Genomic DNA, 56,623 nt, shown 5'->3' on the forward strand with positions numbered 1-56,623 from the left:
CCGGTGCAACCGCTGGACGTGCTGGCCCAGCAGCTCGTGGCGGAAATCGCCTGCCAGGAATGGGACGAAGACGCGCTGTACGCGCTGGTGCGCGGCGCCCATCCCTACCGTGAACTGCCGCGCGAGCAGTTCGACGCCATCGTGCGCATGCTCGCCGAGGGCTTCAGCACCCGCCGCGGCCCTCGCGCGGCCTACATCCACCGCGACGCGGTGCACCGGCAATTGCGGGCGCGGCGCAATGCGCGGCTGACCGCGGTCACTTCCGGCGGCACCATTCCCGACACCGCCGATTACCTGGTGGTGCTGGAACCGCAATCGACCATCGTCGGCTCGGTCAACGAGGATTTCGCGGTCGAGAGCCTGGCCGGCGACGTGTTTCAGCTGGGCAACACCAGCTACCGCATCCAGCGTGTGGAACGGGACCGGCTGCGTGTGGAGGACGCGCACGGCGCGCCGCCGAGCATTCCGTTCTGGCTGGGCGAGGCGCCCGGGCGCAGCGACGAGCTGTCCTCCGGCGTGGCGCGGCTGCGCGAGGAGGTGGCCAACCTGCTCGATGCCGGCGGGCTGCCCGCGGTGATGGAGTGGCTGCGTACCACGCTGGCGATGAACGAGGCGGCCGCGCAACAGCTCGCCGACTACCTGCACCGCGCCAAGGCCGCGCTCGGCGTGCTGCCGACCCAGCACACGATCGTGTTCGAGCGCTTCTTCGACGAAGCCGGCGGCACCCAACTGGTGATCCACACGCCGTTCGGCAGCCGCATCAACCGCGCCTGGGGTTTGGCGTTGCGCAAGCGCTTCTGCCGCCAGTTCAACTTCGAACTGCAGGCGGCGGCGACCGAAGATGCCATCGTGCTGTCGCTCTCGACCAGCCACAGCTTTCCGCTGGAGGAAGTGTCCCGCTACCTGCATTCGAATTCCGCCGAGCACGTGCTGGTGCAGGCGCTGCTGGACGCGCCGCTGTTTCCCGCACGCTGGCGCTGGAACGCAGTGACCGCGCTGGCGCTGCCGCGCTACACCGGCGGCAAGAAGACGCCGCCGCAGATCCAGCGGATGAAGAGCGAGGACCTGCTCGCCACCGTGTTCCCCGATCAGGTCGCCTGCCTGGAGAACATCGTCGGCGAGCGCGAGATTCCCGACCACCCACTGGTCAACCAGACCCTGCACGACTGCCTGCGCGAAGCGATGGATGTCGACGGTCTGCTGCGCATCCTGCGCGGTTTCGAGACGGGCGCGATCACGGTGGTCGCGCGCGACCTCACCGGCCCCAGTCCGCTCGCCTCGGAAGTGCTCACCGCCGCGCCCTACGCCTACCTCGACGATGCGCCACTGGAAGAGCGCCGTACCCAGGCGGTGCAGAACCGGCGCTGGAATGCCGAGGACGCCGACGACCTGGGCCGGCTCGACCCGGAGGCGATCGCCGCCGTGCGCGAGGAGGCCTGGCCGCAGGTGCGCAGCGGCGACGAGATGCACGAGGCGCTGACGTTGCTGGGCTTTGTCACGGACAGCGAGGTACGCGACAACACCGGCTGGCAGGAACGTCTGGAGGCGCTCGCCAGGCACCACCGCGCGACGCGCCTGGTGCTTGCTCCCTCTCCCCCGGCTTCCATCAAAGATGGGGGACAGGGCTGGGGTGAGGGGCCGCGCTTGCCGGGAACCACCCAAGAGCAAACTGCAAGCGGAAGGGCCGGGGATGTGTGGGTCGCGGCCGAAGTGTTGCCGCTGTGGCATGCCGTGCATGCGAACGCCACGGCACACCCGCCCATCGGCGTCCCACCCGACTACGCGGCCCAATGCTGGAGCCGCGACGACGCCTTGCTCGAACTGGTCCGCCGCCGCCTTGGCGGCCTCGGCCCCGTCAGCGTCGATACGCTCGCCGCCTCGCTCGCCGTCGCAGCGGACGATATCGATCCGGTGTTGCTGCGGCTGCAGTCCGAAGGCTACGTCATGCAGGGCCGCTTCACCCCGGACGCGCCCGCCATCGAATGGTGCGAACGCCACCTGCTCGCGCGCATCCATCGCTACACCATCGGCCGCCTGCGCCGCGAGATCGAACCGGTCAGCCGCCGCGACCTGCTCCGCTTCTTCGCCGACTGGCAGCACCTGTCGCCCGACACGCGGCTGGAGGGTCCCGATGGCCTGATCGCTGCGCTGCATCAGCTGGAGGGCTTCGAGGCCGCCGCAGGTGCGTGGGAATCCGAAGTGCTGCCCGCGCGCGTGGGCGATTACACCAGCCGCTGGCTGGACGAGCTGTGCCGCGCCGGCCGCTTCGGCTGGAACCGCCTGCGCGCCGGCGGCGGCAGCGCGGGACCCGTTCGCGCCACGCCGATCGTGTTGCTGCCGCGCCGGCAGATGGCCGTCTGGACGTCCATGGCGTCGGACGGACAGGCGCAGGAGGCCCTGCTCTCCTCGCGCGCGCAGGCCGTGGCCGATGCGCTGGCCGCGCACGGCGCTCTGTTCTTCGACGAGCTGCTCGATGCCACGCGCCTGCTGCGTACCGAACTGGAGAACGCGCTGGGCGAACTCGTCGCCGCCGGGCGCGTCAGCGCGGACAGTTTCGCCGGCCTGCGCGCGCTGCTGCTGCCCGCGGCCAAGCGCGATTCTCGACCGCACCGGCGTGCGCGGCGCCATGCTCTGAGCGAGATCGAGGATGCCGGGCGATGGTCGCTGGCGCGCCCTGTCCTTCTCCCCGCCGGGGGGAAGGTGGCCCCGAAGGGGTCGGATGAGGGGTCGGTGCTTGCGGGGAATCAACCTAGCGCTGGCTCTGGGTTGGGCCAAGGCAAGAGCGACCCCTCACCCCAACCCTCTCCCCGGAGGGGAGAGGGAGCAGAAGATGCGGAGCACATCGCACGCGTGCTGCTTCGCCGCTATGGCGTGGTGTTCTGGAAGCTGCTCGAGCGCGAGGCCCCGTGGCTGCCCTCCTGGCGCGAGCTGCTGCGCGTGTACCACCGGCTGGAGGCTCGCGGCGAGATCCGCGGCGGACGCTTCGTGGAAGGACTGGTCGGCGAGCAATTTGCCTTGCCCGAGGCGATCGGCGCCTTGCGCGCGGTGCGCCAGCGACCGCCTTCACAGCAGCTGGTGTGCGTGAGCGGTAGCGACCCGCTCAACCTGGTCGGCACGGTGCTGACCGGCGACAAGCTGCCCGCGCTTGCCGGCACCCGCGTGCTGTACGAAGACGGCGTGCCGGTGGCGGCGCTGGTGGCGAACAAGCCGCAATTCCTGCAGGACGCCGACGGCGCCACCCAGCAACGCTGGCGCAACGCGCTGCTGCGCCGAGCCGGCAGCGAGGCGCATGGGATCGGCCTGGCGGTGTGAGGAAGGTGGGCTGAGGCCCAACCTACAAGTCACGGCGGCGCGTAGGGTGGGCTTCAGCCCACTACCCATCCGCCTCAGGTGCTGATATCGGCGATGTGGATCAGCAGCCCGTCATGCACACGGAACTCGCTGCGCCCGTCCAGCGCGATCGCCTGGCCGGCGCGCGCGCCGTTGGGCAGGTCCAGCGCGAACACGCCCTCGAAAGCGATCGCCACCTCGGCCACGCCGTCGCGTTCGGCATACGCCGTCACCGTCTGCCGTCGCCGCGCGAACAGCGGCAGCGTGCTCTGCGCCAACCGGCGGAACTCCTCGATGCCATGCGTACTGACCGTGGTGACGCCCGCGGTGATGTTCTCGAAAGTGACCTGCGGATGCAGCGTCGCCAGCATGCCTTGCACGTCCAGGCGGTTGTAGGCGTCGATATAGCGTTCGATCAAATGGCGCATGGGACTTGGTCTGCATCGAGGGCGCCGGGAGCATAGCGCGACCGCGGTGATGGCAGGCTCGCGCAAGGGCGGCAGGGCGTCGCCGGCCCGTGCGGTCCTGCGAAAAGCGGCATGATGCTCAGCCGCGCGCGAGCAGGGCGATCGCCAGCACGGCCAGCGCCAGGGCCACCAGGTTGAGCCGCGACAGCCGCTCGCGGAACACCAGCAGGCCCGCCAGCGCGCCGAGCGCCACCACGCCCAGGTTCATGCCGGCGAACACCAGCGCGGGACGCCCGGGCAAAGCCTGGTGCGCGCGCAGGTAGAACAGGATGTTGCCGAAGTTGAGCAGGCCCAGCAGCAGGCCGGCCGCCAGGCTGCGTCCGCCCAGGCGCACCTGGCCGCTTGCCAGCCGCCAGCCCTGCAGCACCAGCGACACCAGCAGCGCCATCACGAACATCGCCAGCAAGGCCGCGCCCAGCGGTACGCCGGCCTGGGCGACGCGCTTGAACAGCACGTCGATCACGCCAAAGCCGACGAACACCAGTAGCGGATAGACCCACCGGCCCGCGCCGTGCAATCGTTCGCCCGCATGGTGCGAGGATCGCCACACCAGGCCCAGCAATGCCGCGAAGCCGGCGGCGATGCCCCAGACCTTGGTGACGCTCAGCGGTTCGCCGAACAGGACGAATGCCGCCAGCAGCGAGATCAGCAGCGACAGCCGCTGGGCCACCTCGGAACGCACGATGCCGGCGTGGCGTACCGAACCGGCCAGCGCCAGGAAAATGGTCGGCAGCAGCAACCCCAGGCCGAGCAGCGCCGGCCACGCCGCAGTGGCTTGCCGCAACGCGGCGGGTGCCGGCGCGAACACCAGCGCGCTCGCGGCAGCGGCGATCACGTAGTTCCAGGCGATCGCCTGGCCCACGTCGACGTCGAGCCGGCGGGCCAGCTTGAGCAGCACCGAGACCAGCACGCTGCATAGCGCGGCGGCCAGGAGGAAGGGCATGGTCGTGATCCAGGGCAAAGCGCAAAGGATAGCGGCACGCGCAAGGCTGGCCGCGCCCGCCCGGGAACGGCGCCCTCAGGTGCGGGGCAAGGATGCCGCGGCTCGCGCCAGTTGCTCGATCCCGGCCCAGTCGCCCGCGGCGAGCTTGTCCGCCGGTGTGAGCCACGAGCCGCCCACGCACAGCACGTTGGGCAGGGCGAGGAACTCGCCGGCGCTGGCGGCGCTGATGCCGCCGGTGGGGCAGAAGCGCAGTTGTGGCAGCGGGCCGCTCCAGGCGGCGAGCAGCCTGGCTCCGCCGGCGGGCACGGCCGGAAAGAATTTCAGGTGGCGATAGCCGCGCTCGAGCAATGCCATTGCTTCGCTGGCGGTGGCCGCACCGGGAAGCAACGGCAACGCGATGTCCTCGGCCGCGTCGAGCAATCGCGCGGTCGCGCCCGGCGATACCGCGAAGCGCGCACCGGCTTCGTGCGCCGCGCGCAGGTCAGCTTCGCAAAGCACTGTCCCCACGCCGACCACCGCGCCCTCGACCTCGGCGGCAATCGCACGTACCGCCTCCAGCGCCACGGCGGTGCGCAGGGTGACCTCGATCGCGGGCACGCCGCCGGCGACCAGCGCGCGCGCCATCGGCACCGCGGCGTGCGCGTCCTCGATCACCACCACCGGAATTACCGGCGCCAGGCGCAGGATGCCGGCAAGTTCGTTCTGGCGGGCGTCCGACGTCATGCAATCTCCCATGTCGCGTCTGTTTTTTGTAGGAGCCCACTTGTGGGCGATGCTCTTGTCCCGGTGCATCGCCCACAACGGGCTCCGCACGATAACCGGTGGTTTACAGCACGCCGGCGCCAAGATCGGCGTTCATGGCGTTGCTGCGAAACAGTGCGAACAGATCGCGGCCGGTACCGTCCTGATGGGCCGCCTGGTTGCCGGCGGCCGGCGCACGGGTGGCGAATTCGGTGGCGTCGACCAGGACGTCCAGACGTCCGTTCGCGGTATCCAGCCGGACCATGTCACCGTCGCGCACGCGCGCCAGCGGACCGCCGGAGACCGCCTCGGGCGTCACGTGGATCGCCGCCGGCACGCGTCCGGAGGCACCGGACATGCGTCCGTCGGTCACCAGCGCGATGCGGTGGCCGCGATCCTGCAGCAGGGCGAGCGTGGGCGTCAGCTTGTGCAGTTCCGGCATGCCGATCGCCTGCGGGCCCTGGAAGCGCACCACCGCGACGAAGTCGCGATCCAGTTCGCCGCGATCGAACGCCTCGCGCACCGCGTCCTGATCGTCGAAGACGATCGCCGGCGCCTCCACGACCTGCCGATCCTCCGGCACCGCCGACACCTTGATCACGGCCCGCCCCAGGTTGCCGTCGAGCAGGCGCAGGCCACCGTCGGGACGGAACGGTTCGCCGGCGCGGCGCAGCACGCCGCGGTTGCCGCTTTCCTTCGTTACCGGCGACCAGCCGAGCCTGCCCGCCACATCGAGCTCGGGTATCTGCGTGTAGAGGGCCAATCCCTTCCCGGCCACCGTCTGCACATCGGCGTGCAGCAGGCCGGCGTCCAGCAGCTGATCGATCAGGAAGGCCATGCCGCCGGCATGGTGGAACTGGTTCACGTCGGCATAGCCGTTGGGATAAACCCGTGCCAGCAGCGGCACCACCGACGAGAGCGCGTCGAAATCGTCCCAGCTGAGCACGATGCCGGCGGCGCGGGCCATGGCCACCAGGTGCATCAGGTGGTTGGTCGAACCGCCGGTGGCGTGCAGGCCGACCACGCCGTTGACCACCGCGCGCTCGTCGACCACATGGCCCAGCGGCACGCACGCGGCCGGCGCGGCGTTGGCGATGACCGTCTGGACCGCCGCGCGGGTGAGCGCATCGCGCAGCGGCGTGTCCGGCGCCACGAAGCTCGCGCCCGGCAGTTGCAGGCCCATGATCTCCATCAGCATCTGGTTGGAGTTGGCGGTGCCGTAGAAGGTGCAGGTACCGGGGCTGTGGTACGAAGCGGCTTCCGCTTCGAGCAGTTCGGCGCGGCTGGCCTTGCCCTCGGCAAAGGCCTGGCGCACCTTGGATTTCTGTTCGTTGGGGATGCCGCTGGGCATCGGGCCGGAGGGCACGAAGGCGCCGGGCAGGTGGCCGAAGCTGAGCGCGCCGATCAGCAGGCCGGGCACGATCTTGTCGCAGATGCCCAGGTACAGCGCGCCGTCGAACATGTCGTGCGAGAGCGACACGGCGGTGGCCATGGCGATCACGTCGCGCGAGAACAGCGACAGCTCCATGCCGGCGCGGCCCTGGGTGATGCCGTCGCACATCGCCGGCACGCCGCCGGCGACCTGCGCGGTGGCACCGAGCTCGCGTGCGAGGTCGCGGATCAACGCCGGATAGCGCTCGTAAGGGCGGTGCGCCGAGAGCATGTCGTTGTAGGCGGTGACGATGCCCAGGTTGGCCGCGCGGCCCTCGCGCAACGCCGCCTTGTCCGGCGCGCTGCAGCCGGCGAAACCGTGCGCGAGGTTGCCGCAGGACAATTGCGCGCGGTGCGGACCATCGCCACCGACGGCCGCGTCGATGCGCGCCAGGTAGGCCGCGCGGCTTTGCCGGCTGCGCTCGATGATGCGCGCGGTGACTTCGGCGACGACGGGATGCAGCGAACTCATGGCAGGGAACTCCGGGGAAATGCCGGTCGACGCGAACGCAGCCCGGCGGTCGACAACGAATCTAGGGACACCAGTACACCGCCAGCGGCACCGGCGAGCGCTCCAGCACCGCGCGCACCGGGTAGTGCGCGGCGTCGCCCCCGCCCAGGCGGGCCTGGGCGAGCACATCGCGCTTGGCCTCGCCCTCGATGTGCAGGAACAGGTGGCGGGTCTCGAGCAGGGTGGACAGGGTCAGCGTGATGCGGGGTTCGCCGGCACCGGGCGCACGCATCGGCACCGCGCCGTTGGGCAAATTCAGGTCCAGGGCCGCCTCGAGCTGGTCGCCGCCGGGGAAGAACGAAGCGGTGTGGCCGTCCAGACCCATGCCCAACACCACCGCGTCGAACGGCAACGGCAACGCATGCACGCGCCGGCCAGCCTCGGGCTGCCCTTCCTCCGGTGTGGCATCGCCGGTGTACAGCGGCACGAAACGGGCGGCTGCCGCGGCGTTCTGCAGCAGGTGTTCGCGCACGAGCCGCGCATTGGAGCGTGGATCATCGCCGTCCACCCAGCGCTCGTCGACCAGGGTCACCTGCACCCTGGACCAGTCCAGCGTCGCCTGCGACAGCAGGTCGAAAAACTGCAGTGGCGTGCGGCCGCCGGAAACGGCCAGCAGCGCGAAATCGCGTTCGACGAGGCCGGCGCGCAGGCGATCGGCGACGCGCTCGGCCAGCGCCACGGCGAGCGCGCGGCCGTCGGTGAAGTTGTGGATGGATACGTTGAGCGAAGGGGTCATGGGCGCAGGGGGCAAAAAAAGGTCCGACTACTGTGGAAAGCGCAATGCCGGTACCGGGTGAAAACACCTGGTTATTCGCTGTCCTCGTTCCAGGTGCGGCCGTCGCGCTCGATCAACGCCACCGCCGCGCTCGGCCCCCAGCTGCCGGCCGCGTAGGGACGCGGCGGCTCGCCGGCGGCGCTCCAGGCGGCCAGGATCGGGTCGATCCAGCGCCAGGCGGCCTCGACCTCGTCGCGGCGCATGAACAGCGTGGGATTGCCGCGCACCACGTCCAGCAGCAGCCGCTCGTAGGCATCGGGCTGCTGCACGCCGAAGGCCTCCACGAAGCTCATGTCCAGCGGCACGTGGCGCAGGCGCAGGCCACCCGGGCCCGGGTGCTTGATGGTCAGCCACAGCTTGACGCCTTCGTCCGGCTGCAGCCTGAGCACCAGACGGTTGTGCGCCAGCGGGCCGGCGGAGGCATCGAAGATCGAATGCGGCACCGACTTGAACGCCACCACGATCTCGGACAACCGGTTGGCCAGCCGCTTGCCGGTGCGCAGGTAGAACGGCACGCCGGCCCAGCGCCAATTGGCGATCTCGGCCTTCAGCGCCACGAAGGTCTCGGTGCCGGACTGGCCGTCGTCCAGTTCGTCCAGGTAACCCGGCACGCGCTCACCGTCGATCGCGCCAGCCTTGTACTGGCCGCGCACGGTCAACTGCGCGACGTTGCGCATGTCGATCGCCTTGAGCGCATGCAGCACCTTGAGCTTCTCGTCACGCACGGCGTCCGGCGAGAGCGAGGCCGGTGGCTCCATCGCCACCATGCACAGCAGCTGCAGCATGTGGTTCTGCACCATGTCCCGCAGCGCGCCGGCGCGGTCGTAGTAGCCGGCGCGGCGGCCCAGGCCCAGTGTCTCGGCCACGGTGATCTGCACATGGTCGATGTGGCCGGCGTTCCACAGCGGCTCAAACAGGGCGTTGCCGAAGCGCAGCGCCAGCAGGTTCTGCACCGTCTCCTTGCCCAGGTAGTGATCGATGCGGAAGGTCTGCGCCTCGGAGAACACGCGCCCGACCGCCTCGATGATGCACATGGCGCTGGCCAGGTCGCGCCCGATCGGCTTCTCCAGCACCACGCGCGCATTGGGCCCGTTGAGGTCGTGCGTACCGAGCCGGTTGCAGATGTCGACGAACAGCTCCGGCGAGGTGGAGAGGTAGAACACGCGGATGTGGTCGGGCTGATCGTCGACCAGTGCCTTGAATGCGTCCCAGCCTTCGTCCTTGCGGGCATCCAGCGGCAGGTAGCGCAGCAGCGGCAGAAATGCGTCGATGTGCTCGGTCGTGCCGCCGCCGTCGGCGAGCACGTCGCGGGCCAGGTCGCGGTAGCCGGCATCGTCCAGGCCCTCGCGCGCCACGCCGATGATCCGGCTGGCCGCGGGCACCTGCCCGTCCACGAAACGATGGAACAGCGCCGGCAGCAGCTTGCGCAGGGCCAGGTCGCCGGTACCGCCGAAAATCACCAGGTCGAACGGGTCGACGGGCGGGGGGGAAGCCGTCACGGTTCACCTCGATTGCGTTTGGGACAGACGGAATGGACCATCCCGTCTCGGCGCCAAGGATGGTACCAGTGAAATACCAGATTACGCAGCCATGCGTCGATGGGATGCATACGTTTTCATAGCTGCTTGCTGCAAATGGTGTGAGATTGGTATTGTTTCGGCATGGAAACCGCGCTCGCCGCCGAATATCGCCGCCTCTGCGAAAGCTCCGAGACGCGCCAACCACTGGCCTACCTGCGGCTGCGCCGGGCGATCCGCACCGTGGTCGAGCATCGCGACATCGAACCGGGCCAGGCGCTGCCCAGCGAGCGCGACCTGTCGCAGGCGCTGGGCCTGTCGCGGGTCACCGTGCGCAAGGCCATCGCCGGGCTGGTCGAGGAAGGCCTGCTGACCCAGCGCCACGGCGCCGGCACCTTCGTGGCCGAACGCATCGTCAAGCCGATGTCGCGGCTGACCAGTTTCACCGAGGACCTGCGCGCGCGCGGGCTCAACCCGCGCTCGGAATTCTTCGAGCGCGGCATCGGCGAGGTGACCCCGGAAGAATCGATGGCGCTCAACCTTTCGCCGGGCGTGGCGGTGGTGCGCCTGCACCGCGTGCGCTACGCCGGCGACGAGCCGGTGGCGATCGAGCGCAGCGTGGTGCCGGCGAGCATTCTGCCCGACCCCCTGTTGGTGCACGATTCGCTCTACGAGGCGCTGGAGCAGCGAGACTGCCGTCCCTGCCGCGCGCTGCAGCGCCTGCGCGCGGTGTCCCTGAGCGCCCAGCACGCGCGCCTGCTGCACGTGGCCACCGGCAGTGCCGGCCTGAGCATCGAACGACGCAGCTTCCTGGACGACGGGCGCGTGGTGGAATTCACCAGCTCCTGGTACCGCGGCGACATCTACGATTTCGTGGCGGAGCTGCATACCGACTGAGGGCGCGCCGTACCAGGATCGGCCGGCAGGTGGCAGCACGGACGCGGATCGCCCTGCGGCAGCCGCGCGACCGATTACTTGCCTAGGCCCGCGATGGCGAGATGGCGATCGAGCGCCGCTTGCAGTTCCGTCAGGTGCTCGGCGTAGTTGCGCCATTGCCCTAGCGCGCGGGTGTGGATCGGCGCCCGCACCTGCACGCTGCTGGGCGTGAGAACCGGTGCAGCGTTGTGTTCGGGAGACAGGCAGCCTGTTTCGAAATCCAGCCCGCAATAGTCGAGCACCCGACGCAGCGTCGCTTCGGGCTCCTGCACCAAGGCAGCGTAGGAAACATCCAGCATGGGTTGCGGCAAGGTGGCGCGCCAATGGTCCGCCTGGCGGGCGTACTGGGCGTAGTAATGGGCCATCGCATCGATCTGGTAGCTGTAGGCCGAGATGCTGCCGAACATGGCCTTGAGGTTGGAAAAGCAGACATCCATCGGATCCCGCACCAGATGCAGGATGGGCGCGTGCGGCAACGCGCGCCGGATGAACGGGACCATCTGGATGTTGGAAGGCAGCTTGTCGATGTAGTGGGACCGCCCTTGCGCGCGCCACTGGGTCTGCTTGAGATAGCGTGCCCCCAAGGTCGCGAAGTCGATGTCCCGGCTACGCTCGATCGCCTTCAGCAGCCCTTGGGTGCCTGTCGGGGGAATTTCGGTCGCGCTGAGCAACTGGCGCCGGAAGTCGTTGATCTCGCCTGCGGACACCACGCGCGAGTGGCTGGAAAGCATGCGATCGAGCAACGTGGTGCCTGATCGCGGCAGGCCGACGATGAAGATGGGGGTGGGACCTTTGTGGGAAGGACCCATGCCCGGGTTTCCCCTCCCGTCGGGCGCCGACGCGCCGGTGAGTGCGGCAGTGAGTGCTGCCTCGCTGGGCGCGTCATAGGGGTTGAGCGCGTGCATCAACGCATTGCTGCGCGCCAGGGCCGACCATGCTTCCTCGTAGCGCCCGAGGTCGTCGAGTTCCTTGAACAAGGCGGACTCGAACTCGGCGCGGACCAGGTTGTCTGCCGGATGGCTGGTGCCCTGGGGGATCCGTTCCAGCTGCTGATGCAGGAAATCGAGGTCATGGGTTGCTGCAGTCTGCTTGCGCAGGTTCGCCAGCGCCATGGCGGCGCCCCCGAATAACGGCCAGCGGCGCAGGCAGGTCTCGAGCGCTTCCTGTGCGGCAGCCAGCTCGCCGCTGTACTGCAACAGCACGGCGTGCTGGAAATGGTCGTCCGGCGTATCGGCCCCTGCTGCGATCGCTCGCTCCATCAGGGATTTCGATTCTGCGACTTCGCCAAACATCTTCCGCAGGCCCGCTTGCGCCGAGAGCACATCGGCAGGCAAGCCGGGGATGGTGGCGAGCCGGTCCAGGCAGGTGCGCGCCGCCAGGGTTTCGCCACTGTTGTAGAGGGCGCGCACCAGCTCAAGGATCCGTCCGGCCTCATCGAGCGGCATCTTTGCGACTTGCAGCAACTGGCTCGTCGAAGCCCGCAACTGCCCCCGCCTGAACATCACGTCCGCCAGCTCCATTCGAGCGGACGCATCGTTCGGTTCAAGCTGCACGAGAGATTCCAGCGTCGCCTGCGCGGCGGCCAGCTGCTGCGTGTCGATGTAATGCCGGGCGCGGCGGCGCCGGCGGCATTCAGCCGTCGAAGAGTCTGGTGTGTTCATGAGTCATGTCATCCGGCGTGTTCATCCGGAAAGATCCTCCCGACCGGCAGAAGGATCATCCCCGCCATAAGCTTCGCGCACGCCTGGCGCACGCATCGCTGACCAGTCTGATCGAATATGGCCTGCACTTCCAGTTGGAAAGATGGGCCGGGCCGGGTGTCTTTCGCCTCTGGTCGCGGCGACATGGGATCGCTGACGGACCCAGTCGGAACCGCCACTGTCGACAGGCCCGGCCTCATGTAGCCCGCCCTCAAAGGCCGCCGCGGCCGGGTCGCGTGATGTGCAGCGTGGCGCATGACGAAGAAAAAAAAGCGCCACCCCTGCGGGTGGCGCTTCCTGTGACTCTCACGAGTCGCTACCGCTACTTTGCCTATCAGTAGTCGTAGGACACCGACAGACGCATGTAACGCGGATCCTGGAAGTACAGAGCCTCGTGGTACGTGTTGCTGATGGTGCTACCGGACCGCGGATACAGATGCGGTTCGGTCTGCAGCACGGTCTGCTTGTCGAACACGTTGAACACGTCAAGCTTGAACGCCAGCTTGTGCTCGGCGAAGGCCGGACGGTAAGCCAGGCTCAGGTCGACGCGGGTCTGCCAGGGGTTGGTACCCGCCGAGCCCGGGGGCGACGGCACGCCACGGCACCAGTGGTAATCGGTACCGTAGGCACCGCCCGGATTGGTCTGCTCGGGACCGAACCAGCCCAGGCACGATTCGGGCGCGCCCGACTGCACCAGCGCCGTGCCGGCCACCAGCCATTCCGGCGTCACCTGCCAGGCACCATAGGCCTTCAGCTGGTGCTTGCGGTGGTTGGCCAGATAGCCACGGGAGCTGCTCATCAGCTCGACGTAATCCCAGTCCTCGGTGACCGAGACGTCGGTCTGGCCGATGTCCGAGCGCACCTGGCCCTCGGCGTTGCCCCAGCTGCGCGCGTAGGTGTAGCTGACGCGACCCATCCAGGTGCCGTTGAACGGATGCTCCAGGTACAGGTCCAGCGCATAGTAGTCACGCTGCACCTTGGGCGTACCACCGAAGTCCGCCGCCGTCATCGGCACGATGACCGAATCGGTGCCGTCAACCGAGTTGACCTTGATGTTGGAGGTCAGGTTCGGATTGACGATGCGGCACCCGGGCGTATCCCACAGCCACTGGTCGGTGTTGTAGCCCATGGAGGCCATCTTGTCGCGCACGCGGACCGGATCGCACTCGTCGTCGATCACGGTGCCGACCGTGCGGTAGGTGCCCTTGGCGCCATACACCCAGTCCGCACCCAGCGTCTTGTCGAAGCCCAGGATGTATTCGTCCTGGTACTGCGGCTTGAGGTTGGTGGAGGTGACCGTCTTCGGGTCAGGCGGAATGCCGAACTCGTTGTTTGCCGACACCGGGCCCGGGGCTGCACCGCCATCGGCGCCGCGCACCGGTACCAGACCGGTCGGAATGCCGTTCGCATCGATGCCGGTATAGGTGAAGTATTCACCGGTATTGATGGAACCGGAGGCCGCGCGCTCGCCGGTAGCCTGCGGAATGGCCAGGTAATAGCGGCCGGCGCTGCCGTAGAGCTTGAGCGACGAATCGCCGTTGACGTCCCAGCTGAAGCCCAGACGCGGCTCCCACTGGTCCTTCTGGACCACGAACTGGTTGCCCTGGGCGTTGCTGTTGGTGAAGTCGTCGTTGCGCAGGCCCAGCTGCAGCAGCAGGTTGGGGGTGATCTGCCACTTGTCCTGCACGTACCACGCGCGCTGCGAGGCGGACATGCTGGTGACGGTGGTGAAGATGTTCCGCTGCACGTAGTAGCCGTCACCGCCCGGCGCGCCCACGTTCAGAACCGTGTTGATGTCGTCACCCGGCTTCGTGCGGTTGTAGATCCAGACATAGCCCGGACCCGAGCGCGTCCTGCCCTGGTTGTCGGCGGTGTAATCGAGGTTGTCGATACCGACCTGCAACAGGTGGTCGCCCAGGCGATAGTCGAAGTCGACACGCAGGCCCTTGGAGGACTGCTTCGATTCGGGCGAACTGATCGTGGCGACGTTCTGGGCGTTGACGATGCCCTGGCCGCCGTTGAGCGCCGGGTTCTGCAGGTCGGAGCCGGAGATGAACGGCAGGTCGCTGGGGTTGGGCACCAGCGTCGGGTTCTTCACCTCGGTCTTGCCGTACAGGATGCTCAGCGTGGCCGCATCGCTCAAGTAGCTGGTGTACTGGAAGATGTCGGTCTTGTTCTCGTAGTCCAGGTAGCTCAGGTCGCCGGTCTTTGCGATGTCGGTCGCCGTGTCGCTATCGAACGAATACGACTCGCCGTAACCGTTCTTGGAGTTCTGCTGCAGCCGGGTGTACTCGAGGATGTTGCTGTCGTTGATGTTCCAGTCGATCTTGCCGTACCAGCGCAGGTCACGATTGGTGTAGTAATCGTCACGCTGGTTCTCGGCATACTGGACGCTGCGGCCCTTGGTCTTGGTCTGGTCGACCGACACGAAGGCGAACAGCTTGTCCTTGACCAGCGGGCCACCGGCGTAGACCGAATAGGTAGTGCTCCACTGCTTGTTCTCTTCGCGATAGCGGTGCAGGTCGCCAGGGGACTTGGTCACGTCCTCGAAGCTCTCGCCCGGCTGCAGCTGGACGTCGGGGTAATAGACGTTGCGCAGATCCGATTCCATGGAACGCGGGGCCCAGGTCACCTGGCCGCCGAAATGCCATTCGTTGGTGCCGCGCTTGCCGATCTGGCTGAGCACGCCGCCGTCGGAGCGACCGTATTTGGCGTCATAGCCGCCGACGATGGTCTGCTGCTGGTCGATCGAGCCGTACGGCAGCTGGTACGCCGCACCGGTGTAGTTGTACAGCGAGGTGGTGTTGAAACCGTTGACGTAGTAGGCGTTCTCGGTGGCGCCGGCGCCGGCAAACGTGATGACCGGGCCGGTCACCGAGTTGCCGAAGTAGCCGCTGCCCTGGACGACGCCCGGGGCCAGCAATGCGATCGCCTCGGCGCTGCGTGCGAGCGGCAGCTGGGCCAGCTGGGCCGCGGTCACGGTCATCGAAGAGGCGGCGGAGCTCACGTCGATCGACGGCAGCGCGCTGGCATTGACCTGCACGGTGGCCAGTTCCGTGGCGAAGTCGACCTCGGTGCCGGCACCGGCGGCAATGGTCACGTTGTTGCGCGAAGTGACGGTCTCGCCATCCTTGCTGAGGGTGACCGTGTAGGTGCCGACCGGCAGGTTGGCGGAGAAGCGACCATTCTCATTGGCCGTTACCGTGCGGCTGACGCCGCCGGCGCTGGTCATGGTGACCGATTCGCCCGCGGGTGCGGTACCGAAGATGGAACCATTGGTGGCCTGGCCGTAGGCGAAGCCCGAAAAGCCCAGGCCGATAGCCACGGCCATCACCAGGGCGTTGCGGCGAGGTTGCGCCCCGCGCGGAATAAAGCGCTTGTTCATCAAGTGATCTCCCCAGATCGACTCGCAGACGAGTCATGTAAAAAGCCACGCGGCCGACACAAAGCCCGGCTCGCTGGAAAACCCACGAATAACGCTTTCCTGTTGCACCCGATACGGTAATTACCGCTCTTTGGCCTCGCCCCAGCGTTCGTTCGTTTGTTGCATTCACCAACCTAAGACGGTGAATTGCTGACGGAACGTAGCGCCGAGCGTAACTTCGTGTCAACTTTTTTTTAGCAATTTCCTCTCGGCTCAGTAACCGGCCTGGAGTATGGGAATCGCTTTCCCTACTATGGGATCGTTTCGGGTGTTCCCTGCAGGCATAGGCCGGCACGGAATGAAACGGGAAGCCGGTGCGTGGTGCCATGCACCACAAGGCCGGCGCTGCCCCCGCAACGGTAAGCGAGTCGAACGGACGGCCCACGCCACTGTGCCAGTGCATGGGAAGGCGCCGCCCCGGCAGGCCCCAGGCCTGCGCCCGCGAGTCCGGAGACCGGCCCGAAGCGTTGCCTGGTGGACCTGCGGTGGGCGGGGCGGACCTCGTGCGGCCCCGCGCCTGCCCGTCGTTCCTTCTGTTCCCGCTGATCGGCCAGCCTATCCATCGCTCGGGCCGTGCGTGGGCGCGCGGCCGAAGGAACACCGTACCTATGAAGAAGACCCTGTTCGCTGCCGCCCTGTGCGGCTGCTCGTTCGTTGCCGCGGCGGCCGACGCCACCGACCCGGCCGCGCTTTCGCCGGTGGTGGTCACCGCCACGCGCACCGCCATCACCGTGGACGACGCGCTGTCGTCGGTCAGCGTGATCACCCGCGCGGACATCGACCGGCTGCAGCCGGTGTCGCTGATCGACCTGCTGCAGAACCTGCCCGGGGTGAGCTTCGCCCAGGCCGGCGGGCTGGGCCAGCAGAGTTCGCTGTTCCTGCGCGGCACCAATTCCTCGCACACGTTGCTGCTGATCGACGGCGTCCGCGTGGGCACGGTCAGCGCCGGCATCCCGGCGTTCGACCAGTTGCCGCTGGACCAGATCGAGCGGATCGAAGTGGTGCGCGGGCCGCGTTCCAGCCTGTATGGCGCGGACGCGATCGGCGGAGTGATCCAGATCTTCACCCGGCACGGGCCGCGCAACGGCGGCCTGGCGCCCTCGCTGCGCCTGGGCACCGGCAGCCGTGGCTATGCCGACGGCCAGCTGGGCCTGGCCGGCGGCGACAAGCACGCCTGGTACAACCTCAGCGTGGGTGGCCAGTACACCCGCGGCATCAACGCCTGCCGGGTCGGCGCGGCGGCCGCGTTCGCCGGTTGCTTCGCGGACGAGCCCGATGCCGATGCCTACCGCAACTACAACGCACTGGCCAACCTCGGCTACCGCTGGGATGGCGGCACCGAACTGGCGGGCACCTGGTTGCGCAGCGACAGCCGCGTGGAGTTCGACGGCGCCCCGTACGGCAACCAGCACCACAACCGGCAACAGGTGGCCGGCGCACGATTGGGTTTCGCACCGCGGCCGGGCTGGACGGTGACGCTCGCCGCCGGACAGAGCCTGGACGAGCAAACCACCTACAACGACGGCGTGTTCGTGCGGTACGGCAATTCGCGCCGCGACCAGGCCTCGTGGCAGAACGACCTGAGCCTGGCCGACGATCAGCTGCTCACGCTCGGCATCGACTGGCAGCACGAGCACCTGTCCAGCGACACCGGCTATCTGGCCGACGACCGTGGCGACACCAGCGGCTACGCGCAGTACCAGGGCAGCTTCGGCCGGCATGAGCTGCAGCTTTCCGTGCGCCACGACGACAACCAGCAGTTCGGCGGCCATACCACCGGCGCGGCCGCCTGGGGTTACGCGTTCGACCACGGCCTGCGGCTGTCGGCAAGCTGGGGCAGCGCCTTCCATGCGCCGACCTTCAACGACCTGTACTACCCCTACGGCAGCGGCAACCCCGAGCTCGAGCCCGAAACCTCGCGCAGCGCTGAGCTCGGCCTGTCGCAGCGGCTGGACAACGGGCACTGGGCGCTCAACGCCTACCAGACCCGCATCGACCAGTTGATCTCGCTGGACGCCAACTATTTTCCGCGCAACATCAGCCGCGCGCGCATCCGCGCGCTGGAAGCGCAGTTCGGCACCCGGCTTGGCGATTGGCGGCTGGAAAGCTGGCTGACCCTGCAGCGCCCGGTCAACCGCGACGGCGGCGCCAACGAGGGCCACCTGCTGCCGCGCCGTCCGGAGCGCACCGCGCGGATCGAGCTGGATCGCCAGTTCGGCGCGTTCGGCGTGGGCGCCACGGTGCTGGCCGCCGGCGGACGCTACGACGACCTGGCCAACCTGCGCCGGCTGGGTGGCTACGCCACCACCGACCTGCGCGCCAGCTATGCCTTCGCGCCGGGCTGGCAGGTGCAGGCGCGGCTGGCCAACGCGTTCGACCGCCGCTACGAGACGGTGTACTACTTCAACCAGCCTGGACGCAGCTGGTACCTGACGGTGCGCTACACGGCCGCCGACTGACCGGACCCTGTAGGAGCCCACTTGTGGGCTCCTACATGAAGGCGGCGACCGCGGGATCATGCCCTGCCTTTCGGCAGGGGCCGGACTTCAGGCACATCCGCGGGCGCAACGCCCAAGGCATAACGTGGGCATGACTTCGCCCACCTTCTGGCCCACGAACCGGGCCCCGCCCGCGCGTTACGCTAGACGCCCCGGTCCGGCGCTTGCCTGGCCCCCCCGCCGCGGTATGGACGCCCCGTGAATATCTTTGCTCCGCTGATCCGACGCCCTATCGGCACTTCGCTGCTGGCCGTGGGCCTGACCCTGGCCGGCTTCTGGGCCTACCTGCTGCTGGGCGTGGCGGCGCTGCCGTCGCTGGACTTCCCCGGCGTGTACGTGGTTGCCAGCCAGCCGGGCGCCAGCGCGCAAACCATGGCCAGCACCGTGCTGGCGCCGCTGGAGCGGCACCTGGGGCGCATACCCGGCGTCGACGAGATGTACGGCAATGCCACCGAGGGCCAGGCCTCGGTATCGGTGCGCTTTACCTTCGACCGCACCGCCGACAGCGCCGCGCGCGACGTGCAGGCGGCGATCAACGCGGCCGCGGCGGACCTGCCGCCGGGCATGCCCAGTCCGCCGCAGTACTTCAAATTCGATACCTCGCAGATCCCCATCCTGTTCATCACGCTGACCTCCTCGGGGCTGCCGCAGGACCAGCTGTTCGACCTCACCGACACCCTGCTCAAGCCGGCCGTGGCGCAGATCCCCGGCGTGGCGCAGGTGCAGGTGTTCGGCGGCACGCCGCACGCGGTGCGCATCGAACTGGACAACGACGCGCTGGCCGCCAAGGGCCTGACCGCCAACGACGTGGCCAACGCGCTGCGCGCGGCCAACGTCACCTCGCCGCAGGGCACGCTCAGCAACGGCCGCACGCAGATGACGGTCACCGCCAGCGACGGCCTGCACACGCCGGACGAGTTCGCCCGGCTGCTGATCGCCATGAAGCGTGGCGTGCCGGTGCGCCTGTCCGACGTGGCGCACGTCTACGGCGGCCAGGAGGACAAGTACCAGGCGGCCTGGTTCAGCACTCCGCAGGCCAATGCGCGCACGGTCGGCATGCAGATCACCAAACGGCCCGAAGCCAACGCGGTGGCTACCGTGGAGGCGATCCGCGCCAAGCTGCCGGCGTTGCGCGCGACGTTGCCCGCCAACGTGCACGTGAACGCGGTGTTCGACCTCACCCAGACCACCAAGTCGGCACTGCACGAGGTGGAGGTGGCACTGCTGATCTCGATCGTGATGGTGGTGCTGGTGATGCTGGTGTTCCTGCGCCGGCTGCGGCCCACGCTGATCGCCACCCTGAGCGTGCCGCTGTCGCTGGCCGGCGCGTTCGTGGCGATGTGGGCGCTGGGCTACACGCTCAATACCCTGTCGCTAGTGGCGCTTGTGCTGTGCATCGGCTTCGTGGTGGACGATGCGATCGTGGTGATCGAGAACATCGTGCGCCACATGGAACACGGCATGCCGCCGCTGCAGGCCGCGCTGACCGGCGTGCGCGAGATCGGCTTCACCGTGGTGTCGATCACGCTGTCCCTGGTCGCCGTGTTCGCGCCGCTGCTGTTCGGCAACAACGTGCTGGTGATGCTGCTGCGCGAGTTCTCGGTGACGCTGACCGCGGCGGTGGTGATCTCGGCGATCGTCTCGCTCACCCTCACGCCCGCGCTGTGCGGGCGCCTGCTCAAGCCCGAGCCGGCCAACCCGCGGCCAGCCGGTCGCATCGAACGCGCGGTGGAGAACTTCGATCGCGCGATGCTCCGGCGCTACGAGCGTGCGCTGGACTGGGCCATGCACCATCGCCGGCTGATGCGCTGGCAGCCGCTGCTCCTGCTGGTGCTGACCGTTGCGCTGGGTATCGCCGTGGTCAAGACCGCCGGCGGCACGTTCATGCCCGACGAGGACACCGGCCAATTGCAGGCCGACGTGAGCGCCGACGCCAACATCTCGCCGGCGCTGCTCACCGAGCGGGTGCAGCAGGTGGCGCGGATCATCCAGGCCGATCCGGCCGTGGCCGACATGCTCACCATGCTCGGCGGGCAGGGCGGCGGAGGCGGCGCGGTCGGCAATTCGGCGCAGATGTTCATGGACCTCAAGCCACACGGCAACGGGCCGGGCGAGCGTACCGTGGGCGCCAAGCAGGTGGTCGAGCGCCTGTCCAAGCAGCTGGACAAGCTGCCGGGGGTGGAGGTCGAACTGAACGTCGCGCAGTTCCTCGGTGGCGGCGGCAGCGGCGGCGGTGGCTCCCAGTACGAGTTCCAGCTGGTCAGCAACAACGGCGGCGACCTGCAGCCGTGGACCCTGAAGATGGTGCGCCAGCTGCGCACCGTGAAAGAGTTCCGCGACGTCGGCAGCGACTTCGACCAGGCCGGCAAGCAGCAGATGCTGAAGGTCGACCGCGAGGCCGCCGGCCGGCTGCACGTGAGCATCGGCGACATCGACTCGGCGCTGTACAACTCCTTCGGGCAGAACCAGGTTTCGGTGATCTACTCGGACATCAACCAGTACCGCGTGGTGCTGACCTCGGCCGGCGCCGAAACGGTCAGTCCGGCGTCGCTGTTGAATGTGCATGTACGCAACAAGCAAGGGCAGATGATCCCGCTGTCGGCGCTGGCGCGGATCGAGCCGAACATCACGCCGATGCGCGTCCGCCACCACAAGCAGCTCGAAGCGGCGACGGTGACCTACAACCTGGCCAAGGGCGTGGACCAGGCGCGCGGCGTCAAGCTGGTCGAACAGGCGGCCTTCGCGGTGCATCTGCCCGAGGGCATCCGGGTCGACTTCACCGGCGCCAACCAGCGCCTGCAGCAGGCCAGCTCCAATGGGATGATCCTGCTGCTGGCCTCGATCGTGGCGATGTACATCGTGCTGGGCATCCTGTACGAGAGCCTGGGCCATCCGCTGACCATCCTCTCCACGCTGCCGGCCGCGGGCGCGGGTGCGTTCCTGGCGATGCTGGTGACGCAGACGCAGCTGTCGCTGATGGCGATCATCGCGATCCTGATGCTGATCGGCATCGTCAAGAAGAACGCGATCCTGATGGTCGATTTCGCGCTGGTGGCCCAACGCGAGCGCGACCTGCCGCCACCCGAGGCGATCCGCGAGGCCGCGCTGGTGCGCTTCCGCCCGATCACCATGACCACGCTGGTGGCGATGGGCGCGGCGCTGCCGCTGGCGATCGGCTTCGGCATCGGCTCGGAGATGCGCCAGCCGCTGGGCATCGCCATCGTCGGTGGTTTGCTGGTGTCGCAGCTGCTGACCCTGCTCAGCACGCCGGCGATCTACCTGTGGGGCTACGACCGCAAGATCCGCAAGGCCGCGCGCAAGCAGCGGCGCGAGGAGAAGAAGCGGCTCAAGGCGCTGGGCAAGCAGCAAACCGCCTGAACGTGCCGCGCATCGCCGCTCGCTACAGGCAACATCGAATAGCTTTCTTCGCGCGCCGCTTTTGTAGGAGCCCACTTGTGGGCGATGCCCTTACGCCTGGTTGCACGCCAAAAGCATCGCCCACAAGTGGGCCCCTACAGTGGGCGTCGAAGCTTTCGGGGTTTATCAGTGTTCCCTTACAGGCGACCTCGAATAGCCCACCGGGTCGGACTTTTGCAGGAGCGAGCGGCTTTTTTGGAGGCTCCTCACCCTTGCGCGCGACTGCCCCCTTTCCGCTGCGCGGGAGTCGTCGCGGATCACGCCCGGGCGTTAGCGGCCGGCTTCGTCCCAGGCGATCGCGGCCAGGCGGCGCAGGTGGTCGCGCACGTCGGCCGGCCATGCTTCGGTCAGCTGCGTGAAGCGCTCTCGCTCGCCGCGCCAGAACGCGCGGCTGGCTTCCTCGTGGGCGGGCAGGTTGCCGGTCATCGCCAGCATGAAGCGGTCGACCGATTCGGCCGACTCGCGCGCACGCTGCGCGGCGCCGCCTTCGCGGATCGCCTGTTCGACCAGCCGGCGCAGCACCGCCGAGGCGCCGCCGGGCTGACCGGCCAGCCAGTCCCAATGGCGCGGCAACAAGGTCACCTCGCGCGCGGTCACGCCCAGCCGCGGGCGGCCGGGACCGCGCGGCGGCGGCGGTTCGGGCTGCAGTCGCGCCAGTACGTCGGCCTCGCTGCCGCGCAGGTCGAACTCGACCGGGCGGCCGCTGCGGTCGTCGAAGATGAGGGCGTCGGCGGCGCGCGCGCGCTTGACCGCCAGCGCCACGTCGGCGCAAGGGCCGGATGCGAGCAGGCGGTGGCCGTCGAAGGCGGTGCAAGTGGCGCTGGCCTGGGGATGCATGGGAAGTCCTTGCTCGGGGGGGCCAGATATTTTTACCCGGGTTAAATAGGGAAATCAAGCGTCGGGACGGGGTCGAGGCCGATGGCCTGCACCGCACGGCTGCCCCATCAGTCCTGCATCCGTTGCCGACACCTGCTTGCTATCGTGCTGCCTTTCCACCGGAGGGATTCGTCCATGCGCATGCGCCGGGCCAGCTGGCTGGCTTCCATTCCCCTGCTCGCCGCGATGGCGGGCACGCCGCTGGCGGCCGCCGAGCTGACGGTGCCGCCCATCCCGTACCACCAGCGCACGCTGGCCAACGGCCTGGAGGTGCTCAGCATCGAGGACCACGCCAGCCCCACCGTGGCGGTGCAGGTCTGGTACCACGTCGGCTCGAAGGACGATCCGCGGGGCCGCTCCGGCTTTGCGCACCTGTTCGAGCACCTGATGTTCAAGAGCACGGCGCACATGCACGCCGAGCAGATGGACCGGCTCACCGAAGACGTCGGTGGCGCCAACAACGCCTCTACCGGCGACGACGTCACCAACTACTTCGAGGTCATCCCCAGCAATTACCTCCAGACACTGCTGTGGGCCGAAGCGGAGCGACTCTCCAACCTCAACGTGGACGAGAAGAACTTCAAGTCCGAGCGCGCCGTGGTGGAGGAGGAATACCGCCAGAGCGTGCTGGCCAATCCCTACGGCAAGCTGTTCAACGCGATCGACCCGCACTCGTTCACGGTGCATCCGTACAAGCGCCCGACCATCGGCAGTATCGCGGACCTGGAAGCGGCCTCGCTCGAGAACGTGATCGACTTCCACCGCACGTTCTACCGCCCGGACAACGCCACCCTGATCGTCGCCGGCGATTTCGACCCGAAGCAGCTCGACGCCTGGGTCGACCTCTACTTCGGCTGGATCCCCAGGCCGGCCACGCCGATCCCGCAGGTCACCGTGCATGAACCCGCGCGCACGGCCGACAAGCGCTATACCGAGACCAGCGCCACCGCACCGCTGCCGGCGCTGGCGATGAGCTGGCTGATCCCGCCGGCGCGCGATGCCGACACCATTCCGCTGCAGGTCGCCGCGGCGCTGCTCTCGCAGGGCGAGTCGTCGCGGCTTTACCAGTCGCTGGTGTACCGCGCGCAGGTTGCGCAGCAAGCCGGCGCCGAGGTCGATGCGCGGGTCGGGCCGGGGCTGTTCGTGGCCTACGCGATCCTGGCCAGCGGCCACACGCCGGCCGAGGCGGAAAAGCTGCTGCGTGCGGAAATCGGCAAGCTGGCCGATGAGCCGATTCCGGCGGCGGAACTGGACAAGGTCAAGACGCAATTGCTCACCAGCGAATTGAAGGGTCGCCAGACCGCCCAGGGCAAGGCCTTCGGGCTGGGCCAGGCGGCGCTGATCGAAGGCGACCCGGCACGCATCAACAGCGACCTGGCGGCACTGCAGCGGGTCAGCGCCGCTGACGTGCAGCGCGTGCTCAAGCGCTACGTGACTGCTGCGCACAGCGTCACCATCGATTACCTGCCGCAGGCCAAGGCCGACGGCAAGCATCGGGGAGGTGCCCGATGAACCGCCTGATCCGCACTCGTCTGGCCGTCTTTACGGCCGTGCTCCTGTGCGCCGCGCCAGCGCTGGCTGGCACCACGGACTTTCCCGCCACGCCGCCGGCGCCGGGTCCGGCGCCCACGCTGTCGTTGCCCACGCCATCCAGCCAGACCCTGGCCAACGGCCTGCGCGTGGTGAGCATTCGCCGCGACGGCCTGCCGCTGGTCACCGCCGAGCTGCTGCTGCGCCGCGGCATCGCGATGGATCCGCCCGGCAAGGCCGGTCTGGCCAAGCTCACCGCGACCCTGCTCACCCGCGGCGCGGCCGGGCGCAGCGCCCCGCAGATCGCCGCCGCGGCCGAGGCGCTGGGCGGTTCGCTCGATGCCGACGCCGACTGGGACCACAGCAGCGTCGGCATCACCGTGACCACGCCGAAGCTGCCTGCCGCGCTGGCGCTGCTGGCACAGGTGACGCTGCAGCCCGCGTTCGCCCCGGCCGAGCTGGAACGCGCGCGCAGCCAGGCTTTGGACGACCTGCACCTGATGCTCAGCCAGCCGACACAGCTGGCGATTCTTGGCGCCGGCCGCGCCGTGTTCGGCGACGGAGCCTACGGCCATTCCCCAGCCGGCACCGCGGCCTCGCTCAAGGCGATCGGGCGCGACGACGTGCTGCGCATGCACGCCGCGGTCTACCGACCGGACGACGCGGTACTGATCCTCACCGGGGACGTCACCCCGGCGCAGGCGCGGGCGCTGGCCGAACAGAGCTTCGGCGACTGGAAGCGGCCGCAGACTCCGCTGGCCGTCGCGCCCGCCGGCATGGGCAAGAGCCAGCTGCCGGCCGTGCTGGTGATCGACCAGCCCGGCGCCGGCCAGGCCGGCGTGGTGGCGGCGCACGCGGCGCCACCACGCAACGATGCGGGCTACTACGCCGGCACGGTGGCCAATGCGGTGCTCGGCGATTCCTACTCGGCGCGGTTGAACGAGGAGATCCGCATCAAGCGCGGCCTTTCCTACGGCGCCTTCAGCGTGCTCGACGGCCGCCGCGGCAACGGCATGTGGCTGGCCCAGGCGCAGACCAAGAACCCGTCCGCGGCGAAGGTCGTCGACCTGATGCTCGGCCAGTTCGCCCGCCTCGGCCAGGCTCCGGTGCCGGCCGACGAACTGGCCGCGCGCAAGGCCACCCTGATCGGCAGCTACGGCCGCAGCCTGGAGACCACCGCCGGGCTGGCCGACCGCCTGGGGGCGCTGGCCACCTACAACGTGGACCTGGCCGAGATCGGCCGCTACATCGGCCGCGTGCAGGCGGTGACGGCGGCGCAGGTGCAGGCCTACGCCAGGGCGCACCTGGACATCACGGCCACCCACGTGGTGGCGGTGGGCGATGCGTCGAAGTTCGGCGAAGCCCTGCGCAACGCCCATCCGGACGCGGTACGGCTGGACGCCGCGGCCCTGGACCTGGATCGCCCGTCGCTGGGCCTCGGCCAGGCCAAGGGCACGGGTTTCTAGCTGACAGGCACTCTGCGAGCGAGCCCGAACCCGGCCGTTGGCCGGGTTCCTTTCTGGGTTTGACCGCCGCCACTACCCGCTCCGGGACATCCGGCGAGGCATGTGCTGGAGCCCACTTGTGGGCAATGTTTCTGCCTCTGATGCCACCAGAGAGCATCGCCCACAAGTGGGCTCCTACGAGATCCCGGCGTAGCCGCGATGGCTCGGGCAACGAACCGCTTTCTCGCCGCTCGCGCCACACAGTGTTTCCCACCATGCACGCGCGTGCTTCACCCGCTGGCGACGAGATAAATTAAACTATCGAGTACACAAACCTTCCCCCATCCAGAAAGGTCCCCCATGCTCCACGCTACTTCGCGTTTGCGCGTCGCGCTGACGCTGCTCCTGACCACCATGGCCCTGCCCGCCGCCGCCGCCCACCTGGAAGTGCAGGGCGGGCGCAGCTACATGGACGACCACGGTGCCAACGCCGCCTTCGTCGAGGCCACGTTCGCGGCGCATCCGACGGGCATCGCCCAGCTCGACTGGTCGCCGGACATCTCCGCCGGCTGGATCGACAGCCGCGACGTCACCCGTTATCGCGGTGCCGAGTTCGATGCCCGCGATCCGGTGGCACTGCTGGCCGCCGGCGCGCGTTTCCACTACGGCGCCCCCGACGCCTGGTACCGCCCGCTGTTCTTCAGCTTCCAGCTCGCCGGCATCAACCACACCACCCAGGCGCTGTCGAGCCACTACCAGTTCGTCAGCACGCTGGGCTGGCAGGGCGAGCATCTGAGCTTTCAGCTGCGGCACGTTTCCAATGGCGGGATCAATGGCCCCAATCGCGGCGAGACGATGGCGCTGGTCGGCGTCGGTTTCGATCTCTGATACCGACCGGTCGGCAGGAGCGCACCGCGTGCGCTCCTGCCGACGGGATCTGCGCCGTCAGTGCCCGCCGCTGGCCGCGGGGCCGGCCTTGGCGACGAACGGCGGCCGGGTCAGCCAGATCACCAGCACCAGGCTGATGAAGATCCAGCCGAGCACGTGGAAGATCTCGTTGAAGGAGATCTGGTAGCCCTGCTGGGTGGCCATCTGGTTGATCATCGCCGCGGCAGTCTGCGGATCGCCCATCGCGTTCATCGTCGCGCGCGTGGCCGGGTCGTACGCGGTGACGTGTTCGACCAGGTGCTCGTGATGCGCCACCGCGCGGCGTTCCCAGAACAGCGTCGTGAGCGAGGCGGAAAAACTGCCGCCCAGCGTGCGCAGGAAGGTGGCCAGGCCCGAGCCCGACGCGATCTCGTTCTGCTGCAGGTCCGACAGCAGGATGGTCAGGATCGGCATGAAGAACAACGCCACGCCCAGCCCCTGGATCAGTTGCACCAGCGCCACGTGGTAGAAGTCGATGCCGATGTAGAAGTCCGAGCGCATGAAGCAGGTGACGCCCAGCACCACGAAGGCCACCGAGGCCACCGCGCGCAGGTCGAACTTGGGTGCGAACTTGCCCACGAAGAAGGTCAGCAGTACTGGCAGCACGCCGATCGGCGCGGTGGCGTAGCCGGCCCAGGTCGCCGTGTAGCCGAGGTTGCGCTGCAGCCACAGCGGCATCAGCAGGCTCATCGCGAAGAACGCCGCGTAGGCCAGCACCAGCCCGATCGTGCCGTAGGTGAAGTTGCGGTGGCGGAACAGCTTCAGGTCGACGATCGGATCCTTGTCGGTCAACTCCCAGATCAGGAAGATCGCCAGCGCGATCACCGAAACGATGCTGGTGACGATGATGAAGGTGGAGTTGAACCAGTCCTCGTCGTTGCCCTTGTCCAGCACCACCTGCAGCGCGCCGACGCCGATGATCAGTGTGATCAGGCCGACGTAGTCCACCCGCGGCCGTTCGGTCTTGTCGGTTCGCCCGCGCATCTGGTTGCCCACCACCATGCTGGCGAAGATGCCGATCGGCACGTTGATGAAGAAGATCCACGGCCAGGAATAGTTGTCGGTGATCCAGCCGCCCAGGATCGGGCCGGCGATCGGTGCCACCACCGTGACCATTGCCAGCAGCGCCAATGCCATGCCGCGTTTGGCCGGCGGGTAGATCGAGATCAGCAGGCTCTGCGTGATCGGGTACATGGGGCCGGCCACCGCGCCCTGCAGGGTGCGGAACACGATCAGCATCTCCATGCTCTGCGACACGCCGCACAGGAACGAGGTCAGCGCGAACAGCAGCGTGCACCAGATGAACAGCTTGATCTCGCCGAAACGGCGGGTCAGGAAGCCGGTCAACGGCAGCGAGATGGCCATGCTGACGGCGAAGGAGGTGATTACCCAGGTGCTCTGGTTCACGCTCACGCCGAGATTGCCGGCGATGGTCGGCAGCGACACGTTGGCGATCGTGGTGTCCAGCACCTGCATGAAGGTGGCCAGCGAGATGCCGATCGTGGTGATCGCCATGCTGGGCGGACGGAATTGGCTGGTCATGGGCTGCGTGGTGTCCGGGGTGAATGGCCCCTCCCCCTGCTCGCAGGGGGAGGCTGGGAGGGGGTTGCTCGGGCTTGCCGGAAAGCGTGACCCCTCCCCAACCCTCCCCTGCATGCAGGGGAGGGAGCTTTCGCTTACTTGTCGCTGGAGGCCTTGCCGCTGCCGGCCATGTTCGCGTGGATGATCTTCGCGATCAGGTCGTCGGCCTTGTGCAACTGCTGTTCGTACACGTCGGTACTGAAGGCCGGGCGGGTCGGCGGCTCGGGCGCCAGCATCGCGCCGCGCTGGTCGTGCAGGTCGACCGTGACGTCGGAGGACAGGCCGATGCGCAGCGGATGCTTGTCCAGCTGCTGCGGGTCGGTGAACACCACCCGCACCGGCACGCGCTGGACGATCTTGATCCAGTTGCCGGTGGCGTTCTGAGCCGGCAGCAGCGAGAAGGCGCTGCCGGTGCCCACGCCCAGGCTCTGCACCATGCCCTTGTAGGTCACGTCGCCGCCGTAGACGTCGGCGTGGATCTCCACCGGCTGGCCGATGCGCATGTGGGCGAGCTGGGTTTCCTTGAAGTTGGCATCGATCCACGCCTCGCCCAGCGGCACCACCGCCATCAGCGGCGTGCCCGGCGCCACACGCTGGCCCAGCTGCACGCCGCGCTTGGCGACGTAGCCATCGACGGGCGCCACGATCGTGGTGCGCAGATCGTCCAGGTAGGCGGCACGCAGCCTGGCCGCGGCCGTCTGGACGTCCGGATGGGAGGCGACCACGGTGTCGTCCACCAGCACCTTGCTGGTCTGGTACTGCTGGGTGGCGGCGGTCAGGGCGCTCTGCGCGGAGGTCAGTTCGTCGCGGGCGTGCGCCAGTTCCTCGGCCGAGATCGCGCCGGACTTGGCCAGGTCGCGGCGACGGTCGTAGTCGGCACGCGCCTTGGCCACCGCCACCTTGCGCGCGGCCACGTCGGCCTGCGCGCCGCTGACGGTGCTGTACAGGCCGCGCACCTTGCGCACGGTGCCGGCGAGATTGGCGCGGGCCTCGGCCAGCGCCACTTCGGCATTGCTGGGATCGAGCTTGATCAGTACCTGGCCGGCCTTGACGCGGTCGCCGTCGTCGGCACCGATCGAGACCACGGTGCCGGGGATCTGCGGGGTGATCTGCACGATGTTGCCGTTGACGTACGCATCGTCGGTACCTTCGTACCAGCGGCCGTCGAGGTAGTACCACAGGCCCCAGCCGATCAGGGCGAGCAGCACCACCACGCCGAGCGCGCGCAGCAGAAAACCGCGTTTGTTCTTGGCGGCCGGCCGGTTCGGGGCGGGCGCGGCGGCGTCTTCGTTCAGTTGGGAAACAGGCTGGCTGGACATGGAAGAGCCTTCAGGATTGAGCGGGGGTGGATGCGGGAGTGGCGCTGTCGACGGCATCGGGGCGGTAACCACCGCCAAGGGCCTGGATCAGCTGCACGGAGAGGTCGACCTGCTGCGCCTCGAGCGCGGCCATGCGCTGCTCGGCGACCAGCAGTTGCTGGCGCACGCTGAGCGCTTCCAGGTAGCTGCCCACGCCGGCCTCGTAGCGCTGCTGCGCCAGGCGCCAGGCATCGTTGGCGGCATCCAGCGCGCGCTGCTGCGCGTCGATCTGGGTGACCAGCGACTGCTGCGCGGCGTAGTCGTCGGCGACCTGGTTGAGCGCACCGACCAGGGTGCGGTTGTACTGCGCCACCGCCAGGTCGTACTGCGCGTCGCTGGCCGAAAGGTTGGCGCGCAGCCGGCCGCCGTCGAAGATCGGCAGGCTCAGCGACGGGCCGACCTGGTAGAAGCGCGCCGGCGCCTGCAACAGGTTGGTGCTGCCCATGGCGACCAGGCCGGCCAGCGCGCCGATGTCGACGTTGGGCAGGAACTGGGTCTTGGCGCTCTTGATGTCGCTGGCCGCCGCCTCGACGCGCCAGCGCGCGGCAACCAGGTCGGCGCGATGGCCCAGCAGGTCCACCGGCAGGTTGGCCGGCGCGGCCAGCTGCGCTGGCGCGAGCAGCTGAGGACGGGCGATGTCCAGGCCGCGATCCGGGCCTTTGCCCAGCAGCACCGACAACGCCGAACGGGCCGCGTCGATCGCCCGGCTGGCGAGCGCAAGCTGCTGTTCGGCGCCGGCCACTTCGGCATCGCCCTGGCGCAGCTGCAGTTTGCTGTCGATCCCGGCATGGACGCGCTGGGCGGTCAGCTCGCGCGCCTTGTGGGCACGCTCCAGTTCGGCCTCGGCCACGTCTTGTTGCGCGTAGGCATAACCCAGTTGCGCGTAGGCGCGCGCCACGTTGGCCGACAGCTCGATGCGCGCGGCGCGCGCCTCGACCTCGGCGGCGCGGCCCTGGCCGACCGCCGCTTCCCAGGCGGCGCGCTTGCCGCCCCACAGGTCCAGGCCCCAGTTGAAGCTCAGGTAGCCGTACTTGGCCCAGGCGAAGTGGCCGCCACCCACGTCCGAGGGCATCACGGTGGCGGGCAGGTGCGCGCCGGAGACCGCGGCGCCCGCGTTCACGCTGGGGCCGCGCGCGGCGTCGGCGATGCCGGCGGCGGCCTGCGCCTGGCGCGCGCGCGCGTCGGCCGCGGCCAGGCCGGGGTTGTTCGCCAGCGCCTCGGCGATCAGCGCATCCAGCTGCGAATCGCCCAGGCCGGTCCACCAGTCGGCGGCCGGCCAGGCGGCATCGGCGTCGGCGTGCGCGGCGAGGCTGTGCCGGGCCTGCAGCGCGGACGGCTCGAGCAGCTTGCCGTCCGGGTGCAGGCCGCCGCTGCTGGCGCAGCCGGCCAGAACGAGGGTCAGTGCGGTGGCCGCCGCAAGGGATTGCAGACGCATGGTATGGGGTTCCGGGTGAGGGTCAGTCTTTGTCGCGCAACGCGTGCAGTACGCGCGTCAGGTAATCGTGCAGGCGGCGGCGCTCGGCCTCGCCGAGCGAGCGCTGCGCCGCGCCCAGCACGCGCTCGTTGCAGTCGGTCAACTGCTGCCACAAGGCGTTGCCCTGGTCGGTCAGCTCGATGCGCAGGGCGCGGCGGTCCTGTTCATGCGGGCAGCGCCGCAGGTAGCCGCGCCCTTCGAGGTGGTCGAGTTGCCGGGTCATGGCGCCGCCATCGAGCTCGACCGCGCGGGCCAGCTCCGAGGCGGACATCGGACCGAGCCGGGCCAGCCGCTTGAGGATCAGGAACTGGGTGAAACGCAACTCCACGCCCGCCGCCGCCAGCTCCGCCTCCATGGCGCGCACGATCTCCGTGCGCACCAGGCCGAGCAGGACGCCCAGGCTCTCCTGGGACGCGGCAAAGGCGGGCGAGTCATTTTCCATGCCGCGCATTCTATTGCCGCGCAGATAGTTGTCAAGGCAACTGTCTCGCTGGATGCATTTGCGCAGGCAAGCATTCAGGCGCGCAGCGTAGCCATTTCGTCGCGCACCAGCGCCGCCAGCGCCGGGTCGCGGATGGCGAACAGCTCGAACACGCCCAGCGCATGCAGGGTCGGCAACTGCGCGAGCAGGCGCGGTTCGGCTTCGCGCCGCAACGGCTCGGGGGTGGCCGGGTCCAGCATCAGTTGGGCATGCACCACGAAGTCGGTGAGCGCATCGGTATCGGGGACGGGAACGGAAACGGGAAGCAACGGCATCGGCATGCTCCTTGGTCTTGTCTGCACTGGCGAGGACGCGCGGCAGGGCCGCGGCGTGACATGCCGGCTTCGCGAGGCCGGCATCGGTCCGCGCATTGCACGCGGTCGGGTACGGGGGGAGCATCAACCGTACGTCACCTGCACTCGTTGGCGGAAGGCAGCCGGTACTGCTGTTACTCTCACTACTACCCGGCATCCGGCGATCCCGGATACGGCAAGCCCCTTCCCCCTGGGACTGTCCATGGAACTGACCCGACAGCGTTCCGAGCTGAAGGCCTTCCTGCGGGCGCGCCGCGCCGCGCTGGCGCCGGAGGCGGCCGGCCTGCCGCGTGGCCGACGGCTCACGCCGGGCCTGCGCCGCGAGGAAGTAGCCACCCTCGCCGGGGTGGGCGTGACCTGGTACACCTGGCTCGAACAGGGCCGCGCCATCAACGTGTCGGCCGCGGCGTTGGGCCGCATCGCCCGCGCGCTGGCGCTGGATGCCACCGACGAGTCTTACCTGTTCGCTCTGGCCGGCGTGCCGCGCGCCGAACCGACGGCCGCGCAGCCGGAGCTGCCACCGGCCATGGCCGGCATGCTCGAGCTGTACCGGGCGCCGGCGTTCGTGATCGATCCGGTATTCGACGTGCTGGCCTGGAACCGGCTGGCCCAGCACCTGTACGACTTCGGCGATTTCCGCGGCGCGCTGGCGCACAATCATCTTTGGAACGCCTTCATGAATCCGGCGCGACGGCGGCTGTACGCGCCCTGTTTCGAGCCGGGGATGCTCAACCTGCTGGGCATCTTTCGCGTCAACCACGCGGCGCACCCGGACGACCCGCGCTTCGAACAACTGATCGAGGCGTTGAGCCGGGCCAGTCCGCAGTTCGTCGAATACTGGGGGCGCCAGCAGCTGGCGCCGCTGAGCACCTGGACCGCGCATTTCTTCCATCCCGATTTCGGCGACGTGCGCGCCCATTCGGTGCGCATGCCGCTGCGCGATGGCCGCGCCGATGGCGCCACGGGGTTCTTTTTCGTGCCGGAGGACGCCGCTACCGCGGCCAGCTTCGCGCGCATCGCCGCGGAGCTGGAGCAGGCCGGCGTGCCGGCCTGACCGACGGCGGTCCTCAGGCGGCCGCGGACAACCCATCATGCACGGCCATTTCGTCGCGCAGCAGCGCGGCCAGCGCGCGGTCGCGCACGTCGAACAGCTCGAACAGGCCCAGCGCGCGCACGACCGGCAGCAGGCGCAGCAGTTGCGATTCCAGTTCGCGGCGCAGCGGTTCGGACGTGGCCGGGTCAAGCATGCGCCGGGCGCACTCGGCGAAACGCGGCAGCGCCTGCTCGGCCGGCAGGATGTGGGTCGGACGGGACATGGGGTGCTCTCCTCGGAAGCGATGCGCCACTGCGCATGGGAAACCCGTGGTCGAGGCCACGGGACTCCTGGAACGTCGGGTAGATCAGGCTAGTATCGACGCGGGTGGCGCGTTATCGTCATTCGGTCAACTTTTATCGAGAACCTGCCATGTCCCACGACGAGGCCATGTTCGAACGCATCGAGAACGCCGGCGGCCCGCCGCTGATCGCCTTCCTGGTGGACGGCTCGGGCGAGCACCAGCCGCACGTGGAGGAGAGCGACTGGCACACCCACGTGCGCGGCCAGTTCTTCTACGTCGAGCGCGGCATGGTCAGCATCCGCACGCGCGAGGGCGCCTGGGCGCTGCCGCCGCAACGGGTCGGCTGGATGCCGCCGGGCGAGCCGCACACCGTGCGCATGTCCTCGGCATTGTGCGGCTGGGGTGTGTTCGTGGCGCCGCAGGCGGCGGCCGGGCTGCCCGACCACACCTGCGTGCTGGGCGCCAATGACCTGATGCGCGCGCTGGTGCTGCGCGCGGCCGACTGGACCATGCTGGACGAACTGGACGCGCAGCAGGAGCGGCTGTTGACGGTGCTGCTGGACGAACTGCGCCGCGCGCCGCAATTGCCTCCGCAACTGAACCTGCCCAGCGATCGCCGCGTGCTGCGCATCGCCCACGCGGTGCTGGAGCACCCGCAGGAAGACCGCAGCCTGGAGGACTGGGCCGCCTGGGCCGGGCTGTCGGCACGCAACCTGAGCCGGCTGTTCCGTCGCGAGACCGGCGCCAGCTTCGCCCAGTGGCGGCAACAGGCACGGCTGGGCCATGCACTGGAGCTGCTCGCCGACGGCACCGCCGTCAGCCAGGTCGCCGACGCGCTGGGCTATGCCAGCGTCAGCGCCTTCGTGGCGATGTTCCGGCGCAGCTTCGGGCAGTCGCCCGGGCGCTATTTCGAGAGGATGCCGCTGTCGGCCTGACGCGCGCGTCACGAGCGCGCCCCGACCATCCTCCGCCATCGGGACAACCCGGGGAGGGCAGGCGATGGAACCGATGTTGAGCATGCGCACTGCAGTGGTGCTGCTGGCGCTGGCCGCGCTGGGTGGCCTGCTGATGGCCGCCATCCGCTTCGCCGGCAAGCCGCATCCGCCGACCTGACTGGCGATGGGGCACGGCTTCATTGCCGGCGCCGCCGTCACCCTGCTGGTCTATGACTACTTCACCGTAGGCCTGCCGGGGCTGGCACAGCTCGGGCTGCTGCTGTTCCTGCTGGCGGCCGCCGGCGGCATCGTCATGAACCTGGGTTACCACTGGAACCGGCTGGCGCTGCCGAAGTGGATGGTGGTGGGACATGCGCTGATCGCGGTGGCCGGCTTCGTGCTGCTGCTGATCGCCGCCTGGTCGTAACCCCGTTGGTGTAGGGTGGGCTTCAGCCCACCGGGCAACCTCGTGGGAAACGGTGGTGGGCTGAAGCCCACCCTACGATCGCCCGCTCCCGACGTGAGAGGGGCCAGCCAGCGCCTACCTCGCGGGCTTGACGTACGTATCGAACAGCTCATCGATGCGGCGGTACTCGTCGTGCCACGAGTCCGGGTGCACGAAGCCGTGCCGCTCCATCGGGTACAGCGACATCCAGAAATCCTTCTTGTGCAGCTCGATGAAGCGCTGGTACAGGCGGATCGAATCGGCCGCCAGCACGTTGTCGTCGATCAGCCCGTGCTCGATCAGCAACGGATCGGCCAGCTGGTCGGCGTAGGTGATCGGCGAGCTGATGTCGTAAGCGTGCGGATCCAGCTGCGGGTCGTTGAGGATGTTGGCGGAGTATTCGTGGTTATACAGCCGCCAGTCGCTGACCGGGCGCAGCGCGGCACCGGCGGCGAATTCGCCCGGCGCGCGCAAGAGCGCCATTTCGGTCATGAAGCCGCCGTAGCTGCCGCCGTAGATCCCCACGCGCCGGGGGTCGACATGGTGGTGCTTGACCAGCCAGGCCTTGCCGTCGAGCAGATCCTCCAGTTCCGGATGCCCCATCTGGCGGTAGATCGCGTCGCGCCAGTCACGGCCGTAGCCCTCGGAGGCGCGGTAGTCCATGTCCAGCACCACGTAGCCCTTGCGCACCAGCAGGTTGTGGAACATCTGCTCGCGGAAGTAGTAGCTCCAGCCCAGGGTGACGTCCTGGGTGTAACCGGCGCCGTGCACGAAGAGCACCGCCGGGCGCGAGGTCGCGTGGTCGTCCGCCGGGCCGTAGAACTTGGCGTAGATGGTGCCGGCGCCATGGCTGGAGGGTACCTGCACGATCTTCGGCTCGATCCAGTCGCGCGCGGTGAAGGCACGCTTCATGGTGTCGGTCAGTTCGCGCGCGGCGCCGCCGGCGGCCGGCTGCACCGCCAGCTGCGAAAGCCGGTAAGGCGCCGAATGCAGCACCGCCAGCCGGCTGCCGTCAGGCGACAGCTGGAACTCGTCCATGCCCTGGTAGTGCGTGACGCGGGCCAGCTCGCCGCCGCCGCTGGACACGCGGTAGACGTCGTAGCTGTAGGGCGCGACCTGATTGGTGCGCAGGTAGAACCAGCGCCCGTCCCCGGACAGTTGCGGGTGGCTGACTTCGAATTTGCCGTGGGTCAGCGCCCTGGCCTTGCCGTCCAGCGATTTGATGTAGAGCTGCGAGTAGCCGGTTTCCTCGGACAGGTACCACAGCGTGCGGCCGTCCTTGAGCCAGCCGAAATCGTTGAAGTTCCAGTTGATCCAGGCGTCGTCGTGCAGCCGCTGCTGGTTGACCAGCGCGTGGCGGGTGAAGTCGACGCTGGCGATCCAGCGGTCCTTGTTGTCGATCGCGCGCAACTGGATGGCCAGGTTGCTGCCGTCCTCGCTCCACACGATGCCGCCGCCACCGCCGTCCTCGGCGCTGGAGACGATGCGCACCGGGCGTACGTCGGGCGCCTTGAGCGCCTTGGCCTGGTCACCCTTGCCGCCCTTCTTCAGGGCCGCGATCGTCCGCGCGCGGATGGCCGCAAGCGGGTCGTCCTTGATGCCGGGGAGATTGTCGGTCGGCACCGCGTAATGCCGGTGGGCGTGCAGGTCCAGCAACAACAGCGATTGCGCCGCCGGGTCGTCGCGGCCGACGTAGACGCGCGCATCCTCGGTCTCGGCGTAGCCCGAGTCGCTTACGTAATGGGTCACCTTGGGATGACGGCCGGACTCGTAGCTCTTCGGCCGCGTGACCACCAGCAGCCAGCGGCCGTCGGGCGACAGCTCGGTGTCCACCGCCACGATCTTGTCGCCCAGCCAGAACGGTTGCGACGCGCGGCCCGGGTCGGCGGCGGCCAGCGCCCTGGCGTTGGCTTTCTCGGCCTGCTTGTCGGCCTCGAGCTGGCGCAGGGTGGAGAACAGCTTCAACTGCCCGGCTTCGAGCGCATCGTTGCTCTTCTTGTCCGGATCGTCGGAAAACTTCAGCACCGCCACCGGCGCGCTGACCCCGCGGGCGAGGTCGTAGCGGTACCAGTCGTTGCCCGAGCGGTATTGCAGGGCGCGGCTGTCGGCGGAGAACTGCGGCGCCGATTCGTCCTCCACGGTCTGCGTGACCTGCACGGTGCGACCGTCGGCCAGCGTGCGCAGGAACACGTCGCCGTGGCGCACGAACGCGGCATAGCGGTGCGTGCGGTCGTACACCGCCGGACCATCGGCCTGGGCGATCGCGGCCGGATCGAGTTTCTCGCTGCGGCCGGTCGCCGGATCGACCCGGTACAGGTCGCGCACGTTGCTGCCGTCGCGCTTGAGCCGGTAATAGATCGCCTGGCCGTCGGCACTCCAGTACGGCGATTCCACCGCCTGCCCGATCCAGTCGGGATTGGCCATGATGGTTTCCAGGTCCAGCGGCGCCGCGGGCGTGGCCGCCATCGCGGGCAACGCGGTGAGGGCGGCCAGGCCAGCCAGGAAAAGTCGACGCATGGGGGTGCTCCGCTTGTCGCAAAGCACCCGAGCATAGCCAAGCGGGCCTGCGCCGCAAGCGCCGGAAGTCCCGGCGAGGGCGCGGTCCGTATGGCGGCGGCATGACGCATGGGCGAGACTGGGCAGTCTGCCCAACCCACCGGTATGCCCATGAGCCTGCTTCCCAGCGTCGAACACGAAACCGGCCCCGAACCGCGCCACAGCGTGATCTGGCTGCACGGGCTGGGCGCCGACGGCAACGATTTCGCGCCGATCGTGCCGGAGCTGGTGGATCCGGCCTGGCCGGCGCTGCGCTTCGTGTTCCCGCACGCCCCGGTGCAGCCGGTGAGCATCAATGGCGGCGTGCCGATGCGCGCCTGGTACGACATCTTCGGCTTCGACGCGCGGGCGCCGCAGGACGAGGCGGGCATCCGGCGTTCGATCGAGGCGGTGGAGGCGCTGATCGCGCGCGAACACGATCGCGGCGTGCCCAGCGAGCGGATCGTGCTGGCCGGCTTCTCGCAAGGCGGCGCCATCGCGCTGGCCGCCGGCCTGCGCCACGCCCGTCCGCTGGCGGGCATCGTGGCGCTGTCGACCTACCTGCCGATCAGCACCACGCTGGCGTCCGAGCGCAGCGCCGCCAACGCGCCAGTGCCGATCTTCTGGGGCCACGGCAGCGCCGACCCGGTGGTGGTGCTGCAGCGCGGGCTCGATTCCCGGTTGCTGCTGGAAGCCCTGGACTACGCGATCGACTGGCACACCTACCCGATGCCGCATTCGGTCTGCGCCGAGGAAATCGCCGACCTGCGCCACTGGCTCACCCCACGCCTCAGCTAAAGCTCCCTCTCCCCTCCGGGGAGAGGGCTGGGGTGAGGGGCCGCTCTTGCCACGAACCTTCCCAGGCAAAAAGCGAAAGACCCCCTCTCCTCGACCTGCAGCGGGGAAGAGGGAGCAAATGCGCGCTACGTTGCCGGCATACTGGAGCACATGAGCCGCACCTCCCGCCCGACCACGCCATTGCCGGACTTCTGCCGGCTGCCGGCCGTGGCTGCGCTGTTCGCGGTGGGCGCGCTCACCGTCACGCTGATGTGGCTGGCGCCGGACAACGCGCGCGGCTGGCGCGGCTACAGCGTCGGTATGCTGTTCGTCACCTGGCTGTCGGTGCTGATCGCGCTGGCGTTGTGCTACGCGCGGCGATGGCTGCAGCGGCTGGGCGGCTGGATGCCGTATGCCGGCGTGTGGCTGCTGATCGAGCTGGTGGTCGCCCTCGCCAGCGTGGTGGCGCGCTGGATGGACATCGCCTTGCAACTGGATCTGGTGCACACCACGCCGGCGGCGTTCGTGCGCGACAACCTGCTGATCACCGCGCTGCTCGGGGCGGCGATGCTGCGCTACTTCTACGTGCTGGCGCAGTGGCAGGCACGGCTGGCGGCGGTGGCGCACGCGAAGGTCGATGCATTGCAGGCGCGCATCCGGCCGCATTTCCTGTTCAACAGCATGAATACGGTGGCCGCGCTGGTGCGGGTCGATCCGGCGGCCGCCGAGCGCACCATCGAGGACCTGTGCGAACTGTTCCGGGCGGCACTCGGCCATTCGGAAAGGGGCCAACCGGGACACGAAGGCACGCTGGGCGAGGAGCTGACGCTGATCGAGCGCTACCTGGCCATCGAGCAGTTGCGCCTGGGCGAGCGCCTGCGCGTGCGCCGCGAGCTCGACGGCCTGCCGGCGGATTACCCGCTGCCGCGCCTGTTGCTGCAACCGCTGGTGGAAAACGCCGTGCGCCACGGCGTCCAGCCGTTGCGCGAGGGCGGCGAGGTCGTGCTGCGCGGCCACGTGGCCGAGCGCGCGCTGCACATCGAGATCGGCAACCCGTTGCCGCCGGGGCCGGGCACGCCGGGGCACGGCCACGGCCTCACCAACGTGCGCCAGCGGGTGGCCTGGCGCTACGGCGCACGCGCCACGGTCGCGGCCGGCCCGCAGCAAGACCGCTTCGTGGTGCAACTGCGCCTGCCGCTCGATCCACCGCCGGCGGAGGACGCCTGATGCGCGTGCTGATCGTCGACGACGAACCGCTGGCGCGCGCCCGCCTGGCCGCCCTGCTGGGCGAATGCGAGGACGTGGCGCTGGCTGGCAGCGTGGCCGACGGCGAGGCCGCACTGGCCGCCCTCGGCGAGGCGCAGCCGGACCTGCTCCTGCTGGACATCAACATGCCGGGACTGGACGGCGCCACGCTGGCCGCGCGGCTGACCGGGCAGGCGCGGCCGCAGGTGATCTTCTGCACCGCCTACGAGAACCACGCCTTGACCGCCTTCGAGTTGGGCGCGGTCGACTATCTGTTGAAGCCGGTGCGGCTGGAACGCCTGCGCGAGGCCCTGCAGCGCGCCCGCCTGCGCCTGGCCGCCGCGCCGGCCGAGCCGGTGGGCTACCTGCGCGGCCGCCTGCGCGGCGAGCAGGTGCGGATCGCGCTGACCGAGGTGGTCTGCCTGCTCGCCGAGGAGAAGTACGTGGTGGTACGCCACGCCGGTGGCGAACTGCTGATCGAGGAATCGCTGCGCCAGCTCGAGGAGGCCTATCCGGCCCAACTGGTGCGGCTGCACCGCAATTGCCTGGTGCCGGCGCCACGCCTGCTGGGCCTCAAGACCCTGCCCGACGGCCGCGTGCTGGCGCGCCTGGCCGGTACCGGATTCAGTCCCGAGGTGAGCCGGCGCAACCTGCCGGCGGTGCGCAAACTGTTGCGCACCGGCTGAGCCGCGCCCTACAGATCGTCGCAAGGCAAGGCAGCGCAAGCGCTCCTGCGCGACAATACGCACCTGTTTTCCCTGCACGGAACCCCGATGGCCGTTTCCCTCCTGCGCATCGCCACCCGCAAAAGCGCGCTCGCGCTGTGGCAGGCCGAGCATGTCGCCGCGCGGCTGCGTGCGGTGCATCCGGACCTGGCGGTCGAGCTGGTGCCGATGACCACCCGCGGCGACGAGATCGCCGACCGTCCGCTCGCGAGCATCGGCGGCAAGGGCTTGTTCCTGAAGGAACTGGAGGTGGCGATGCTGGAAGGCCGCGCGGAGCTGGCGGTGCACTCGCTCAAGGACGTGCCGGCCGAACTCGAACCAGGCTTCGTGCTGCCGGCGATGCTGCCGCGCGCCGACGCCGCCGACGCCTTCGTCAGCAGCGAGCACGCCACGCTCGCCGACCTGCCGCACGGCGCCCGCGTGGGTACGTCTTCGCTGCGCCGGCAGGCACAGCTGCGCGCGGCGCGACCGGACCTGCAATTGCTCGATCTGCGCGGCAACGTCAACACGCGCCTGGCCAAGCTCGACGCCGGCGACTACGACGCCATCGTGCTGGCCTGTGCCGGACTGGAGCGGCTGGGCCTGGCCGCGCGCATCCGCCAGCGGCTGGCCGCGCCGGACTGGTTGCCGGCACCCGGGCAGGCGGCGATCGGGATCGAGGCGCGCGCCGACCAGCCGGCCGTGCTGGCGTTGCTGGCGGCGCTGGACGATGCCGACACGCGCGTGACGGTCAGTGCCGAGCGTGCCATGAACCATGCGCTCGGCGGCAGCTGCACGGTGCCGGTGGCGGCCTGGTGCGTGCTGGGCGAGCGTGGCCTGCACCTGTGCGGGCTGGTCGGCGACGCAGCCAGCGGACGGCTGGTGCGGGCCGAAGCCAGCGGTCTGGTGGATCAGCCGGAGGCGCTCGGCCGCACGGTAGCCGATGCCCTGCTGGCGCAGGGAGCCGGCGAAATGCTCGGCTGACCACTCCTGCAGGAGCCCACTCGTGGGCGATGCTCTTGCTCTGATGCCACCCAAAGGGCATCGCCCACGAGTGGACGCCCACAAGGGCAGTGCGGGGCTAGAAGTTGTAGACCAGGTTGGTCGTGGTCAGTGTGTCGGTGCTCTGCGTGCCCGGCTGCGTGTTGGAGTTGTAGCGCACCTGGAAGCCGAGCTTGAGCGCCATCTTCTTGGTCATGCTGACCGACAGGCCGGCGTCGTTCTGGTAGTACTTGTTCTTCGAGCCCGCTTCGATCAGCACGGTGTCCTCGAAGGCGGTGTTGTCGGTCAGGCGGTATTTGAAGTTGATCAGGCCACGACCGACCGCCTCGCTCTCGGTCGGCTGGCGTACCTCGGTCGGCACGCTGTCGATCAGCACGGTGGTATTGGCCGGCCGGTAGCGCTTGTAACCGGGGCCGATCTCGAACGACAGCTCGGCGCGCTCGTTCTTCAGCGCGATATAGCCATAGCCCAGCGACACGATGCCCTGCCACAGGTTGGAGCCGAAGTCGTCGTGCTCGTAGCGCGCGGCGCCGACCACGTAGCTGCGCGGGTCGAGCTTGTACCCCACCGAAGCGCCGCCGTCGTAGCGGTTGGCGGTGGTGCTGAAGCGATCGACCGTATTGCCTTGCGCATCGACCACGGTCACTTCGCCTTTGGAGCGCATGCCGTTGAGGAAAAAGCTGTTCTTCCAGTACTCGTTTTCCTGATTCAGGCCGAGCTTGGCGTTGACGTTCTCGGTACGCGAGTTGCCGCGCGCCGAGGCGAAGCCGAACTCGCCGGAACCGGACCAGCCGCCGTTGTCGGTGGCGGCGTCCTGCGCCTGGGCCACGCCGGCCAGGGCGAACAGGCACACGGCAGCAATCAGGGTCTTGTTCATCGGGCGATCCAGGGAAGGGGGGTGGGACAGAGAGTCCGCCACCTTAATGCGGCGGTTTGAACTCGCAGTGAACATGCGCCGGTGCACGGGCCTGCGCTACCGGCCCCGGACGCCGGCGTGGCCGGCCCGGCACAGCTGCGCCAGCGCCGCTTCGTAGGCGCGTTGCTCGATGGTGCGGCCGAGCAGGCAGCTGATCGCCGCCAGCGCCACCAGTGGCATGCCGGCATCGGACAGATCCACCACCAGCAGCGCCAGGCTGGGCACCGCGTAGGTGAGCAACGCGGCGACGAAGCGCGCGGTACGGCCACGCGTGCGCGGCATGGCGGAGCGGCCCTCGGGCTGGCTCAGCGCCTGCCAGCGCAGGCCTTCGATCAGCCCCAGCAGCAAGGCCAGCACCAGCAGCACCATGATCCATGGCCGCGTGCCGGCCGGGTGCACGGCGCCGTCCTGCGCGGCCAGGCACAGCCACAGCCACAGGCCGCCGGCATACCAGGCGGCCACGACGCGGCTCACCGGCAGCTGCGCCGAGCAGCGCAACACGCCCTCGGACAACCGCCGGCGATAGCGGTGCACCGTGTAGGCCAGGCTGGCCAGGCTGCACAGCGCCAGCGCGGCGCCGGCCAGGCGGGTCGCCCAGAAGGCGTTGTCGCCACGGACCAGGCCGGCCACGGCCAGCATCGGCAAGTACGCCGCCAACGCCAGCAGCGCTTCGCGCGTGGGCCGGCTGCGCCGCGCCGGGAACCAGCCATGCCATTCCGACAGCCCCGGCAGGCGCAGGCAGGCGACCGCCAGGCCGATGCTGACGAATACGGCGCCCAGCGCCAGCGGCAGCAAAGCCTCGCTGCGGCCACCACGGTAGATGCCCAACGCCAGCGCCAGCCCCAGCAGCATCCACAGGCCGTAGCCGGAAAGCGCCAGCATGCGCAGCAACGCCGCCGGGTAGGCCGGCGGCAGCGGATAGGGCCGCTCCTCGGTCATGGCGGCACAGGCCTGCATGTCGCTGGATGGTTGCATCACATCGAAGGCTCGGCGGTTGGGGGAGAAACCGCGACCCGACTCACGCGTCGAGCCGTGCGGTGGACTTGCGGCCACCGCGGGCCGTACCCATGCTACACAAAGCTCGGCCTCGAACGGTATGCCATGGATCGCTACGAACGCATTCTTACCCTGCACCGACTTCTCAAATCGGCGCATTACCCGGTTCCGCTGGCGCGCCTGATGGATGAGCTGGAGTGTTCGCGCGCCACGCTGTACCGCGATGTCGCCTTTCTGCGTGATGCGCTGGGCGCGCCGATCGAGAGCGCCGGCAACGACCAGGCGGCATTCCGCTACGAGCTGGGCGAGGGCGAGCGCTTCGAGCTGCCCGGGCTGTGGCTGACCTCCGATGAGCTGGCCGCGCTGCTGGCGTTGAACGAATTGATCGGCCGCACCGGCCCCGGCGTGCTGGCTGGCGCGCTGGCGCCGTTCAAGGCACGCATCGAGCGCCTGCTGACCGGGCAGGAGAAGGACAAGGCACTGCCGATCGAGCGCATCCGGGTGATCCCCTGGGGCGAGCGCAAGCTCGACCAGCAGGTGTTCCGCGTGGTTGCCGGCGCGGTGCTGGAGCGCCGCCGGCTGCGTTTTTCCTACCGCGCGCGCACCACCGATTCGGACAGCAAGCGCACCGTCTCGCCGCAGCGGCTCACGCACTATCGCGACAACTGGTACCTGGACGTGTGGGACCACGACCGCGAGGCGCTGCGCAGCTTCGCGGTGGACCGCATCCGCCAGGCCCATGCGCTGGACGAGCCGGTCACCGACGTGGCCGAGTCCGACCTCAACGAATGGCTTGCCTCCAGCTACGGCATCTTCGCCGGCAAGCCCAAGGCCTGGGCGACGATCCGCTTTTCCGCCCACGCCGCGCGCTGGGTCGCCGACGAGCACTGGCACTCGCAGCAGAAGGGCGAGTGGCTGCCGGACGGACGCTACGAGCTGAAGGTGCCCTATTCGAAGTCGCGCGAGCTGCTGATGGACGTGCTCAAGTACGGCCCGGATGCCGAAGTGGTGGCGCCACTACCCCTGCGCGAGGAGATGAAGAGCCTGCTGCATATGGCGCTGGGCGCCTACGGGAATCGTTGATTGGGATTCCGCATTCGTTAGACGCAAAGGCAGCGCCCCGCGAGCGCCAGCTTTTGCAAATCCCGAATCCCGGATCCCGAATCCCGGCCCTCACGGATGAAACGGCCAGAACTGCGGGATCAGCCACATCGACAACGCGCAGAACAACGCGATCAGTGGGATGCCCACTTTCATGAAATCGGTGAAGCGGTAGCCGCCGGCGTAATAGACCATGGTGTTGGTGGGGTAGCCCACCGGCGTGGCGAACGAGGTCGCGGCGGCGAAGGCCACCGCCACCACGAACGGCCGCGGGTCGGCATTGGCCGCGTGCGCCACCGTCACCGCGATGCCCACCATCAGCACCACCGAGGGGTTGTGTCCCATCAGTTCGGTGAGCAGTGCGGTCAGCAGGTAGACCATCAGCAGCGCGGCCAGCGGACCGTGGCTGCCGACCAGCCCCATCGCGCCATGCACGACCACGGTGGACAGCCCGGTCTTCTCGATCGCGATACCCAGCGGCAGGATGGCGCCGAGCAGGATGATGATCTTCCAGTCCATGCCCTCGTAGATGTCCTTGCGGCCGAAGCAGCCGGTCAGCGCCATCGCGGTGGCGCCGCACAGCGCCGCGATCGGGATCGGCAGCCAGTGCATGCCCGAGGCGATCACCACCGCCGCCATGATCACCACGGCGATCCAGGCCTTGCGCATGCTGCCGCGGGCGTCGTCGCGTTCGGACAGCACGATGAAGGCGTCGTCGTTGCGCAGCTTCGGCATGCCGCCCTCGTCGACCAGCGCCAGCAGCACGTCGCCGACCGCCAGGTCGGTGTTGCTCAGCTTGTCGCGCAGTACCTGGCCGCGCCGGTGCACGGCCAGCACGCTGGCGCGGTAGCGCCAGTCCAGGCCCAGCTCGGACAGCCGCCGGCCTTCGGCGGGGCTGCCCGGGGCGACCATCAGCTCGGCCAGCACGCGCGTGCGGTCGTCCTGGCGCGCGTAGTGCTGGTCGGGCGCATTGCGCAGGCGCGCGCGGCGCTGGAAGTCCTCGATCTTGTCCCAGTCGCCGCGCACCAGCAGCACGTCGCCAACGGTCAGCTTCTGCTCGCGCGGCGACCACATGCGGCGCTCGCCGCGCAACAGCTCCAGCGGATAGACGCCGTATTTGTCGCCCAGTTGCGCCTCGGCGATGCGCGTGCCCACCAGGGGTGACTCCTCGCCGACCACCAGTTCGGTGACGTACTTGCCGACATCGCCGCCCTCCGGCAGCGCCGCGTCGATCTGCTTGGGCAGCAGCTTGCGGCCGACCAGCATGAGGTAGGTCATGCCGGCCACCGCCAACAGCGCGCCCATCTTGGTGAATTCGAACACGCCGAACGGCGGCAGCCCGTGCTTCTGCGCCAGGCTGTCGGTGAGCAGGTTGGAGGAGGTGCCGATCAGCGTGCACACGCCGCCCATCTGCGCCGCGTAGGCCATCGGCATCAGCACCCGCGCCGGCGAGGTGCCGGTGCGCTGGCACACGCGCAGCGCCAGCGGCAGGAACGTGGCCACCAGCGCGATGTTCTTCACGAACGCGCCCAGCGGGGCGATCGCCAGCATCATCGCCAGGGTCAGCAGCCAGGGTTTGCGGATGCGCATCAGCAACTGCGTCAGCGGCTCCAGCGCGCCGGAGCGTTCGATGCCCAGGCTCAGCGCGAACATCGCCGCCACCGTCACCGTCGCTTCGTTGCTGAAGCCCGACAACGCCTCCACCGGCGTGACGATGCGCAGCACCACCAGCGCGGCCAGCACCAGCAGCGCAACCAGGTCGATGCGCACCTTCTCGCTGGCGAACAGGCCCATCGCGCCGACGATGATCGCTACCGTGGCCCATGCCTGCCAACTCATGCACGCGCTCCGCGGCGGCGGGCGGATCCGGCCGGGGTCGCGCGAAACGGGGCGTTCAGGCGGGTATCGGCTGGCATGGTTCCTTGGGGCTGCCTCGTCAATGGCGCGGACGCCGACCCGTCCATCATAGCGGCCGCGGTCGCTGGCGTCGGACGGACGACTTCACCACAGCACCACGCTAACGTATCGTGAGGGTCCGCTCTTCTGCAGGCCGACCGCATGAGCCATTCCGACCCGGTACCGGCCACGGACGCACCACGCCAGACGATCGCCCTGGCCCTTGGCGCCGGCGGCGCCAAGGGCCTTGCCCACATCGGCGTGATCGAGGAGCTGGAGCGCCAGGGCTATGTCATCGGCGCCATCGCCGGCAGTTCGATGGGGGCGCTGATCGGCGGCATCTACGCCATGGGCAAGCTGCCGGTCTACCGCGACTGGGTATGCAAGCTGGCGCGGTTCGACGTGTTGCGGCTGGTCGACTGGACCTTCCGCGGCGGCCTGATCAAGGGCGAGAAGATCATCGAGACCCTGCGCCAGCTGATCGGCGATGCGCGCATCGAAGATCTGCCGCTGGCCTACACCGCGGTGGCCACCGACATCGACCGCGAGCGGGAGGTGTGGCTGACCCGCGGCGAATTGTTCGACGCGATCCGCGCCTCGATCGCCATTCCGACGATCTTCCGACCGTACACCATCGATGGCCGCCGGCTGGTCGATGGCGCCTTGCTCAACCCCGTGCCGGTCACGCCGCTGATCCGCGAACGTGCCGATTTCCTGTTCGCGGTCAGCCTGGACGGACCGACCGAGCGCCGCGCCCCCGAGCAGGACGTCGTGGCCAGCGGCGACGCACCGCCGGGCTGGCTCGGCCGGCTGTTCGCCCACGGCGAGGACAAGCCGCCGCAGGCGCACGAGCCCGGCGCGCTGGCACTGCTGACCCAGTCCATGGACCTGATGCAGTCGAACCTCTCGCGGCTGCGCCTGGCCGCCTACGACCCGGACCTGCTGATCCAGATCCCGCGCGACGCTGCCGCCACATACGAGTTCTATCGCGCCAGCGAGTTGATCGAACTGGGCCGCAAGCGCACCCGCGAGGCACTCGAGCGGTTCGACGCCACGCGCGACTAGCTCGCCGCCGGGTCAGTGCGGCCCGTGCACGGACAGGTAGTTTTCCAGATAGGCCTTCAAAGCCACGGCGTTGTTGTGCTCTTCGTCGCGGGCGCCGAACAGCAGCGTGACGTGGCCGCGGCGGGCCTTCTCGGCCAGCGCCTGCCACGCCTCGGGCATGGCATCGAGCTCGCCCGCGTAGCGGTGGCGAAAGCCCTCCCAGCGGTTCGGTTCATGGCCGAACCACTGACGCAGATCGCGCGAAGGGCCGACCTCCTTCACCCACAGGTCCAGCGCGGCGTCCTCCTTCTTCAGGCCGCGCGGCCACAGGCGGTCGACCAGCACGCGGTAGCCGTCCTTCGATGACGGCGGGTCGTAGACGCGTTTGACGGTCAGGCTCATGGCGCCCCCTGTAAAGGAACCTGCCCCAAGCTTACCCCTGGCGGGTGAACGCGCCGTAGGGTGGGCTTCAGCCTGCCTCGGGGAATCGGAGCCGGTGGGCTGAAGCCCACCCTAGGCCCTAGAGTTCCTCGACATGGGTGACCTTGGCGCGGCGCATCAGCCAGGCCACGCCACGCAGGTCGGCCAGCCCAACCCAGAGGCGGTCGAGCATGCCGTACTTGGAGGTGCCGGCGGTACGCGGGCGATGGCCGACCGGCACGCTCTGGCTGGCGAAGCCGGCGCGGCGCACCAGCGCCGGCAGGTAGCGGTGCATGTGGTCGAAGTAGGGCAGGCGCAGGAAGGTCTCGCGCTCGAACAGCTTCAGGCCGCAGCCGGTATCCGGGGTGGCGTCCTTGAGCATGCGCGAGCGCACCGCGTTGGCGATCTTCGAGGAGATCCGCTTGTTGAAGCTGTCGCGGCGCGTGGTGCGCCAGCCGGCGAACAGTTTGACCTCGGGCGGCGCGCTGGCGCGCGCGGCCAGCAACTTGGGGATATCGGCCGGATCGTTCTGGCCGTCGCCGTCGAGGGTGGCGATCCAGGCGCCGCGCGCGGCGCGCACGCCATTGGCCACCGCGGTGCTCTGCCCGCTGCGGCTGACGTGGTGCAACACGCGCAACTCCGGATAGCTCGCCTTCTGTGCGGCCAGCACGGCACGGCTGTCGTCGCTGGAATCGTCGTCCACGTAGACGATCTCGAAGTCGGCCTTGCCGCGCAGCGCGGTGGCGATTTCGGCAAGCAGCGGCGGGATGTTGTCGCGCTCGTTGAACACGGGCACGACGACGGAAAGCTCGGGCATGAGGCCAGTCCGGGGGGAACGATTGGGCGGGGATTATCGCCGATGCGCGGCGTTGGCGCAGGCGACGCGCCAGCTTCTCTGCAGGAGCGCCCTTGGGCGCGACCGTGATGGATGGCGGTCGCGCCCAAGGGCGCTCCTACATGAGGCCAACTCAGCGCAGCTTGCCCAGGATCCCGTCCAGCTCGTCGTTGCTGTGGTAGTGGATCACCAGCTTGCCGCGCCCGCCCCGGCCCTGCGCGAGCTCCACGCGGGCACCGAAGCGTTCAGCCAGCTCGCGCTCCAGCGCGTCGACGTTGGGGTCACGCGAGCCACCGGTTCTGGCCTTGCCCTTGGGCGCGTTCTGCGCGCGGCGCGCGGCGTCTTCCAGCTCACGCACGCTCCAGCCCAGGGTCGAGGCCTGGCGCGCCAGCGGCACGGCGATGGCCTCGTCCAGGGTGAGCAGGCAGCGGGCGTGGCCCATTTCCAGCTTGCCCTCGTCGAGCAGCTTCTTGATCGCTGCCGGCAGTTCGGTCAGGCGCAGCAGGTTGGACACGGCCGCGCGCGAGCGGCCGACCGCGTCGGCGGCCTGCTGGTGGGTGAGGTCGAAGTCATCGATCAGACGCTTCAACGCGTCGGCTTCCTCCAGCGGCGTGAGGTCCTGGCGCTGGATGTTCTCGATCAGCGCCATCGCCGGCACGGCGGCCTCGTCGACGGACTTGACCAGCGCCGGGATCTCGCTCATCTGCGCACGTTGCGCAGCGCGCCAGCGCCGCTCGCCGGCGATCAGCTCGTAGCTGTTCGTACCCAGCGCACGGACCACCACGGGCTGGATCAGGCCCTGCGCCTTGATCGAGGCGGCCAGTTCGTCCAGCGCCTCTTCGTTCCAGTGCCGGCGCGGCTGGTACTTGCCCGGCTGGATCTGCTGGATCGGCAGGCTGCGCAGTTCGCCTTCCTGTTCGAGCGGCGAGGCGGTGCCGGCGCCATCGCCGCCGAGCAGCGCGTCCAGCCCGCGGCCGAGTCCCCGTTTCTTCGCGGCGGCCATGGTTACTCCTGGTGGATGTCGGCAGCCGCGTTCAGCGTGGCACCGGTGTCATGCATGTCATGGAGGGCGGCCACGGCCGCCTGCGCACCGCGCTCGCGGCGGATGATCTCGCCGGCCAGGCCGATGTAGGCGATCGCGCCGCGCGAGCTGCGGTCATACAGGTGGATCGGCTGGCCGTGGCTGGGCGCCTCGGCCAGGCGCACGTTGCGCGGGATGATCGAGCGCAGCACCTTGTCGCCGAAGTGCTGGGTGAGCTGCGCGGAAACCTCGTTGCCCAGGTTGTTGCGCACGTCGTACATGGTGCGCAGCAGCCCCTCGATCTCCAGCTTCGGGTTCAGCCGCTGGCGCACCGCCTTGACCGTTTCCAGCAGGCTGGAAAGCCCTTCCAGCGCGAAGTATTCGCACTGCACCGGGATCAGCAGACTGTCGGCCGCGGCCAGCGCGTTCAAGGTGAGCAGGTGCAGCGAAGGCGGGCAGTCGATCAGGATCGTCTGGTAGTTGCCGCTGACCTTGGCCAGTTGCTCCTTGAGCCGGCTTTCGCGGGCGATCGCGTCCATCAGTTTCAATTCGGCCGCGGTCAGGTCTCCGTTGCCGGGCAGCAGGTCGTAGTGCGATTCTGTGCCGACGATGGCGCGCTCGATCGGCGCTTCGTCCAGCAGCACCTCGCAGCCGTTGGGCTTGGCCTCGCGCTTGTCCACGCCCGAGGCCATGGTCGCGTTGCCCTGTGGGTCGAGGTCGACCAGCAGCACTTTGCGCTTGGCCGCCGCCAGCGCCGCCGCGAGATTGACTGCCGTCGTGGTCTTGCCGACGCCGCCCTTCTGGTTGGCGACAGCGATGATGCGGGCCATGGGTCGATAGCTACCGGTTGCGCGGAAAGGAACCTAGTGTAGTGCGTCCGGCGCGGCGGGCGACCCCGACCGTGCCGGCGCTCCCGGCGGCGTGCGGCGGCTCAATGCGAACCGGCGGCGCCGGCGCGGCGACGGAGCCGGTGCCAGGAGAACAGCTCCAGACCCAGCCCGACGAGCAGCAACGGCACGCCGAACAGCGGCTGGCCGAAGAAGGCCGGACCCAGCCCGAGCGCGAACACGACGGCGCCGGCGACGAGGAATGCGATGCTGGCCAGGCGGTGCATGCGGTACTCCCTCCACGGATCGGAATGCCGAGCATAGTCCGGAAACGGCATGCGCTACGTACGGCCGAGCACCAGCACCTGCCGCTCCGCCGCCAGCCCAGGCACCTGCAGCGCATGACGCCCGCGCAAGCCGAAGCCGGCCGGAATCCCGTGCAGCTCGTCATCGGCCGAGCGGCCCTTCATCGCCAGCCAGGTCCCGTCCGGCGCAAGCAGGTGCCCGCCCAAGGTGAGCATGTCGGCCAGGCTGGCGAAGGCGCGCGCGGTGATGCAGTTGAACTGGCCCTGGACATCCTCCACCCGGGACTGCACGGCACGCACGCCCTCGAGCTTGAGCGAGCGGATCGCCTCGCGCAGGAAGCGCACCTTCTTGCCGTTGGAATCGACCAGCAGCACGTCGCGTCCCGGCGCGGCGATGGCCAGCGGGATGCCGGGCAAGCCCGGGCCGGTGCCCAGATCGGCCAGGCTGGCGCCCTCGACGTAGGGCAGGATCGCCAGCGAATCGAGCAGATGGCGGGTGACCATCCCGGCCGGATCGCGTACGGCGGTGAGGTTATAGGCGCTGTTCCAGCGTTCGAGCAGCGCCTGGTAGTCGAGCAGCCGCCCGATCGCCTCCGCCGGCAATGCCAGGTCGAGCGCAGCCAGGCCCTGTTCGAGCTGGAGATGCAGGTCGGGGCGGGAGCTCATCGGCAGTCCGGTGCGTGGGCGGGACCGCCCAGTATCCGCGCGCGGGCGCGCCGAAGCCAGATGAGCGCCGCTCAGGCGGGGTCGAGCTCGACCCGCGTGACCATCAGGCCACGTTCGCGCAGCGCCGCGTTGAGCGCGCGCTTGAGCCGGCTGCCGAGCGCGCGAGGGTCGTGGCCGGGCTCGGCCTCTTCGTGCAGCGCTTCGAGCGCGCTGCGGCGGATCAGCTGCGCCGCCTGGTCGATGACCGGGTCGACCCGTTCGGGCTCCAGCACCTGCCAGTACACCCGACCGCACAGGCCCTGGGCATCCGACGCATCGCGCAGCTGCAGGATCTGCCCGGTCAGGTCGATCCGATGGCCCAGCCGGTCCAGCCCCGGCAGCACCAGGTGCAGGCCCGGTTCGAGCATGCGCGGCGGGCGGCCACGGCGGTGCAGGCACTGCACATGGCCTGCCGGCACCCGGCGCAACAAGGCGCAAAGCAGGCAGGCGAGGACAGCGGAAACCAGGAGCGCGGGCATGGCGGATGGCCGTTGGGTTGCGGACGACGCGGCAGGGGTCCGATGCTAGGGCGACCGGTGCCGTGCAGAATTAATGGCTTTTTAACGCCTTTGGAAACAGATCGGCTGCCCGCTTCCCCGCTTGAGTGCCGCAACGTGATTGAACGCACAATTTTTCCGCCTTTCCCGGCCGCCACGTGCCGGTGACCCGCCCGGACGCGCCGGCGATGCTGGTGGTGATGGGCGTCTCCGGCTCGGGCAAGAGCACCATCGCGCGCCGGCTGGCCGATGCGCTGGGCTATGCCTTCCTCGACGGCGACGACCTGCATCCGCCGGCGAACATCGCCAAGATGAGTCTCGGCGTGCCGCTGGAGGACGCCGATCGGTGGCCGTGGCTGGAAGCGATCGCCGCCTGGATGCGCCAGGAGCTGGCCGCCGGCCATAGCGCCGTGGTCGCCTGTTCGGCCCTCAAGCGGGTCTACCGCGAGCGCCTGTGCCAGGTCGGGCCGGCGCTGCGCTTTGTCTACCTGGACGTGGGCCACGACGAGCTGGCCCGGCGCATGCGAGGACGCGAGCACTTCATGCCGCTGGCGCTGCTGGACAGCCAGTTGGCCACGCTGGAACCGCCGGCCCGCGACGAGCCGGCGTTGCGGGTGGATGCGAACGGGACGGTGGAGGAAACCATAGCGCAGGCGCTGCGCGGGCTTGAGCGGCAAGGCCTCGGCACACCGCATACCTCGTAGGGTGGGCTTCAGCCCACCGCCTTTTCGCGACATCGTGGTGGGCTGAAGCCCACCCTACGCCACCTGCGCGCCTGCAGCCACGTCAGAAGCGGCCGGCGCGGAAGTCGGCGATGGCCTCCTGGATCTGCGCGGGCGTGTTCATCACGAACGGCCCGTAGCGCGCCACGCTCTCGTTGAGCGGCCGGCCGGCGACCACCAGCAGCCGTGCGGCGCCGGTGCCGGCGGCCAGGGTCAACAGGTCGCCTTCGGAGAGCACCGCCAGTTCGCCGCGCGACACCGGCTCTCCGGCCACGTCGGCCGACTCGCCTTCGAACACGTAGGCGAAGGCGTGGTGTTCCGGCGGCAGGTCCAGCTCGAAGCGCGCGCCGGCGCCCAGCGCGATATCCAGGTACAGCGGCGCGGTGGCCACGCCCTGCACCGGGCCGATCGCCTCGCCGAGCCTGCCGGCGATCACCCGCGCCTCCACGCCGGGCGAGGGCTGCACGCGCGGGATGCGATCGGGGCCGATGTCCTGGTAACGCGGCGCGTTCATCTTGTCCGCCGCCGGCAGGTTCACCCACAGCTGCAAGCCCCACATCAGGCCGTTTTCCTGCTGCGGCATTTCCGAATGCAGGATGCCGCGCCCGGCAGTCATCCACTGCACGCTGCCGGGACCCAGGTCACCCTGGTTGCCGTGGTTGTCGCCGTGGCGCATGTGTCCGGCGAGCATGTAGGTGACCGTTTCGAAGCCGCGGTGCGGATGCTCGGGGAAACCGGCGATGTAGTCGCCGGCCTGGTCGGAACGGAACTCGTCCAGCAGCAGGAACGGATCGAGCATGTCCAGGTTGGGCTGGCCGATGATGCGCTTGAGCTTCACCCCGGCGCCGTCGTTGGTGTCGATGCCGCGCACGCGGCGGGTGATGGTGCGTTGGCTCATGGAAAGCCTCCGGATGGGAAGGAATGTTCCGAGCATGGGGCCGGCGGCGGGCGCGGCCAAGCGCGGCGGTGTGAACGGATTGTTCGCCGGAAGCCACGGGCTTCTGTAGGAGCGCACCCTGTGCGCGACCGTGATGTTCGGCGGTCGCGCACAGGGTGCGCTCCAACAGGGATCCTCGGATCAGTTCCTTTCCTGCGATGCCTTGTGGGAAGCCGTCGCTACGGGGTGGGTGCCAGCCAGGCGAAGGCGCGGCGCAGTTCGGCCTCGCCGTTTTCCATGAAGCAACGGCCGTGCGCCAGGATGATCCGCTGCGGATGCCAGGCCAGCATGCGCTCGAGGCAGGCGCGCGCGGTGTGCTTGTGGCCGAGGAAGGTCAGGCGCATGTCCAGCGGCATCTTGCCGTCGGGCGCCAGCACGCCACCCAGCCGCGCGATCCAGCGCATCGGCGTGTCGAGTCGCCCGGCCTCGAAGTTCTCGATCAGGTCGGCCAGCAGCAGCGTGCCGCTGGGGCGGTGCAGGAACACCACTTCCTCGATCGCGCGGCTGCCCTTGAAGCGCAGCTGTTCGAGCGTGCCGGCCCAGGCCGGCGGCACCGCGTCCTCCAGCTCGGCATCGAACCGCACGGCGATGCGCTGGCTGGCGGCGCGCTCGCGCACGCCGGGAGAGGCCCAGGCGATGGCCTCCGGATAGCGCTGTTTCCAGGACGCGATGTGCGCATAGTGCAGCTTGTTCGGCGAGACCAGGTGGCGCACCGGACCCAGTCTGTCGATCGCCTCGAACAGGCCCGCGTCCGGCGCGATCGGCGAATGGCACCACAGCCCGCCATCGGGCAGGCGCACCACCGTCATGCGGGTGGGGAAGGGCACGCTCGTACCGAACGGCGCGGCCATGCGCACGATCGGGCCGTCGGCGATCCACAGTTCGGGCGCGACGGGCTTGAGCGTGTTGACCGGTTCATACAGCGCCGCGTGTGCAGCCATGCCTCACCCTCTTGCAGGAGCCCACTTGTGGGCGATGCCCTTTCGCAAGTTTGCCTACAAGCATCGCCCACAAGTGGGCTCCTACGAAGAGCGACCGTGCAGCTTTGGTGCGCTCAATGCACCCAGTGGCCGCTGCGCTGGCGCGGTGGCGGCGGTGCCTCTTCGCCCGGGGGCGCGGGCACGCGCGCGAGCGTGGCCAGCTCGGCTTCGCTGGACGGATGCTCGCGCCAGTAATGGTCGACCGCGCCGAGCACCGGTGCGACCTGCGCCAGGCACTCGTCGTATTCCTCGTCGGTGAGCTTGTCGAATTCGGCCTCGGCGCTGAGGATGCCCTCGTCCACGGCCAGTGCCATCACCGGTCCGAGCATTTCCATCAGTTGCGGATCGTCCGCCAGGCGCTTTTCCCACAGCGCCGCGCGCAGGTCGATGCCGCGGCTGAAGCCTTCGCACCAGCCGGCCGCGGACAGCGTCGGCCCGGTGTCGGTGTCGACCTCGCCCAGGATCGGCTCGTAGGCGTCCACGTCCAGTTCGACGCGGATGGAGTCGTTCAACTTGGCCAGCAGTTCGAGCACGCGGTTGCCCTCGGCCTCGTCGGCGAAGGGGTCGTGCAGCACTTCGGGCAGCCATTCGTCGGGCAGTACCTCGTGCGGGCCGACGGTGATCGCCGAGAGCATGCCGTGCACGCCGTCGAGCAGCAGGCGGCCTTCGCCGGCGTGGGTGCGCAGGTAGCGGTCAAGCTCGTCCAGCTCCTCGTCGGTGAGGGAGCTGGGCCATTCGGTGGAAGGAATGTTCATCGGTCCTCAGATATCCAGATCGAGCGTCACCGGGGTGTGATCGGACGGCCGTTCCCACTGGCGCGGCACGCGGTCGATCGCCGCCGCGCGCGCGGTGCCCTTGAGGGCATCGCCCAGCAGGATCAGGTCGATGCGCAGCCCCAGGTTGCGGCGAAAAGCGGCCTGCCGGTAATCCCACCAGCTGTGGTGGCCGGCATCGTGTTCGAACAGGCGGAAGCTGTCGTGCAGCCCCAGCCCGGTAATGGCGTTGAGCGCCTCGCGCTCGGGCACCGAGCACAGCACCGAGTCGCGCCAGGCGACCGGGTCGTGTACGTCGCGGTCTTCCGGCGCGATGTTGAAGTCGCCCAGCACCACCAGGTTGGGGTGGCGCTCGTGCTCGCGCGCCAGGAATTCGCGCACCTTCGAAAGCCAGTCCAGCTTGTAGGCGAACTTGGGGTCGCCCACCGCCTTGCCGTTGACCACGTACAGGTCGACCACGCGCAGGTCGCCGACGGTGGCGGCCAGGATGCGCCGCTGCGGATCGTCCAGCCCGGGGATATCGGTGACCACGTCGGCGGGCTCGGCGCCGCGCGCGAGGATCGCCACCCCGTTATAGGTTTTCTGCCCGGAAAACACCGCGCGGTAGCCGGCCGCGGCCAGTTCGTCGACCGGGAACTTGCCGTCTTCCAGCTTGGTTTCCTGCAGCGCGACGATGTCCGGCTGCGCCTCGCCCATCCACTGGGTCAGCTGCGGCAGGCGCACCTTCAGCGAGTTCACGTTCCAGGAGGCGATCTTCATCCGCCCATTGTAAGGGATGCGCGGCACACGCCAGTCAGCGCGCCTCGGCTTTGCGACGCGCGGCGGCCAGGCGCCGGCGCCGCCAGGCCAGCAGCGGCTGCGCGCTGAAGCCGTGCACCACCACGCTCAGCGTGATGGTGGTGACCGCCACGCCGGCGACCAGTCGTGCCGCGCTGCCGTCCAGCCCGTGCACCAGCGCATAGGCCAGGTAGTTGAGCCCGCCGATGCCGCGAATGCCCAGCCAGCCCAGCAGCAACCGCCGGCGCCAGTTGAGCCCCATCCCCAGCGTGGTGAGCCAGGTGGCCAGCGGGCGGATCAGCACGAATAGCACCAGCGCGATGCTCCAGGCCTGCGGCTCCCAGTGCCGTGCCAGCGCGATGCCCAGCAGCAGCACCAGCAGCGGGCCGAGCAGGTGTTCCATGACGCTGCCGAAGGTGAGCGCCTCGGCGACCACCTGGCCGACGGCTTCGACCGGCTCGTCGCGGTCCACGCCGCCGTCCATCGCCGGGCGCACCACGAATTCGGCCGGCGGCGTGCGGGTGAAGTCGTGCTCGTGCGGCAGCCGCGGGTGCGGGTGTTCCTGCACCACGCCGACTTCCACCTTGCGCAGGCCCACGCCGGCGGCAAACACCGCCAGGAAGCCGAGTGCGCCGACCGCCTCGGCCACCGCGTAGGTGACCGCGATCAGCCCCGCCGTGAGCAGTGCGCCGGGCCCGGGATCGCGCCCGATGCTGACCAGCCGCGTGCCGAGCTTGCCGACCAGCCAGCCCAGGCCAAAACCCAGCGCGATGCCGACGCACACGCCCCACAGCAGTTCGACCAGCGCCCAGCGGCCGAGCGCGGACCACGACAGCGCGCCATGCAGCCAGGCCAGCCCCAGCAGCAGGAACGGCATGGCGCTGCCGTCGTTCATGCCGGCCTCGCCCGACAGCGTCACACGCAGGCCATCGTGGTCGGCCGCGTTGTCGACCGCGATCGCGCTGGCCAGCACCGGATCGGTTGGCGCCAGCATCGCGGCCAGTAGCAACGCGAGCGGCCAGGCAAGCCCCAGCAACAGGTGCGCCGCCAATGCGGTGCCGGCAATGGACAGCGCCATGCCCGGAAATGCCAGCCGGCGCGCGGCGCGCCAGGGACGCGCGCGCCACGGCACGCGCAGCTTCAGGCCACCGGCGAACAGCGAGACGACCAACGCCACCTCGGTGAGCCGTTCCAGCCAGTGCGCATCAGCCAGGA

General features: G+C 69.2%; 47 protein-coding genes, 1 pseudogene and 1 riboswitch (2 of these 49 cut by a window edge). Of the genes and pseudogenes, 17 read left to right on the forward strand and 31 right to left on the reverse strand.

The window, feature by feature from the left end; all coding sequences use genetic code 11:
- Positions 1 to 3,312 (forward strand): annotated as a pseudogene (locus tag OSC30_RS05845) (Lhr family helicase) (its annotated part extends 540 nt beyond the left edge of the window); the annotation flags it as partial.
- 74 nt (positions 3,313 to 3,386) lie between these two features.
- Here the strand turns inward: OSC30_RS05845 and OSC30_RS05850 are convergent.
- From OSC30_RS05850 to zwf, 6 genes are all read right to left on the reverse strand, one after another.
- On the reverse strand, positions 3,387 to 3,758 hold the full coding sequence (locus OSC30_RS05850) for a nuclear transport factor 2 family protein (protein WP_267170908.1): 372 nt from the start codon (positions 3,756 to 3,758) through the stop codon (positions 3,387 to 3,389).
- A 118-nt stretch (positions 3,759 to 3,876) separates the two neighbouring features.
- Positions 3,877 to 4,740, reverse strand: a complete 864-nt coding sequence (locus OSC30_RS05855; protein ID WP_267170909.1) for an EamA family transporter — start codon at positions 4,738 to 4,740, stop codon at positions 3,877 to 3,879.
- Positions 4,741 to 4,815: 75 nt separating this feature from the next.
- The gene (eda, locus tag OSC30_RS05860; protein WP_267170910.1) at positions 4,816 to 5,463 is read right to left on the reverse strand and encodes a bifunctional 4-hydroxy-2-oxoglutarate aldolase/2-dehydro-3-deoxy-phosphogluconate aldolase; all 648 of its coding nucleotides are present in this window, start codon (positions 5,461 to 5,463) and stop codon (positions 4,816 to 4,818) included.
- A gap of 103 nt (positions 5,464 to 5,566) precedes the next feature.
- A complete protein-coding gene (gene edd, locus OSC30_RS05865) occupies positions 5,567 to 7,384 on the reverse strand; it encodes a phosphogluconate dehydratase (protein ID WP_267170911.1) in 1,818 nt (605 codons plus the stop codon).
- Positions 7,385 to 7,445: 61 nt separating this feature from the next.
- Positions 7,446 to 8,159, reverse strand: coding sequence for a 6-phosphogluconolactonase (pgl, locus tag OSC30_RS05870; protein ID WP_267170912.1), 714 nt, complete (start codon positions 8,157 to 8,159; stop codon positions 7,446 to 7,448).
- Between the two features lie 71 nt (positions 8,160 to 8,230).
- The gene (gene zwf / locus OSC30_RS05875; protein ID WP_267170913.1) at positions 8,231 to 9,697 is read right to left on the reverse strand and encodes a glucose-6-phosphate dehydrogenase; all 1,467 of its coding nucleotides are present in this window, start codon (positions 9,695 to 9,697) and stop codon (positions 8,231 to 8,233) included.
- A 162-nt stretch (positions 9,698 to 9,859) separates the two neighbouring features.
- Here zwf and OSC30_RS05880 point away from each other — a divergent pair, with 162 nt between their 5' ends.
- Complete coding sequence (locus OSC30_RS05880; RefSeq protein ID WP_267170914.1) at positions 9,860 to 10,612, forward strand: GntR family transcriptional regulator; 753 nt, start codon at positions 9,860 to 9,862, stop codon at positions 10,610 to 10,612.
- A 74-nt stretch (positions 10,613 to 10,686) separates the two neighbouring features.
- Here the strand turns inward: OSC30_RS05880 and OSC30_RS05885 are convergent, their stop codons facing one another.
- Both OSC30_RS05885 and OSC30_RS05890 read right to left on the reverse strand, forming a co-directional pair.
- A complete protein-coding gene (locus OSC30_RS05885) occupies positions 10,687 to 12,312 on the reverse strand; it encodes a tetratricopeptide repeat-containing sulfotransferase family protein (RefSeq protein WP_267170915.1) in 1,626 nt (541 codons plus the stop codon).
- A 373-nt stretch (positions 12,313 to 12,685) separates the two neighbouring features.
- The gene (locus OSC30_RS05890) at positions 12,686 to 15,736 is read right to left on the reverse strand and encodes a TonB-dependent receptor (RefSeq protein WP_267170916.1); all 3,051 of its coding nucleotides are present in this window, start codon (positions 15,734 to 15,736) and stop codon (positions 12,686 to 12,688) included.
- 288 nt (positions 15,737 to 16,024) lie between these two features.
- Positions 16,025 to 16,252: riboswitch (cobalamin riboswitch) on the forward strand.
- A gap of 131 nt (positions 16,253 to 16,383) precedes the next feature.
- Here OSC30_RS05890 and btuB point away from each other — a divergent pair.
- Positions 16,384 to 18,234, forward strand: a complete 1,851-nt coding sequence (gene btuB / locus OSC30_RS05895; RefSeq protein ID WP_267170917.1) for a TonB-dependent vitamin B12 receptor — start codon at positions 16,384 to 16,386, stop codon at positions 18,232 to 18,234.
- A 237-nt stretch (positions 18,235 to 18,471) separates the two neighbouring features.
- Positions 18,472 to 21,651, forward strand: a complete 3,180-nt coding sequence (locus OSC30_RS05900) for an efflux RND transporter permease subunit (protein ID WP_267170918.1) — start codon at positions 18,472 to 18,474, stop codon at positions 21,649 to 21,651.
- Positions 21,652 to 21,960: 309 nt separating this feature from the next.
- Here the strand turns inward: OSC30_RS05900 and OSC30_RS05905 are convergent, their stop codons facing one another.
- Positions 21,961 to 22,527, reverse strand: coding sequence for a DUF2239 family protein (locus OSC30_RS05905; protein ID WP_267170919.1), 567 nt, complete (start codon positions 22,525 to 22,527; stop codon positions 21,961 to 21,963).
- A 174-nt stretch (positions 22,528 to 22,701) separates the two neighbouring features.
- Between OSC30_RS05905 and OSC30_RS05910 the strand changes: the two genes are divergently transcribed.
- From OSC30_RS05910 to OSC30_RS05920, 3 genes are all read left to right on the forward strand, one after another.
- Positions 22,702 to 24,078, forward strand: a complete 1,377-nt coding sequence (locus OSC30_RS05910) for a M16 family metallopeptidase (protein ID WP_267170920.1) — start codon at positions 22,702 to 22,704, stop codon at positions 24,076 to 24,078.
- Complete coding sequence (locus tag OSC30_RS05915; RefSeq protein WP_267170921.1) at positions 24,075 to 25,562, forward strand: M16 family metallopeptidase; 1,488 nt, start codon at positions 24,075 to 24,077, stop codon at positions 25,560 to 25,562. The genes OSC30_RS05910 and OSC30_RS05915 overlap by 4 nt, the downstream gene beginning before the upstream one ends.
- Positions 25,563 to 25,901: 339 nt before the next feature.
- Positions 25,902 to 26,429: an acyloxyacyl hydrolase gene (locus OSC30_RS05920; RefSeq protein ID WP_267170922.1), complete on the forward strand. Its 528-nt coding sequence runs from the start codon at positions 25,902 to 25,904 to the stop codon at positions 26,427 to 26,429.
- Between the two features lie 57 nt (positions 26,430 to 26,486).
- On the opposite strand, the gene OSC30_RS05925 is transcribed toward OSC30_RS05920, so the two are convergent.
- From OSC30_RS05925 to OSC30_RS05945, 5 genes are all read right to left on the reverse strand, one after another.
- Positions 26,487 to 28,010, reverse strand: coding sequence for a DHA2 family efflux MFS transporter permease subunit (locus OSC30_RS05925; RefSeq protein ID WP_267170923.1), 1,524 nt, complete (start codon positions 28,008 to 28,010; stop codon positions 26,487 to 26,489).
- 134 nt (positions 28,011 to 28,144) lie between these two features.
- Entirely contained in the window at positions 28,145 to 29,368 is a 1,224-nt protein-coding gene (locus OSC30_RS05930) for an HlyD/EmrA/EmrK family protein (RefSeq protein WP_267170924.1), read from the reverse strand.
- A gap of 10 nt (positions 29,369 to 29,378) precedes the next feature.
- On the reverse strand, positions 29,379 to 30,842 hold the full coding sequence (locus OSC30_RS05935) for an efflux transporter outer membrane subunit (RefSeq protein ID WP_267170925.1): 1,464 nt from the start codon (positions 30,840 to 30,842) through the stop codon (positions 29,379 to 29,381).
- A 22-nt stretch (positions 30,843 to 30,864) separates the two neighbouring features.
- Positions 30,865 to 31,323, reverse strand: a complete 459-nt coding sequence (locus OSC30_RS05940; RefSeq protein ID WP_267170926.1) for a MarR family winged helix-turn-helix transcriptional regulator — start codon at positions 31,321 to 31,323, stop codon at positions 30,865 to 30,867.
- A gap of 74 nt (positions 31,324 to 31,397) precedes the next feature.
- Entirely contained in the window at positions 31,398 to 31,637 is a 240-nt protein-coding gene (locus OSC30_RS05945) for a hypothetical protein (protein WP_267170927.1), read from the reverse strand.
- Positions 31,638 to 31,878: 241 nt separating this feature from the next.
- Between OSC30_RS05945 and OSC30_RS05950 the strand changes: the two genes are divergently transcribed.
- Positions 31,879 to 32,730 carry a helix-turn-helix transcriptional regulator gene (locus tag OSC30_RS05950; protein WP_267170928.1) on the forward strand — a complete coding sequence of 284 codons (852 nt, stop codon included), beginning with the start codon at positions 31,879 to 31,881 and terminating at the stop codon, positions 32,728 to 32,730.
- Positions 32,731 to 32,743: 13 nt separating this feature from the next.
- Here OSC30_RS05950 and OSC30_RS05955 read toward each other — a convergent pair whose 3' ends face one another.
- Positions 32,744 to 32,992: a hypothetical protein gene (locus OSC30_RS05955; protein WP_267170929.1), complete on the reverse strand. Its 249-nt coding sequence runs from the start codon at positions 32,990 to 32,992 to the stop codon at positions 32,744 to 32,746.
- 149 nt (positions 32,993 to 33,141) lie between these two features.
- On the opposite strand from OSC30_RS05955, the gene OSC30_RS05960 reads away from it, so the two are divergent.
- Together OSC30_RS05960 and OSC30_RS05965 are read left to right on the forward strand one after the other, a co-directional pair.
- Positions 33,142 to 33,948 carry an AraC family transcriptional regulator gene (locus OSC30_RS05960; protein WP_267170930.1) on the forward strand — a complete coding sequence of 269 codons (807 nt, stop codon included), beginning with the start codon at positions 33,142 to 33,144 and terminating at the stop codon, positions 33,946 to 33,948.
- A gap of 184 nt (positions 33,949 to 34,132) precedes the next feature.
- Positions 34,133 to 34,375 (forward strand): hypothetical protein, encoded by a 243-nt coding sequence (locus OSC30_RS05965; RefSeq protein ID WP_267170931.1) that lies wholly within the window; start codon positions 34,133 to 34,135, stop codon positions 34,373 to 34,375.
- Positions 34,376 to 34,489: 114 nt separating this feature from the next.
- On the opposite strand, the gene OSC30_RS05970 is transcribed toward OSC30_RS05965, so the two are convergent.
- A complete protein-coding gene (locus tag OSC30_RS05970; RefSeq protein ID WP_267170932.1) occupies positions 34,490 to 36,910 on the reverse strand; it encodes a S9 family peptidase in 2,421 nt (806 codons plus the stop codon).
- A gap of 150 nt (positions 36,911 to 37,060) precedes the next feature.
- Between OSC30_RS05970 and OSC30_RS05975 the strand changes: the two genes are divergently transcribed.
- The 4 genes from OSC30_RS05975 (at position 37,061) to hemC (ending at position 40,638) form a co-directional block, all read left to right on the forward strand.
- Positions 37,061 to 37,726, forward strand: coding sequence for an alpha/beta hydrolase (locus OSC30_RS05975; RefSeq protein WP_425474734.1), 666 nt, complete (start codon positions 37,061 to 37,063; stop codon positions 37,724 to 37,726).
- Between the two features lie 150 nt (positions 37,727 to 37,876).
- Positions 37,877 to 38,932 carry a sensor histidine kinase gene (locus OSC30_RS05980; protein WP_267170934.1) on the forward strand — a complete coding sequence of 352 codons (1,056 nt, stop codon included), beginning with the start codon at positions 37,877 to 37,879 and terminating at the stop codon, positions 38,930 to 38,932.
- Complete coding sequence (locus tag OSC30_RS05985; RefSeq protein ID WP_267170935.1) at positions 38,932 to 39,636, forward strand: LytR/AlgR family response regulator transcription factor; 705 nt, start codon at positions 38,932 to 38,934, stop codon at positions 39,634 to 39,636. Before OSC30_RS05980 ends, OSC30_RS05985 begins: the two co-directional genes overlap by 1 nt.
- An 87-nt stretch (positions 39,637 to 39,723) precedes the next feature.
- Complete coding sequence (gene hemC, locus OSC30_RS05990) at positions 39,724 to 40,638, forward strand: hydroxymethylbilane synthase (RefSeq protein ID WP_267170936.1); 915 nt, start codon at positions 39,724 to 39,726, stop codon at positions 40,636 to 40,638.
- A gap of 97 nt (positions 40,639 to 40,735) precedes the next feature.
- On the opposite strand, the gene OSC30_RS05995 is transcribed toward hemC, so the two are convergent.
- Both OSC30_RS05995 and OSC30_RS06000 read right to left on the reverse strand, forming a co-directional pair.
- Positions 40,736 to 41,533: a DUF481 domain-containing protein gene (locus tag OSC30_RS05995; RefSeq protein ID WP_267170937.1), complete on the reverse strand. Its 798-nt coding sequence runs from the start codon at positions 41,531 to 41,533 to the stop codon at positions 40,736 to 40,738.
- A gap of 96 nt (positions 41,534 to 41,629) precedes the next feature.
- Positions 41,630 to 42,547 carry a hypothetical protein gene (locus OSC30_RS06000; protein ID WP_267170938.1) on the reverse strand — a complete coding sequence of 306 codons (918 nt, stop codon included), beginning with the start codon at positions 42,545 to 42,547 and terminating at the stop codon, positions 41,630 to 41,632.
- 126 nt (positions 42,548 to 42,673) lie between these two features.
- On the opposite strand from OSC30_RS06000, the gene OSC30_RS06005 reads away from it, so the two are divergent.
- Entirely contained in the window at positions 42,674 to 43,651 is a 978-nt protein-coding gene (locus tag OSC30_RS06005) for a helix-turn-helix transcriptional regulator (protein WP_267170939.1), read from the forward strand.
- Positions 43,652 to 43,741: 90 nt separating this feature from the next.
- Here the strand turns inward: OSC30_RS06005 and OSC30_RS06010 are convergent, their stop codons facing one another.
- Positions 43,742 to 45,508: an SLC13 family permease gene (locus tag OSC30_RS06010; protein ID WP_267170940.1), complete on the reverse strand. Its 1,767-nt coding sequence runs from the start codon at positions 45,506 to 45,508 to the stop codon at positions 43,742 to 43,744.
- 219 nt (positions 45,509 to 45,727) lie between these two features.
- On the opposite strand from OSC30_RS06010, the gene OSC30_RS06015 reads away from it, so the two are divergent.
- Complete coding sequence (locus OSC30_RS06015; RefSeq protein WP_267170941.1) at positions 45,728 to 46,630, forward strand: patatin-like phospholipase family protein; 903 nt, start codon at positions 45,728 to 45,730, stop codon at positions 46,628 to 46,630.
- Positions 46,631 to 46,642: 12 nt separating this feature from the next.
- Here the strand turns inward: OSC30_RS06015 and OSC30_RS06020 are convergent, their stop codons facing one another.
- The 7 genes from OSC30_RS06020 to OSC30_RS06050 form a co-directional block, all read right to left on the reverse strand.
- Positions 46,643 to 47,011 (reverse strand): DUF488 domain-containing protein, encoded by a 369-nt coding sequence (locus OSC30_RS06020; RefSeq protein WP_267170942.1) that lies wholly within the window; start codon positions 47,009 to 47,011, stop codon positions 46,643 to 46,645.
- A 118-nt stretch (positions 47,012 to 47,129) separates the two neighbouring features.
- A complete protein-coding gene (locus OSC30_RS06025; RefSeq protein ID WP_267170943.1) occupies positions 47,130 to 47,846 on the reverse strand; it encodes a glycosyltransferase in 717 nt (238 codons plus the stop codon).
- A 151-nt stretch (positions 47,847 to 47,997) separates the two neighbouring features.
- Positions 47,998 to 48,867, reverse strand: coding sequence for a ParB/RepB/Spo0J family partition protein (locus OSC30_RS06030; RefSeq protein WP_267170944.1), 870 nt, complete (start codon positions 48,865 to 48,867; stop codon positions 47,998 to 48,000).
- 2 nt (positions 48,868 to 48,869) lie between these two features.
- A complete protein-coding gene (locus tag OSC30_RS06035) occupies positions 48,870 to 49,715 on the reverse strand; it encodes a ParA family protein (RefSeq protein ID WP_267170945.1) in 846 nt (281 codons plus the stop codon).
- A gap of 101 nt (positions 49,716 to 49,816) precedes the next feature.
- Positions 49,817 to 49,999, reverse strand: coding sequence for a glycosyl transferase family 39 (locus tag OSC30_RS06040; RefSeq protein WP_267170946.1), 183 nt, complete (start codon positions 49,997 to 49,999; stop codon positions 49,817 to 49,819).
- Between the two features lie 54 nt (positions 50,000 to 50,053).
- Positions 50,054 to 50,683, reverse strand: coding sequence for a 16S rRNA (guanine(527)-N(7))-methyltransferase RsmG (gene rsmG / locus OSC30_RS06045; protein WP_267170947.1), 630 nt, complete (start codon positions 50,681 to 50,683; stop codon positions 50,054 to 50,056).
- Between the two features lie 71 nt (positions 50,684 to 50,754).
- Positions 50,755 to 51,201, reverse strand: a complete 447-nt coding sequence (locus OSC30_RS06050) for an SPFH domain-containing protein (RefSeq protein ID WP_267170948.1) — start codon at positions 51,199 to 51,201, stop codon at positions 50,755 to 50,757.
- A gap of 176 nt (positions 51,202 to 51,377) precedes the next feature.
- Between OSC30_RS06050 and OSC30_RS06055 the strand changes: the two genes are divergently transcribed.
- Complete coding sequence (locus tag OSC30_RS06055; protein WP_267170949.1) at positions 51,378 to 51,923, forward strand: gluconokinase; 546 nt, start codon at positions 51,378 to 51,380, stop codon at positions 51,921 to 51,923.
- Between the two features lie 82 nt (positions 51,924 to 52,005).
- On the opposite strand, the gene OSC30_RS06060 is transcribed toward OSC30_RS06055, so the two are convergent.
- The 5 genes from OSC30_RS06060 to OSC30_RS06080 form a co-directional block, all read right to left on the reverse strand.
- Positions 52,006 to 52,839 carry a pirin family protein gene (locus OSC30_RS06060; protein ID WP_267170950.1) on the reverse strand — a complete coding sequence of 278 codons (834 nt, stop codon included), beginning with the start codon at positions 52,837 to 52,839 and terminating at the stop codon, positions 52,006 to 52,008.
- 218 nt (positions 52,840 to 53,057) lie between these two features.
- Entirely contained in the window at positions 53,058 to 53,819 is a 762-nt protein-coding gene (locus OSC30_RS06065; protein WP_267170951.1) for a DUF4336 domain-containing protein, read from the reverse strand.
- 113 nt (positions 53,820 to 53,932) lie between these two features.
- Positions 53,933 to 54,613, reverse strand: a complete 681-nt coding sequence (locus OSC30_RS06070) for a YecA/YgfB family protein (RefSeq protein WP_267170952.1) — start codon at positions 54,611 to 54,613, stop codon at positions 53,933 to 53,935.
- 6 nt (positions 54,614 to 54,619) lie between these two features.
- Complete coding sequence (gene xth / locus OSC30_RS06075) at positions 54,620 to 55,390, reverse strand: exodeoxyribonuclease III (protein ID WP_267170953.1); 771 nt, start codon at positions 55,388 to 55,390, stop codon at positions 54,620 to 54,622.
- A gap of 34 nt (positions 55,391 to 55,424) precedes the next feature.
- A protein-coding gene (locus tag OSC30_RS06080; RefSeq protein WP_267170954.1) for a cation:proton antiporter domain-containing protein crosses the window boundary here: on the reverse strand, positions 55,425 to 56,623 show its 3' portion. 160 nt of this gene lie beyond the right edge of the window; only the last 1,199 of its 1,359 coding nucleotides appear in the window; its start codon lies beyond the right edge, outside the window — the gene reads right to left on this strand; the stop codon is at positions 55,425 to 55,427.

This window comes from Frateuria hangzhouensis (genome assembly GCF_026410505.1).
Classification (GTDB): Bacteria; Pseudomonadota; Gammaproteobacteria; order Xanthomonadales; family Rhodanobacteraceae; genus Frateuria_A; species Frateuria_A hangzhouensis.

Excerpts from the sequence above, each read along its gene's own strand:
- OSC30_RS05850 (WP_267170908.1), bottom strand. The coding sequence starts at position 3,758 with ATGCGCCATTTGATCGAACGCTATATCGACGCCTACAACCGCCTGGAC.
- OSC30_RS05855 (WP_267170909.1), bottom strand. The coding sequence starts at position 4,740 with ATGCCCTTCCTCCTGGCCGCCGCGCTATGCAGCGTGCTGGTCTCGGTG.
- eda (WP_267170910.1), bottom strand. The coding sequence starts at position 5,463 with ATGACGTCGGACGCCCGCCAGAACGAACTTGCCGGCATCCTGCGCCTG.
- edd (WP_267170911.1), bottom strand. The coding sequence starts at position 7,384 with ATGAGTTCGCTGCATCCCGTCGTCGCCGAAGTCACCGCGCGCATCATC.
- pgl (WP_267170912.1), bottom strand. The coding sequence starts at position 8,159 with ATGACCCCTTCGCTCAACGTATCCATCCACAACTTCACCGACGGCCGC.
- OSC30_RS05880 (WP_267170914.1), top strand. The coding sequence starts at position 9,860 with ATGGAAACCGCGCTCGCCGCCGAATATCGCCGCCTCTGCGAAAGCTCC.
- OSC30_RS05885 (WP_267170915.1), bottom strand. The coding sequence starts at position 12,312 with ATGAACACACCAGACTCTTCGACGGCTGAATGCCGCCGGCGCCGCCGC.
- OSC30_RS05890 (WP_267170916.1), bottom strand. The coding sequence starts at position 15,736 with ATGAACAAGCGCTTTATTCCGCGCGGGGCGCAACCTCGCCGCAACGCC.
- btuB (WP_267170917.1), top strand. The coding sequence starts at position 16,384 with ATGAAGAAGACCCTGTTCGCTGCCGCCCTGTGCGGCTGCTCGTTCGTT.
- OSC30_RS05905 (WP_267170919.1), bottom strand. The coding sequence starts at position 22,527 with ATGCATCCCCAGGCCAGCGCCACTTGCACCGCCTTCGACGGCCACCGC.
- OSC30_RS05910 (WP_267170920.1), top strand. The coding sequence starts at position 22,702 with ATGCGCATGCGCCGGGCCAGCTGGCTGGCTTCCATTCCCCTGCTCGCC.
- OSC30_RS05915 (WP_267170921.1), top strand. The coding sequence starts at position 24,075 with ATGAACCGCCTGATCCGCACTCGTCTGGCCGTCTTTACGGCCGTGCTC.
- OSC30_RS05920 (WP_267170922.1), top strand. The coding sequence starts at position 25,902 with ATGCTCCACGCTACTTCGCGTTTGCGCGTCGCGCTGACGCTGCTCCTG.
- OSC30_RS05925 (WP_267170923.1), bottom strand. The coding sequence starts at position 28,010 with ATGACCAGCCAATTCCGTCCGCCCAGCATGGCGATCACCACGATCGGC.
- OSC30_RS05930 (WP_267170924.1), bottom strand. The coding sequence starts at position 29,368 with ATGTCCAGCCAGCCTGTTTCCCAACTGAACGAAGACGCCGCCGCGCCC.
- OSC30_RS05935 (WP_267170925.1), bottom strand. The coding sequence starts at position 30,842 with ATGCGTCTGCAATCCCTTGCGGCGGCCACCGCACTGACCCTCGTTCTG.
- OSC30_RS05940 (WP_267170926.1), bottom strand. The coding sequence starts at position 31,323 with ATGGAAAATGACTCGCCCGCCTTTGCCGCGTCCCAGGAGAGCCTGGGC.
- OSC30_RS05945 (WP_267170927.1), bottom strand. The coding sequence starts at position 31,637 with ATGCCGTTGCTTCCCGTTTCCGTTCCCGTCCCCGATACCGATGCGCTC.
- OSC30_RS05950 (WP_267170928.1), top strand. The coding sequence starts at position 31,879 with ATGGAACTGACCCGACAGCGTTCCGAGCTGAAGGCCTTCCTGCGGGCG.
- OSC30_RS05955 (WP_267170929.1), bottom strand. The coding sequence starts at position 32,992 with ATGTCCCGTCCGACCCACATCCTGCCGGCCGAGCAGGCGCTGCCGCGT.
- OSC30_RS05960 (WP_267170930.1), top strand. The coding sequence starts at position 33,142 with ATGTCCCACGACGAGGCCATGTTCGAACGCATCGAGAACGCCGGCGGC.
- OSC30_RS05965 (WP_267170931.1), top strand. The coding sequence starts at position 34,133 with ATGGGGCACGGCTTCATTGCCGGCGCCGCCGTCACCCTGCTGGTCTAT.
- OSC30_RS05970 (WP_267170932.1), bottom strand. The coding sequence starts at position 36,910 with ATGCGTCGACTTTTCCTGGCTGGCCTGGCCGCCCTCACCGCGTTGCCC.
- OSC30_RS05975 (WP_425474734.1), top strand. The coding sequence starts at position 37,061 with ATGAGCCTGCTTCCCAGCGTCGAACACGAAACCGGCCCCGAACCGCGC.
- OSC30_RS05980 (WP_267170934.1), top strand. The coding sequence starts at position 37,877 with ATGAGCCGCACCTCCCGCCCGACCACGCCATTGCCGGACTTCTGCCGG.
- OSC30_RS05985 (WP_267170935.1), top strand. The coding sequence starts at position 38,932 with ATGCGCGTGCTGATCGTCGACGACGAACCGCTGGCGCGCGCCCGCCTG.
- hemC (WP_267170936.1), top strand. The coding sequence starts at position 39,724 with ATGGCCGTTTCCCTCCTGCGCATCGCCACCCGCAAAAGCGCGCTCGCG.
- OSC30_RS05995 (WP_267170937.1), bottom strand. The coding sequence starts at position 41,533 with ATGAACAAGACCCTGATTGCTGCCGTGTGCCTGTTCGCCCTGGCCGGC.
- OSC30_RS06000 (WP_267170938.1), bottom strand. The coding sequence starts at position 42,547 with ATGCAACCATCCAGCGACATGCAGGCCTGTGCCGCCATGACCGAGGAG.
- OSC30_RS06005 (WP_267170939.1), top strand. The coding sequence starts at position 42,674 with ATGGATCGCTACGAACGCATTCTTACCCTGCACCGACTTCTCAAATCG.
- OSC30_RS06010 (WP_267170940.1), bottom strand. The coding sequence starts at position 45,508 with ATGAGTTGGCAGGCATGGGCCACGGTAGCGATCATCGTCGGCGCGATG.
- OSC30_RS06015 (WP_267170941.1), top strand. The coding sequence starts at position 45,728 with ATGAGCCATTCCGACCCGGTACCGGCCACGGACGCACCACGCCAGACG.
- OSC30_RS06020 (WP_267170942.1), bottom strand. The coding sequence starts at position 47,011 with ATGAGCCTGACCGTCAAACGCGTCTACGACCCGCCGTCATCGAAGGAC.
- OSC30_RS06025 (WP_267170943.1), bottom strand. The coding sequence starts at position 47,846 with ATGCCCGAGCTTTCCGTCGTCGTGCCCGTGTTCAACGAGCGCGACAAC.
- OSC30_RS06030 (WP_267170944.1), bottom strand. The coding sequence starts at position 48,867 with ATGGCCGCCGCGAAGAAACGGGGACTCGGCCGCGGGCTGGACGCGCTG.
- OSC30_RS06035 (WP_267170945.1), bottom strand. The coding sequence starts at position 49,715 with ATGGCCCGCATCATCGCTGTCGCCAACCAGAAGGGCGGCGTCGGCAAG.
- OSC30_RS06040 (WP_267170946.1), bottom strand. The coding sequence starts at position 49,999 with ATGCACCGCCTGGCCAGCATCGCATTCCTCGTCGCCGGCGCCGTCGTG.
- rsmG (WP_267170947.1), bottom strand. The coding sequence starts at position 50,683 with ATGAGCTCCCGCCCCGACCTGCATCTCCAGCTCGAACAGGGCCTGGCT.
- OSC30_RS06050 (WP_267170948.1), bottom strand. The coding sequence starts at position 51,201 with ATGCCCGCGCTCCTGGTTTCCGCTGTCCTCGCCTGCCTGCTTTGCGCC.
- OSC30_RS06060 (WP_267170950.1), bottom strand. The coding sequence starts at position 52,839 with ATGAGCCAACGCACCATCACCCGCCGCGTGCGCGGCATCGACACCAAC.
- OSC30_RS06065 (WP_267170951.1), bottom strand. The coding sequence starts at position 53,819 with ATGGCTGCACACGCGGCGCTGTATGAACCGGTCAACACGCTCAAGCCC.
- OSC30_RS06070 (WP_267170952.1), bottom strand. The coding sequence starts at position 54,613 with ATGAACATTCCTTCCACCGAATGGCCCAGCTCCCTCACCGACGAGGAG.
- xth (WP_267170953.1), bottom strand. The coding sequence starts at position 55,390 with ATGAAGATCGCCTCCTGGAACGTGAACTCGCTGAAGGTGCGCCTGCCG.